We start from the raw sequence: 56,433 nt of genomic DNA, 5'->3' as shown, positions 1-56,433 counted from the left end.
GGGATGAGCCCGCCGCCACCACAGCGGCCCGGCGTGCGCGATCTGGGCCGCGAGGATCGTCGCCGCCGTCGCCGGCCCGAGACCGTCGTCGACCGCGGCAACGCCGGTCTGCAGCATCGGAAACACCAGCGCGAACAGCACCGGGCCGAGCCTCAGGAGTGCCGGGGTGGCGCGCCTTCGCACCGGCTGGCTCGGCTCACCGGCCGGCGAGGGGAAAACGGCGTGCACCCGCCAGCCGCCCTCGGGCCTGGGCCCGGCCACCAACCGCCCGCCGAGTGCGTGGGCGCGTTCGCGCATCCCGGTCAATCCGCGGCCGCCGCCCAGGCCGCGCGCCGCCGCCCGCGCATCGCCGCCGTCGTCCTCGACGGTCAGCCGGGCCTCGTCGCCGGCATACTCCAGGGCCAGCCGTACCCGGCCGCCCGGTGCGTACCGCAGCGTGTTGGTCAGGGCTTCCCGGGCGATGCCGTACGCCGCCGAGGCGACCGCGGGCGGCAGCTCGCCGGCCGGCACGTCGGTGTGCACCTGCTGGCCCAACTGGCGGAACTCCTCGGCAAGGACGTCCAGATCCGGCGCCGCCTCCAGCGGCAGGACGTCGACCAGCCGGTGCAGCGAGTCGAGTGTTTCGCGTCCGGTGCGCACCGCGAAGTCGAGCGCCTCGGCGCGCAACTCGGGCCGCTCGCCGGCGAGCATCCCGGCGGCCGACGCGTTGAGGACGATCGACGTGAGGTGGTGCGCGGTGAGATCGTGGAGCTCGCGGGCCAGCCGTCGCCGCTCCACCCCGGCCGCCTCGCGACCGGCTTGCCGAGCCTCGGCCAGACGCTCCGCGGCCGCCGTCCGCTCCCGGACCCACCGCCCGCGGCGGCGCCCGGCGACAGCGATCAGCCCGTAGCAGCCGGCCAGCATGACGAGTACCGCCGCCCATGCCGGGTCGACGCCGTCCTGCATCGCCATGACCACGGCGATCACCGTCAGGACTCCGCCGAGCACCAGCGCGGTCGTGCGCCAGGCACAGCGGGCCGCCACGCTGAACACCGCGACGAAATGCGGGACCACGCCGGACAGCATCGCGTCACCGGGCGCGAAGGTTCCCAGTTCGTCCCACGCGTCCGGAAACGGCAGCGCGGCCAGCACGGTCAACGCCACCAGGACGAGTACCGGCCGGTGCCGCCGCCAGCACAACGCCGCTGCCCCCGCGACGACCGTGACGCCCCACACCGCGGCGGCAGCCGGTGGTATCTCGGTGCCGCGCAGCAGCCCCGCGCCCGGCCACCACGCCAGCTGTGCCACCGCGATCAACGCCGGTACCAACCATCGGCCCATGGCTGGAGCCTTCCACCAAAACCCCAGCCAGGAGGCCGTTTACCGGCCCGAGCCGACGGTCACCACGCGGGCCCACGACGGCCGTTCCACCCACTCGCCGCGGCGCGGGAACAAACCCACCACGGTCCGGCACGGCGGCCGGCTCGGCCACGGCGTCTGGCCGTCGGTCAGCACCACCACGACATCCGGTCGCGGGCTCTCGGACAGCACCCGGGCGAAGCCCGCCCGCATGTCCGTTCCGCCGCCGCCGACCAGCGGGATGCCCCAGGTCCGGCAGATCGGCCCGGCGACGTCCGCGGCCGCGTCGCAGGAGAGCACGCTGACCTGACCGCTGCCGCCGCCGGCCGCGCGGCCGATCGCGGTGACCTCGAGCAGCGCGGTGCCCAGTTCGGCGTCGCTCACCGAGCCGGAGGTGTCGATGATGACCGCGACCCGGGGCGGGCGGCGGCGCAGCGCGGGCAGCACGACCCCGGGCAGCGCGGCCGAGCGGCGGGCCGGCCGGCCGTACGTGTAGTCGTCGCCGGAACCGGAGCCCGCGGCCGCCGCCCGTACCGCGGCACCGAGCAGTTCGCGCCACGGCTGGGGCGGGTGGAAGGCCTCCTCGGCCCAGCGCCGCCAGCCGTCCGGGACGTCGCCCGGCTGGCCGTTGATGCCCTGCGCCACCCGGAACCGGACCGCGTCCCGTTCCCGCGCGGTGAGCCCGTGCGCGCCGTCCGGGCCCAGGTCCCACTCCCGGCCGGCGCCGTCCGCGCCGCTGCCGCAGTCCAGCCAGGCCAGGCCGTGCAACGGACACAGGCTGAACTGGTCCAGGTACTCCTCCATGAGCCGGCCGGCGGGCATGTTCAGCAGACCCGGGTGGGCGGCGTCGGGCGGCCGGCGCAGGCTCTCGTCGTACACGTCGTCGTTGATTTCGAAGTCGGCGGCGATGTTCATCCGCAGGCTTTCGCCGGGCCCGGTGCGCCCGTGTTGTGCTGCGTAGCGTGCGCTGCGGCCGTGGTGGTCGCGCAGCAGGTGGGACACCTCGTGCACGAGGACTGCGGCCAGCACCGGAATGCTCCGGGCGGCGACGAACGCGGGCGAGACGTAACAGCGCCAGTGCTTGTCCACGGCCATCGTCGGCACCCGCGAGGACTCCACCGGCTGCAGCGCGAACAGCGCCGTGGCCAGATACGGGCGGACCCGGGTGGCGTGCAGCCGGGCCGCGTACAACTTCTCGAAATCCATCGTCATCAGGCGGCCGCCCGGCGGGACAGGGTGACGGCGCCGGCCAGCCGCTCGATCTCGGCCGGGATGGCCCAGTCGTCCTGCCGCAGCTTCGCCAGCGTGGTGGCCGGCACCACCACGAGATCCGGGGCGCCGGTCGTCATCGCGTGCACCAGCAACGTCCAGGCCGCCTCCCAGCGCTGCCGCCCCGGACGCTGCCGGACCGCCGCCACCACCCCGTCGAGCACGGCCTGGCGCAGGTCACCGCGTTCCGGCAGCACCGCGCCGGCCGGGTCGGCGAGCAGGTCCTCCGGGTCCGGCAGGTCCATCCGGTCCAGTCCGGCCAGCAGTTCCAGCCCCGGACCGTCGCCCACCACGCCGCGCACCAGCATGGACAGAACCTCCCGCGAGGTGCCGGCCGCGGTGGCGAACGCGACCAGCCGCACGGCCATCTCCCAGGTCCGCGGCGACGGCCAGGCCCCGCCGCGGCGCGCCTCGTTCGGCGGCATCTGGTGCACCAGCGCCGGCCGGGTCCGCAGCAAACGGCAAACCCCGGTGCGGGCGTACGCGACCGCGTCCGGCAACCGCCCCGCGTCCAACTCGGGCAGCGTCGCGCGCGGCCACGTCCCGCCGAGCCCGCGAACCACCACCTCGTGGTCGTACGTCCACTGCAGATGCACGAACCGGTTGGCCAGCGGCGCACTGAGCTCCCACCCGTCCGCCGCCGACGCCCGCGGGTTGGCCGCCGCCACGATCCGCACCCCCGGCGGCAGCCGAAGCTCACCGACCCGCCGTTCCAGCACGAGCCGCAGCAGCGCGGCCTGCACCGCCGGCGGAGCGGTGGACAGTTCATCCAGGAACAGCAGCCCGTGCCCGGCCCGGCACAGCCGCACGGCCCAGTCGGGCGGCGCCATCGGCACCCCCTGAACCGCCGGATCGGCCCCCAGCACCGGCAGACCGGAGAAGTCGGTCGGCTCATGCACGCTGGCGATCACCGTGGTCAGCGGCAGCCCGAGCGTCCCCGCGAGGTGGGTGAGCGCCGCGGTCTTCCCGATGCCCGGCTCACCCCAGAGCAGCACGGGCAGGTCCGCCGCAACCGCCAGCGTCAACGCCTCGAGTTGCTCGTCCACCCGCGGCTCGGTGGTGGTTTCGGAAAGCAGACGCAGCAGGTCGCCCGCAACAGCAAGATTATTAGTCATAAAGGCATCACCAAAAAGATCAGCGGGTACGGCTACGCCCGGCCCGACGGCGAGGTGGCTTGTCCTTCAACGGCCCCCGCCCGGCAAGCCCCGCGCGGTAGAGCCCATAGGTGACCCGGCGAGCAGCCGCAGTCTCCAGTTCGTCCCGAAGCGCCCCACCGCGCAACGCGGCCGCGGCGCCGAGCAGTTCCTCAACAACGGCGAGCGCCCCCACGGTGTCCCCGTGGTCCAGCCGAGCCCGAATATCGTCGAGACTCGCCGGCTCCCGGTTGGCCAGATCAATGGCCCGCAAACAGGCCAGAGGCAACCCACCCAACGCCGCAAACAGCTCCTCCCGCCAAACCTCAGCAGGATCGTGGTCGAGCGCCGTGAGCACCCCCGCCACCACCGCGATCCGATGCCACTCACCCCGGCACTCGACAAGCCGCGGCGCAGCCGGTGCGGGCGGTGGGACCGGTGCGGGCGGTGGGGCCGGGTTGCGGGCCGGCGGCCATGCCGGGGCGAGAGCCGCCGCGACGAGCGGATGCAGCTGGTCCAGCGTGATCAGGCCGGCCCGCAGGAGTTCCAGGTCGGGGAGCAGCCAGGTGGCCGCGTGCGGCAACACCGGATATCCCCGCGCCGCCCGTCCGAGCAGGCGCGGTCCATCCGCCCCCGGATCCAGCGCGAGGCGAAACCGCGCACCCACCCGCACCACCACCGGATCGTGGGGCCGGCCGTCCGCCTCCCGCAGGATCGCCGCCTCGGCCACCCACCGATGCACGGCACCGCCATCCGGCAGGCGAACCGCGCCGAACCGCTTCGCGACCGCCGAGCCCGCGGGCGGGCGGCCCACGGCTGGCGTTGAGTCCGCGCCGGCTGAATCCGCGCCGGCTGAATCCGCGCCGGCTCCGGTCGGCAACGCTGCCTCGGCTCCCGTTCGGTGGCGCAGGTCGGGGGCTCTGCGGGCGTCCCACAGGTGGCGGTGCAGGTCGAGGCGGAAGCGGCGGTCGGGGTGGGGATGCGGGTGTGGGGTGGTGGACGGGTGGGTGGCGGGCCAGAGGGTGAGGCTGATGCGCTGGCCGGCGTCGGCCCACGCCGGTGGGGTGCGGGCCACCAGGTGGAGCGCGCCGGCGGCATGGGGGTAGGTGGCCAGCGCGACCGTCACGCCTGGGCGCAGCAGGCCGTCCGGTAGTGCGGCGCGCGGCCAGTGCCAGCGCAGCAGGTCGGGGGCCAGGTGGCGCAGGTCGGTGCGGAGTCGGGTGGCCAGGTCGCGGCCGTGTGACTGGGCCACCGCGCGCACGTCGACGTCGGCGTCGAGGTGGGCGGCTGCGCACGCGCCGGACCAGTCGCCGGCGGCGCGGCGGGTGGTGGCGGTTTCGATCATGGAGGGCGGCACGGCGAACTCGCGCACGCGCAGCCAGGACAGAAGACGGGGATCGCCGTCCACGCCGGGGGAGCGCATCAGCACTCACCTTCGGTGGACGGGGCCTCCCCTCGGTGCGAGAAGGTCTTCATCGCGGCGCATCCTACCCCATCAAACCTTCGGTGCGAAGACCATGACGCCCAGGCACATCTCGTCGCTCGTTCCCTCGCCCCACACCACGTAGCGCGACGGCAGCGTCTTGAGCTGGGGCAACTTCTTACGCAGCGTGGCGTCGTGGGTGCAGGTCACCCGGATCGTGTCGCCGCGGTCGACGGCGACCGGCTTGGCCAGCGGGGTCAGGGCCTGGTTGTCGAAGTTGTACTCCGGTACGTCGACCACCGTCTGCGCCTGGGGCGTGCCCGGGTTGACCTCGACCTTGATCGAGCGGCCGAGCAGATGCATGTGGCCGCCCGCCAGGTGGATCGTGCCGGGCCTGCCGACCGGGCGGTCGCAGTGCTGGGTCGGGCCGGGGACCGGGTTGCACCGCTGCTGGAGCTGCTCGACGAAACCGCGCGACTGCGGTCCGAACCGCTTTTCGACGTCGGCCACGGCGGCCGCGCGGTCGCAGAGCGGACCGGTGCCGCCGGGCTCGCACGGCAGCTCGATCGGTGCGACCGCCAGCTCGGTCTCGAGCGGCCGGAGCGGCGCCGTGCCGTCGGCCAGCCGCATCTGCATGCCGGACCGGTCGGCCGTTTCGGCCTGGGCGTCGAGCCCGAGCAGGTTGTAGTGCACCTGCATGACGAGTTTGCTGCCGGGCGCCATCTCGAAGCCGAACCCGGCCGGCATCAGCGTCTCGGCGGCGCCGGGTGCCCAGTGCGCCACCCAGGCCGTCTGCCCGGACAGGCCGGTGTCGCCGAAGCAGGTCCAGCCGTCGCCGGGAGTCTGCGCGTCCAGGGTTTCGGCGTCGCCGGCCTGGTCGGGGTTGAGCCGGTAGAAGATCGCGTGGTGCACGATGGCGGCGTTCTGCGGGCGGAACAGGCTGCCGGTCAGGAAAGCCGGTGTGGTCAGCCCGGGATCGACCAGGAAGCAGCGGTATTCGTCGGTGCCGCCGTGCGGCGCGGCCGGTTTGTAGGACCGCGGCATCGTGATGTCGACGAAGCGCTCGTGCTCGCGCAACGGCGAGGCGACCGGCGGCGGTCCGCTGTGCGAGCCGTGCAGGCTGGGTGCCGCGGGCTGGGGTGCCCCGGGCTGGGCTGCCACGGGCTCCGGCGCCGGCGCGGGAGTGCCGCCACAGGCCGCCACGAGCAGGACGGCGGTGATGCCGAGGGCGGTGCTGCCAAGGACGGATCGCATGGCTCTCATGGCAGCCATCCTGCCGGGGGAGGGCAAGCGGGGAATCGGGGATCACCCCCTAATCGCCCCTGAAGTGACGCAGACAATATTTACGAACGGTCGGTCGTTTTGTAGGTTCACGACCATGACCGCCGATGGAAGACTGCTCCGCGGCGACCGCACGCGCACCGCCGTGCTCGACCGGGCGCTGCTCCTCGCCACCACCGACGGGCTGGAGGGCCTGTCCCTGGGCCAGCTCGCCGAGGCGCTGGGCATCAGCAAGTCCGGCCTGTTCGCGCACTGGCGTTCCAAGGAGTCGCTGCAGCTCGCGGTCATCGACCACGCCCGCCGGCAGTGGATCGAGGAGGTGATCCAGCCGGCCCTCGCCGCGCCGCGCGGGGTCCGCCGGCTCTGGCGGGTGCACCGTCTGCGGCTCGCCTTCTACGAGGCTGGGCGGCTGCCGGGCGGTTGCTTTTTCGCCAATGCCAACTTCGAGTTCAACGTACGCCCGGGGGCCGTGCGCGACCGGCTCGGCGCCCAACTCGCCGACTGGATGGCCTTCCTCACCGGCCTGGCCGCCGAGGCGGTCGCCGCCGGTGATCTCCGGCCCGAGGCGGACCCGACCGCGACCGCGTACCTCATCGAGTCTTTGGGGGTCTGCGCCGTGATGCAGGCGCCCGTCCTCGGCCCCGACGTCTACCAGCACGCCCGCGATGCCCTGCTGGCGCACCTGCGCTCGCTGGCCACCGACCCGACAACCCTGACGGAGCTGACATGACCACCGTGACCCGCGCCGAGGCACCCGCGTACGGCGACGTCATCTGGCAGCCGGTGCACTTCGACGACCTGGACGCCCTCGGCGTGCTGCACAACGCCCGCTACGCCGTGCTCGTCGAGCGGGCCATGACCGCCTGGTGGGCGGCCCGCGGGGTGTCGTTCGCCAACGGCCGGCCGACCACGCCGGACGCGTTCAACGTGGTCCGCGAGTACGCCATCACCTTCCACCTGCCGGTCCGCGGCACCGGCGAGATCGGCGTGCACTTCTGGGTGGAGCGGCTGGGCAACTCCAGCGCCGACTACCGCTTCCGGATCATCTCGGCCGACGGCCGGACGGTGTACGCCGAGGGCAAGCGCGTGGTGGTCAACGTCGACCCGGTGTCGATGCGTCCCGCCTCCTGGACCGACGAGGGCCGGGCCACCGGGGCCACGCTGGTGCGCGATTGAAATAGCCGACTGTTGCTTGACAGGTGTCAATGAATTCCGCGACCGTTTGCCTCGGACTTTCGTTCCGCGCAACGGGGAGGTTGCGGATCGTGCCGGTCAATCCCGACGAGGCTGCGCGCACCATCGAGGTGCTGCCGGAGCGACCAGCCGTCCCCCGGCCCGCTCCCACCCCCGAAATGCGCCGGCGGGCCTGGTTCAACGCCACCCTCGCGGCGGCCCTGCTGGTCGGGGTGTCGTTCCTGCTGGTGGGCACGGCGCTGACCGTCGGCCGGTTCGCCGGCAAGAACTACCAGGACGCCCGCCGCACCGGGACGGCCGCCATCGAGCGCTGTTCGCTGCGCGGCCCGGTCACCCTGAACGGCTTCGGCTACCACGACCGGTGCACGGTCACGGCCACCTGGGAGACCGGCGAGACGGTCCGGGTCACCATCGACAAGCCGGGCTTCTTCGACGACGGCGACCGGGTCGGCGACCGTTTCGAGATCGGCGAGAACCCGGGCGGCTATTCCCGCCCGGGCACGGCGGAGCGGTCCTGGGTGCGGGCGGCCGCCTGGGCCGTGGGGCTGCTGGGCCTGCTGCCGCTGCTGGCCGCCGGGCTCTACCTGCGGCCGATCCTGCACGTCACCCGGCTGGGGTGAACGGCGTCGGGATGTGCCGCATCGGCAGCTCCGGGTCGTGGTAGCCGTTCGACTTCTGCCGCTTGGGCAGCTTGACGTCGCGGTGCTTCATCGGCTGGTACGGCACGCTCGCCAGCAGGTGCGAGATGATGTTGAGCCGGCCGCTCTTCTTGTCGTCGGTGTTCGCCACGTACCAGGGCGCCCACGCGGTGTCGGTGGACCGGAACATCTCGTCGCGCGCCCGCGAGTAGTCGTACCAGCGGGAGTACGACTGGAGGTCGAGCGAGGAGAGCTTCCACACCTTGCGCGGGTCGTTGATCCGGTTTTCCAGCCGCCGGGTCTGCTCCGCCTCGCCGACCTCGAGCCAGTACTTGAGCAGGATCACCCCGGAGTCGACGATGGCCCGCTCGACCCCGGGCACGCTGCTCAGGAACTGCTTGACCTGGTCGTCGGAGCAGAAGCCGAGCACCCGCTCCACCCCGGCGCGGTTGTACCAGCTGCGGTCGAAGATGACCACGTCGCCGGCGCCGGGCAGGTGCGGCACGTACCGTTGCAGGTACATCTGCGACTTCTCCCGCTCGGTGGGCGCCGGCAGCGCCACCACCCGGAACGTGCGCGGGCTCACCCGTTCGGTGATCGCCTTGATGGTGCCGCCCTTGCCGGCGGTGTCCCGGCCCTCGAAGACCACGCAGATCTTCGCCCCGGTGTCCTTGACCCATTCCTGCATCGCCACCAGTTCGCCGTGCAGGCGGCGCAGCTCGCGCTGGTACTCCTTCTCCTTCATCCGGCGAGCCTCCCGCCGAAGGGAACGGGCGGACCTCACCCCTGGCGGACGGTTCCACCGCACCACAGGTGCCACTCAGCGGATCCACAGCAAGGTGACGCACAGTTGAGTGGCTGTCCCATCCGGTAACTGGAGGAGCCCATGGGTCCTGTACTCGCCCTCGTGAGTTTCGTGCTGCTGCTGTTCCAGCTGCTGCTGGTGGCCCGCGCGGTGCTCGACTGGAGCGTGGCCCTGGCCGGCCCGTCGATGGCCGGCTCCTTCCGGTACCGGGCGACGGTGGCGGTCACCAAGATCACCGAACCGGTGCTGGCCCCGGTGCGCCGGTTGGTGCCGCCGCTGCGGGTCGGCGGCATGGCCATCGACCTCGCCTTCATCATCGTGTTCCTGGCGATCGTGGTGCTGCGCGCCATCCTCTGATCTCATCCGGCCTCTGATCTCATCCGGCCTCTGATCTCATCCGGCCTCTGATCTCATCCGGCCTCTGATCTCATCGGCATCCGGCCCTCATCCCGGGCGGGGGATGCGGGCCGCGGCGTCCGGCGGCGATCCTGTACCCATGACCGTGCAGTTCACCGCCGGCGACTACGCCGCGCGCATGCAGCGGGCGACCGACGCGGCCACCGCGGCCGGGCTGGCCGGCGTCCTGGTCGGCCCGGGTCCCGACCTCACCTGGCTGACCGCGTACCGGCCCACCGCGATAACCGAGCGGCTGACCCTGCTGGTGCTCGCCGCCGGCCGCCGGCCGACCCTGGTGGTGCCCGCGCTGGAACGTCCGGACGCGGTCGCCGCCACCGGCGCGCCCGCCATCGACCTGGTCGACTGGGCCGATGGCGACGACCCCTATGCGGTGGTCCGTCCGCTGCTGCGCCCGGACGGCCGGTACGGCATCTCCGACTCCACCTGGGCCATGCACCTGCTCGGCCTGCAGCAGGCGTTGCCCGCCACCTCGTACGCGGCGCTCACCGCGTGCCAGCCGATGCTGCGGGCGGTCAAGGACGAGCACGAACTGGCCCGGCTTGAGGCCGCCGGTGCCGCGGCCGACGCGGCGTACGGGGAAATCCTGGGGGTCAGGTTTGCCGGGCGGCGCGAGACCGAGGTGGCCGCCGATCTCGCCGCGCTGCTCCGCAAGTTCGGCCATGAGCAGGTCGACTTCACCGTGGTCGGCTCCGGCCCGAACGGCGCCAACCCGCACCACGAGGCCGGCGGCCGCATGATCGAGCCGGGCGACACCGTGGTGCTCGACTTCGGCGGCCTGCTCTCCGGCTACGGCTCGGACACGACTCGCACGGTCAGCGTGGGCGAGCCCAGCGCCGAGGTGCGCGCGGTGCACGAGATCGTCCGGCGGGCCCAGCAGGCGGCGTTCGAGGCGGTCCGGCCGGGCGTGCCGTGCGAGGAGATCGACCGGGTGGCCCGTCAGGTGATCACCGAGGCCGGCTACGGCGACTACTTCATCCACCGCACCGGCCACGGCATCGGCGTCACCACGCACGAGCCGCCCTACATGGTGGCCGGCGAGCGGCAGCCGCTGGTGCCGGGCATGTGCTTCTCGATCGAGCCGGGCATCTATCTGCCCGGCCGGTTCGGGGTGCGCATCGAGGACATCGTCACGGTCACCACGCACGGCGGCCGCCGCCTCAACAACACCGACCACGGCCTCGCGGTCGTCGCCTGACATCCCGCCATTTAGCGGGAGCGCGGTTAACGGGTCGCCCCGCCTGCCGCCTCGTGGCTCGATCAGCGCACCACCGAGCGGGTCAGCAGCCGCGGGTGGTCCGGGTCGAGGCCGCGGTGGGTGGCCAGGGCCAGCGCGAAGCGCTGCGCGAGCACCAGGTGGGCGAGCGGGTCCCCGTCGTTGCGGTACGCGACCGCGCCCGCCGACCGGGCCGCCTCGTCGACGTCGCGCGGCACGTCGCCGAGTGACCACACCAGCGTCCGCGGCCCGGCCATCGCGATCGGACCGTGCCGGAAGTCGCGGGCCGGGTACGACTCCGCGCTCACCTGGGCCATCTCGCGCACGGTGAGCGCCGCCAGGTGGGCCAGCCCGACCGTCCAGCCGGTGCCGAGGAACACCACGTGGTCGACGTCGACCGGGTCGGCCGGCAGGGTGGCGGCCATCGCGGTGCGCGCGTCGGTCACGACCGGTTCGAGATTTTCGCCGTACGTGTGCCGCGCCAGCGCCAGCACCGTGGTGGCGAACCGGGTCTGCACCACCGCGCGTTCGTCGGCGAAGTCGAGCAGCAGCTGGGTGTCGGTCAGCTCGTCGAGGTGGGTGGTGCGGGCCGCGGTGATCGCCGCCGCGTAGGTCGACGGCGGTACCTCGCGCAGTGCGTCGAGCACGTCGGTGGTGGTGCCGGACCGGGTCACCGCCACCACCCGGTCGTATTTCCGGCGCGGCAGATATTCCGACGCGCAAATGGCGTCCGTCTCGCCGAATCCGCCCTTTTCCCGCAATTCTGCGAGGCATTGCGCGACGTATCCGGACACTCCGCAGCCGATCATCAGAAGCCGATCACCGGGCGCCATCAGGACCCGCTCGGCCTGTCCGGTGTGTTCCCTGCTCCGCACCCACAGGCCGGGCTGGCTGGCGATCTCGGCGGCGGTGTGACTCATGGTCGAGGATTATGCTCGTTCTTGATCGCTTCACAAGACGCGTGCATCACACGAACAGTCCAGAGTGCGGGCCATCGACCCCGCAAATTGGGGGATTCACGCCATGGCTCCGGTGGGTTTGTTAGTGGTCGGCGCGGGCCTACGCGGCACGCATTACGCGCGCCGCGCAGTCGCCACCGGCGCCGGCCGGGTGGTGGCGGTCGCCGAGCCTGATCCGGTACGCCGGGACCGGTTCGCCACCGAGTTCGGCGTTCCGCCCGAGGGGGTCCTCGGCGACTGGGCCGGGATCGACCGGCGGCTGGCCGACGCCGCGATCGTCGCCACCCAGGACGTCGACCACGAGGGTCCCGCGGTCCGGCTCGCCGGGCTCGGTCACCACCTGTTGCTGGAGAAGCCGATCGCCCCAGTCCAGGAGGCCGCCGAACGGATCGCGGCCGCCGCCGACGCCGCGGGCGTGCTGCTCGCCGTCTGCCACGTGCTGCGCTACACCGCGTTCACCGACCGGGTGCGCGCGGTGCTGGCCGGCGGGCGGATCGGTCAGATCGTCAGCGTCCAGCACCTGGAGCCGGTCGGCTGGTGGCACCACGCCCACGCGTTCGTCCGCGGCGCCTGGCGGGACACCGCGTCGTCGTCGCCCATGCTGCTGGCCAAGTCCTGCCACGACATCGACTGGCTGCTGTACCTGACCGGCGAGAAGGTGCGCCGGGTCAGCTCGTTCGGCGGCCTCGCGCACTTCCGCCCGTCGTCGAAACCGGCCGGCGCCGCGGACCGCTGCCTGGACTGCGCGGTCGAGCCCACCTGCCCGTACTCGGCTCCTCGCCTCTATCTGAGTTGCGGCCCGGGCTGGCCGCTGAGCGCGGTGACGCCGTCCACCGACCCGGACGACATCCGGGCGGCGCTGCGCGACGGGCGGTACGGCGAATGCGTCTACAACGGGCACAACGACACGGTCGACCACCAAGTGGTCACCATGGAACTGAGCGGCGGCGGCACGATCGCGTTCACGATGACCGCCTTCACCCCGATGGAGCAGCGCAAGACCCGGATCTTCGGCACCCACGGTTACCTCGACACCGACGGCGCGACGTTGCGGATCGTCGACTTCCGCACCGGCGCCGACACCACCGACGTCCTGGCCGCCGCCCCGACGGCCGACCACCGGGACGGCGACCACGCGATGGTCGACGCCTTCCTGGCCGCGGTGGCCACCGGCGACCGCACGGCGATCCGGTCGGACGCCGCCACCAGCCTGGCCAGCCACCGGGTGGTCTGGGCCGCCGAGCGGGCCCGGCACACCGGCACCGTGGTCACCCTCGACTGAGCTGGCCGATTCCCGCCCCCGGCCCGGTGCCGACCTGTTGGGATGTGGGGGTGGAGACGACCAGGAGGCGCACGACCGGGGAGTTCGAGGTCACGTTCGAGCCGCTGGACGCGGACGACGAGGTGATCGGCCGGATGAAGGTGCTCAAGACGTTCACCGGCGGCCTCACCGGCACCGGCGTCGGGCACATGCTGTCGATCGGCACCTCGATCGACAACTCGGCCGGCTACGTGGCGATCGAGCGGATCACCGGCGACCTCGAGGGCCGGCGCGGCGGGTTCGCCCTCCAGCACTGCGGCCACCTGCAGCGCGGCGCCAGCAGCCTGACCGTCACCGTGGTGCCCGACTCCGGCACCGACGAGCTGCTCGGCCTGCGCGGCGAGTTCACCATCGAGAACCTCGGCGCGGTCCACCACTACGCGTTCGACTACGGCATCGAGCCCGGCTGAGCCAGCCGGCCGCCCAGTTCGGCGCTGCGGGCCGCGAACTCGGCCCAGGCCGCCGGGGTCCGGTCCAGGTACGGCTGGGCGTCCGCCCGAGCGCAGCGGCGCTGTTCCCAGCCGCAGACCCGGCCGCCGCGTACCCGGAACGAGACCAGCAGGCCGTCCGCCCAGCCGTGGATCTCGGCATCGTCGCCGGCCGGCGCGGTCATCCGCTGCTCGGCCACCACCCAGTCGATCGCCTCGATCTCCTGCTGGATCCGGGCCGCGAGCTCGAAGGCCAGCCGGCCGGCGGCCCGGTCACGCAGGTCGGCGAGCTGGTCGCGTACGGCATCGATCTGTGGATTTTGGCGGTGCAGGACGGCCAGGATCGTCGTCAGGAGCACCTCGCGATCGGCCAGATCGATGCCGCGCACCCGGGCCAGGTCGCGCTGGCAGCCGGCGAGCCGGTCGTCGGTGTAGCGCAGCGGCAGCACCCGATCGAGCGCCGAGACCGCCAGCCGGGTCTTGGCACCGCCCAGGTAGGGCCCGAACGTCACCTCGGCGGCCGGGCCCGCGACCGGCCAGTGCACGACCGTGAGCCGTGGCACGCCGTTGACCCGGGTCAGCGCGATGCAGACCGGCACCTCGGCGCCGCCGACCGCCCGGTTCCACCGCGGCCGGGAACGCTCCAGCAGGTTGCGCTCCAGCCAGGTGGACTCGTGCACCGACGCGCAGACGACCGCCTCGATCCCGGTGATCTGCGGGACCATCCGCCGCAGGTGCCGCCGGTCGCGCAGGTCCGACCAGTACGACCCGACCCGGCTGCGCAGATCGGTGGCCCGCCCGATGTAGAGCGCGCGGCCCCGGGCGTCGCGGAACCGATAGACGCCGGGCGCGCGCGGCAGCTGCGCGAGGACCGCTCGCGGCGCCGTCGACATGCGCAGGAGTTTACGTCGCGCCGACCTCGACGCGGGGTTTCGGCGGCACCGGCGAGCCGGCCAGCCGACGGCCCAGCCGCTGACCCGGCAGCTCCACGTACCGGTAGCTGAGCCAGGACAACCCGAACAGCACGGCCAAGAAAGTCAGCACCGCGACCGGTTCGAGCGGCCCGCGGGCGCCGGACAGGATCGGCCCGGTCAGCCGGATCAGCGGTACGTGCACCAGATAGACCGAGTAGCTGACCAGCCCGATCCAGGCCAGCGCGCGCGGCACCCGGCGGTGTCGCAGGACCATGCCGACCGCGAACGAGCCGCCGATCACCAGCAGCGTGAGCACCGACCGGGTCACGTACCGCGCGGTCAGGCCGTCCAGGGCGACCAACTCGGCGAGCCAGTTGACCAGCAGGGCCGCGGCCACCACGGCGGCCGCCAGCACCGCCCGCCGGCGCGGGATCTGACCGCGTTCGGCCCGGTAGATCGTGGTGCCGACGAACATGACGGCCGGGATCAGCAGCCCGTCCCAGACGTGCGCCCGGTCCTGCCCGGCCAGCAGCAGCACGGCGGCCGCGGCGAGCAGCGTCACCGCGCCGGCCGCCACCAGCGGGCGGCGGCCGCAGGTGAGCGCGGCCAGGCCGCAGGCCAGCAGCACGGCGGCGAGCACCGGCGGGACCGGTACGCCGGGGGACAGCGGCGCGGTGAGCACCGCGACGGCCGCCAGCGCGATCGCGATGCCGCCGCTCGCCCGGTGCCAGCCGAGCGCGAACAGGGCGCTGACCACCAGGTAGAACGCCATCTCGAAGGTCAGCGTCCAGAACACCGGGGTGACCAGCGGAACGCCGAGCAGGTGGGTGAGCATGGTGGCGTGCGCGACCACCGCGGTGCCCGGGTGCGCGGACAGATAGGGGTCGAGCGGCAGCACCGCCACGCACAGCGCCGCGACCACCAGATAGAGCGGGAACAGCCGGGCGGCCCGGTTGATCCAGAACCGGCGCAGGTCGCCGTGCCGCTCCAGCGACGCCGGGATGATGTACCCGCTGACCAGGAAGAAGAGCATGACCCCGGCGGTGCCCGCGTGCAGCCACTCGGCCGACACGTCGCGGGCGCCGCGCAGCAGGTAGTGGCTCAGGTGGGCGTACACCACGAGCAGCGCGGCCACCGCGCGCAGCGCGTCCAGCCACGCCATCCGGTGCTGCGGTGCCGCGGGCATTCGCGCAAGACTACCCGGGGCCTACCGGCCAGTCCTGGACGTCGATCTGGCCGCCGCCGTGCCGGGGCGCGAAGACGCTCAGCACGCCCTGCGCCCGCAGCCGGGCCCGGTCGATCAGCGGGTCGGAGTAGTAGATCGGGTCGGAGACGTGCCGGGTCTCCCAGCCGGTCCAGCCGGACGCCTTCGACGCGGTCCCGACGTGCAGCCGCCGGGTCGACGAGTCGGTGCAGACGACGTGGAGATTGCCGGCGGAGTCGGCCGCGACGTCACCGCGGGACAGCCCGCCGCGGAACGACGTGTGGTTCCGCCGCCACACCTTCGACTCCGGGTTCCGCCAGTAGTGCACCAGCACGGCGTTCTCCCGGGCCGCGGCGAAGTCAGTCTGGTCCGGCGCATCGTCCGGCAGGTGCGAGGCCAGGACGTGTACGACGCCGGCCGCGTCGACGGCCTGCGCCTCCTGATTGATCAGGCCGCGGTTGCGGGCGATGTCCCAGACCCGCAGGGCGTCGTCGTCCGGGAGCAGCGGCGTCGCCAGCACCGCGCCGGCGTTGTTGTGCCAGGTGCGCCCCCGGTCCGGGCTGTACGCGTAGTAGAGATCGTGGTTGGTGCTGGGATCGGGGGTTTCCCGGACGGTCCAGGTGGCGTGCAGCAGCCCGGCGCGGTCGTACTCGATGCCGAACAGGTACGGGTTGTTGCCGGCCGAGGTGCCGTCGAGGAACTTTCCGAGGTACGTCCACGCGTCGTTCGCGTACTCAAAAAGCACCTCGTCGCCCGAACCGCTCAGCCCGGTCCGGATGGCCAGCTGCAACGTGCCGTCCGGAACCGGGATGAACTGCGGGTAGGTGACCTGGTCCAGCGTGGTGCCGGCCAGGCTGGTGGCGACCGGCGACCAGGTCACGGCGTCCGCCGACCGGCGGTAGCGCAGCTCGCTGGAGTGCATGTCGAAGGCCAGGTGGATGCTGCCGTCCCGGGCCGCGACGCCGATGCTGATCGTGTTGTGCGAGTCGGTCGAGGTGGTGCGGTAGTCGGTGAGCCGCACGTTCTGCCAGGCGCCGTCCGGGGTCCGGCGCCGCGAGACGTTGACGTAACCGTCCTCGTCCCAGAACGCGGCGTACTGCTGGTCGCCGGCGGTCACGATGCCGTCCTGCTGGAACGACTCGCCGTTCATGTAGCCGGTGTACGACAGGGCGGTGCGGCCGTTCGTGGTCAGGACCGACGTCACTTGAGGCCGCTCGTGGCGATGCCGCGGACGAAGTAGCGCTGCCCGAGCAGGAACATCAGCAGCACCGGCAGGACCGAGATCACCGAACCCGTCATGATCAGCGCGTACTGGGTGTCGTAGACCCCGACGAACGAGCGCAGGCCGATCTGCACGGTCCACAGCTCGTTGCTGGTCAGATAGATGAACGGGCCCATGTAGTCGTTCCAGGTGTTGACGAAGGTGAGCAGCGCGAGGCTGGCCAGCGCCGGCTTCGACAGCGGCAGCATGATCCGGGCCCAGATCCCGAACTCGGTCAGCCCGTCCAGCCGGGCCGCCTCGATCAACTCGTCCGGGATCGTGAGGTAGTACTGCCGCATCAGGAACACCCCGAAGGCACCGAACGCCTGGAGCAGGATCAGCGACCAGTGGGTGTCCACCAGTCCGGCCTTCTGCATCAGGATGTACTGCGGAACCATGTACGCCTGCCAGGGCACCGCGATGGTGGCCAGGTACGCGAGGAACAGCGCGTCCCGGCCGGGGAAGCGGGTCTTGGCGAAGCCGTACGCCGCGAAGCTGCCGGTCAGCACCTGGAGGAAGGTGATGGCCACCGCCAGGAACAGCGAGTTGCCCAGGTACATCGCCAGCGGGATGTCTTCCCAGATCTGCGCGTAGTTGCCCCACTCGAACGTCCGCGGTATCCACTCGATCGGGACCGTGAAGACGTGCTCGTTCTGCTTGAGTGAGGACGACACCATCCAGACGAACGGCATCAGCACGCCGACGCTGAGCCCGATCAACAGCACGTACCGCACGGCCCGGCGGATGCCGTCACCGCGGCGCGGGCGGCCCGGTTCCCCGCCCGGTACGGGCGGGGTGTCCACCCGCCGGTTCAGGGTGAGGCTCACTGTTCCCACCTCTTCTGCAGCCGGAACTGGATCAGCGTGACGGTCAGGACCACCACGAACAGCACCATCGAGATCGCCGACGAGTAGCCGAACCGGCCCTCGGTGATGCCCTCCCGGAAGATCAGCTGGGAGAGCACCAGGGTGGACCGGCCCGGCCCGCCCTCGGTCATCACCTGCACCAGGTCGAACACCTTGAAGCTGGAGATGGTCAGCATGATCAGCACGAAGAACGTGGTGGGCCGCAGCCCCGGCCAGGTCACGTGCCGGAACCGCTGCCAGGCGTTGGCACCGTCCATCTCGGCCGCCTCGTTCAGGTAGGCCGGGATGGTCTGCAGGCCGGCCAGGTAGATCACCATGTAGTAGCCCAGGTCGCGCCAGACGCTGGTGATGATGACCGCGGGCATGGCCCAGGTGGTGGAGGTGGTCCAGCCCGGCGGGTCGGCGATGCCGAGCGCGTGCAGCGCCTGGTTCACCGGCCCGAACTCCGGGCTGAACAGCATGTTCCAGACCACCGCGGCGGCTACCAGCGAGGTCACGTACGGAAAGAACAGCGCGGTGCGGAAGAAGTTCACCCCGCGCAGCCTGCGGTTGAGCAGGATGGCGAAACCGAGCGCCGCCACCAGGGTGAGCGGGATGTGCCCGGCCGCGTAGTAGGCCGTGTTGAACAGTGCCGTCCAGAACGTGTCGCTGGCCACCATCCGCCGGAAGTTGTCCAGTCCGGCCCAGGTCGGGCTGTCGTACGAGTTCCATTTCAGGAACGACAGGGCCAGCGCGATCACCACGGGCACGAGCGTGAGAGCCGCGAACCCGAGGAAGTTCGGAAGGATGAAAACCCAGCCGATGTACGCCCGATTTCGCCGTGTACTCACTGGACCTCGGACCTGACCCGCTTGCTCATCTCGGCGAGGCCCGCGTCGACGGTCTTGTCCCCGGTCATGATCAGCTCGTGCTCCTCGTTCAGGATCACGTCGACGTCCGAGGACTTCTCGTTGACCGGCATCTCCAGCGCGACCTTCTCGGGCTGGAACGCCTTCTTGGCGATGTCGTCGGTCGGCATGCCGGCGGTCGCGAAGTAGGTGTCCAGGATGCTCTGGTCACGGAACGAGGGCGATACGCCGATCTTGGCGAGAATGGACGCACCCTCCGGACCCGAGGCCCAGGCGACGAACTTCTTGGCCGCGTCCGCGTTCTTGGCCTTCTTGTTCACCGCGAACGCGGTCGGCGAGCCGAACGTGGTGACCGGGCCGGACGCCGCGGCCTGCGGCAGCGGCGCGATGCCCCACTCCACCGGCGGCTTCGACTGGAGCAGCAGCGAGATGTACCAGGTGCCCATCGGCAGCAGCGCGGCCTTGTTGGTGGAGAAGACGCCGTTGTAGGTGACCTTCTGGGTCTTGGCCGTGGCCCACGGCATGGTGGCGCCGGACTTCTCCAGGTCAAGCGCCAGCGCGTACTGCTGCGCCATGAAGCCGTAGTCGCCGCTCAGCTGGTCGCCGCCGGTCTGCGCGGCCGCGATGGCCTGCACGATCGAGCGCCAGGTGTGCTGGTAGGCGCCGTGCACCTGCTCGGCGCCCGAGCCGGTGGTGGACGCCTTGGCCAGCTGCGCGTACTGCTGCCAGGTCAGGCGCGACAGGTCGGCACCGTCGGCCTTCAGCAGCTTCTTGTTGTAGTAGAGGATCCAGAAGTCCGACCGGTACGGCAGCGCGTAGTACTGCCCGTTCATGTCGAACGCGTCCAGCCCGAGGTACTTGCTCTTGTCGAGCTTGGCCGCCTCGTCGGTGAGCGGGGCCAGCTGGCCCCGGGTGCCGTAGCGGGCGTAGTCGATGACGTTCTTCATGGTGATCACGTCCGAGCTGTCGCCGCCGGCGAGCATCGTGGTGACCTTTTTGGAGTAGTCGTCGGCCAGGATGTCGACCGGCTTGATGTCGATGTCCTGGTTGGCCGCCTCGTAGGCGTCGAACAGGGCCTTGAATTCCGGGGTGTTGGCGTAGTTCCACAGGGTGATGGTGAGGACGGTCTTGCCGCCGGCGGACTCGTCGTCGCCGGAGCCGCAGCCGGCCAGGACGAGGGAGAGGCCCAGGGCGGCGGCGACCGCGGCTTTGCGAATGGAGCGGTTCACAGCGGTCTCCTTCATGGGAGCTCAGGCGTTCAGGGCGAACGCCTGCGGGGTGATTTCGGTGCGTAGCGGCTCGCCGGCGGTCCACCGGGCGAGCTCGTCGAGGGTGTGATCGGTGAGGCGCAGCACCTCGCTGCCGAGGGAGCCGGCGAGGTGCGGGGTCAACAGCACATTGGGTACGGAGCGCAGCGGATCGCCGGGCGGCAGCGGCTCCGGGTCGGTGACGTCGAGGATGGCGAACAGGCGACCGGACCCGCACTCGGCGGCCAGCGCCGCGGAGTCGACCAGGCTGCCCCGGGCGGTGTTCACCACCGTGGCGTGGTCGGGCAGCAGGGCCAGTTCGGCGGCCCCGATCATGTGCCGGGTGCTGGGGAGCTCCGGCGCGTGCAGCGAGAGGATCTCGCTGCGGCACAGCAGATCGGTGAGGGAGACCAGGGTGCCGCCGGTCGCGGTCACCGCTTCCGGGTCGGCGTACGGGTCGGCCACCAGGCACTCGGCATCCAGGTTGCGCAACAGCCGGAGCACCCGCCGGCCGACCCGGGAGAAGCCGACGATGCCGACCGTCCGGCGGTAGTTGGACAGGTCGCCGTAACCGTTGACGCCGCCCCAGGCGCGCTGGGCGGCCACCGGGTCGGCGGCGATGAACGGGACCTTCTTGCCGGCGAACACGATCGCGGCGAGGGTGAACTCGGCGGTCGGGATCGCATTGGCGTCGGCGGCGCTGGTCACGGTGATGCCGCGCCGCCAGACCTCGTCGGTGACCAGCGTCCGGACACTGCCGGCACCGTGGAAGACGGCCCGCAGCGCCGGTGCGTGGCGCAGCCGTTCCGCGGTCAGCGCCGGGGCGCCCCAGGAGGTCACCAGCACCTCGGCGGTGGCGAGCCGGGCCCGGGCGGCGGTCGAGTCGAGCTCGTCGACCACCGCCGGATCGCCGAGCGCGACCAGGGCGCCGAGCCGGTCGAGCCGGTCGTCGTCGAAGTGCGCACGGTACGAGTCCGCATTCATCACCACCAATGTGTGGGGCTTAGCCAACGTGACTCCTGGTGCCGGGATCGGTCGTCATGTATGAACATGAATAGCCGGGGGTGAACATCGGCAGAAGTGATCGTTCCGGCTCGCTCGGAAGCGTTCAGAATCGAACAACAGGAGGCGGCCATCAGCGACCGGCTGTTCGGCCTTCAGCGCCAGGAGCGGCTCATGGCGGAGCTGCGCCGGCACGGTGCCGTGCGGGTGAAGGACCTGGCGCCGGTGCTCGGTGTCAGCGAGCTCACCGTGCGCCGCGACATCGCCATGCTGGCCGAACGCAACCTGCTCACCCGGGTGCACGGCGGGGCCACCCTGCCCACCCAGCTGGCGCCGCCACCGCCACGCCCGCGCCCCGCCGCGACCCGGTTCACCATCGGCATGGTGGTGCCGTCGCTCGACTACTACTGGCCGCCGATCGTGACCGGCGCGCGGGCCGCCGCGGCCGCGCTAGGCGTGCACATCCAACTGCGCGGCTCCAGCTACGACCCGGAGGAGGACCGCCGCCAGATCGGCCGCCTGATCAAGGCGAAGCAGGTCGAGGGCCTGCTGCTGGCGCCCAGCCTGGACGGTGAAAGCTCGGCCGAAATGATCGACTGGATCGACAGCCTGCCGGTGCCGACCATCCTGGTGGAACGGCACATGCCCCGCTGGACCCCGACCAGGCGCCCGCTCGAGTGGGTGCGCAGCGACCATTCGCTGGGCGTCGAGATGGCCGTGCACCACCTGTTCGAACACGGACATCGGCGCATCGGCCTGATCCTGTCCCGCGGCTCCCCGCACTCCGACCAGCTGGCGGTCGGCTGGACCCGGGCCTGCGACGGCCTGGGCATCTCCGACGAGCTGACGTTCCGCGCCTCGGTGGGCCTCGACGTGCCCGGCCACCGCGAGATCATCGCCGGCGTGATGCGCCGCTGCCGCCAGGCCCGAGCCACCGCTCTGATAGTGCACGGCGACCCCGACGCGATCTCGGTGGGCCAGTTCTGCATAGAGCAAGGCATGATCATCCCCGACGACCTGGCCCTGGTCTCCTACGACGACGAGGTGGCTCACATGATCGAGCCCGCGATGACCGCGGTGCGCCCGCCGAAGGGCCAGGTGGGCCGGGTGGCGGTCGAGCTGATGGTGGCCAGGCTGCTGGAGGGCAACCGCCGCCCGGCCCAGCGCGTGGCCATCTCCCCAGAACTGATCATCCGAGGCTCCTCGGTCCCCCGAGCCGGCCGCACCTGACCCCGTCCACCCGGGCGGCTCACCGGCTGCGCCGGCCCGCTCCTAGCCACCTGCCCCAAGCTCAAGCCGACACGACCGTTCCGCGCCCGTCGTCGATTGCTGCCATCAGCATCAGCGATTCAACAGCTCCGTCCCGCGGGGCCGCGGCTCGAATCGTGGGCGGTTTCGGCGGCCCCGAGCGGGGCGGCTAGGTCGACCCGGCTGCGTTCGCCGTCTGGCCACTCGACGATCACCGTCTCCGGCAGGCGGTGCGCGGTCGCCGGCCCGGGGGCGGGCCGGCTGTCCGGATCGGGGTGCACCGCATTTTCCGGTGGTGCGGGCTGGTCGCGTACCTCTGGGAAAGCCGGAAGCGAACCGCCGGCAAGGACCACCGCGGCGGCGTAGATCCGCCGCGCCTGCGGCGGGCCGGCCGTGCGCAACAACGGCACCCGGACGTCGTCGGCGAGCGGCGAAGAAGTGTGCTCCTCGGACGTGATCGGGTGGTCGAAACCGGTCAGAGGCACCACGAGCGAGGTAAGCCCCGTGGTGGGCCAGCCGGCGAACTCCAGCACCGTGTCGGCGGCCGGCTCCTCGACCACGGCGATCCGCACCTCGACGGCGCCGCGCACCACCGACGCCACGGTGAGCATCGGGCCTTCGACCACGGTGCCACTGCGCCCGGAGCCATGGTCAGCCTCCGCCGGACCCGGCGTCACCCACCGCACCCGGCCCCGGCTGAGCCCCACGGCCCCACCGATCCCGGCCCCGCTCCGGGCCTCGCTGATCCCGCCACGAGCCGCGCTGATCCCGCCACGGGCATCGCTGAATTCGGCCTCGCTGTATTCGGGCTCGGCGGGCCTCACCCCGCCGGTGAAGCCGGCCCGCTCGCTGCGCACCCCATCCCGAATCAGCGACACCGAATTATCGTGACTTGTCGGAAATGTTGCCGTCGAGTAACCGAGGCGGGCGTACAGCGGCGAGTCCGTCCGCTGATCGCCCTCCACCGCGTGGTCGGTACCGTGGTTGATCACTCGGACCACGCCGTCCGCTCGCACGCCGCTCAGCTGCCAACCGGGCGCGATGATGGACCGCACGAAGTCGCCCCGCTCGACCGGCAGCGGCTCCTCGGTGGCGGTCCACACCGGATGTCCCTCCGGCAACAGCAGGCCCAGCATGCCCTTGCTGGCCCAGTACGGCGAACCCGGCCCGGAGTAGGACTGCTTCATCGCCGGCCACTCCCGGTGCCAGCCCAAGTTGAGCAGCCCGCGCTCGTCCGGCGCGCCGTGCTCCCGGAAGTACCGGAGCATGCCGCTGCACGCCCGGCGGGTGAGGCCGGGGGACAGGTTGGTGGCGCCGGTGATCGCGCCCACCCAGAACGGCGCGGCCGCCGCGAACCGGTAGATCAGGCTGCGGCCCTGCAGCAGCGGGGCGCCGTCCGCGCCGACCAGGTGCACGGCGTCGTCCAGGAAGCGGGCGAGCCTTTCGCGCCACACCGGGACCAGGCCGGCGGGGCACATGTCGCCGGCCATCCCGGCCCAGAGCAGCGGGTACATCTGGAGCGCCCAGCCGTTGTAGTGGTCGTACGCGCGCTCCGGACCGTCGGAATACCAGCCGCCGGTCCGGTACAGCGACTCGTGCACGGCCAGGCCGCTCGCCACGTCGTCGGCCGACCACGGGCCGCCCACCTCGCGCAGGAACGCCTCCACGACCAGTTGGAACCAGACCCAGTTGATCGGCGGGAACGGCTTGCCGACCACCGCACCGAGCCAGTCGGCCAGGCGCTCCCGGTCCCGGTCGTCGAAGCGGTCCCACAGCCAGGGGCGGCTCAGGTGCAGGCCCAGCGCGATCCCGGCGGCCTCGACCTTGGCCTGGTCGAGCCGGTCCGGACGGGGCCAGGCGTCCGGGCCGGCGCGCAGGCCGTCGGCATACCACTCGGCGACCCCGTCCGGGTCGGCGCCGCCGGAGCCGCGCAGGCGGATCGCGGCCAGCAGGAAAGTGCGGGCGAAACCCTCCAGGCCGTCGCTGTCCCGGCCGTACGCGCCGGCGGCGCCGGGCAGGTCGATGAGGGCGTGGTCGGCTCGGGCGTACGGGCGAACCGCGCGCAACATCTCGTCGGCGGTGCGTTCCCAGTCAGCGCGGCGGTATCCGGTGTACGGCGACTCGTCAGTCACCGCGCGATGGTAGCCGTCTATCCCTGTGCGGCGACCGGTGTGCGCGGACCCTGTTCCATGCCGGGGTGGTAGCGCCGGCAGGTGCCCTTGCCCGCCGACTTGGCCACGTACATCGCCACGTCGGCCCGCCGCAGCACGGTGCCCACCTCGTCGCCGGGTTCGGTGTCGGCCACGCCGATGCTCGCGTTGGCGTGCACCGGAACCCCGGAGATCTGCACCGGCACCGCGAACGCCTCGAAGATCCGTTCGGCGGTCCGCTCGCCCTCGTCGCCGGTGCTCCCGCGCAGCAGCACCGCGAACTCGTCGCCGCCGAGCCGGGCCGCCAGGTCGCCGGTGCGGAGCGCGCCGCGCAGCTTGTCGGCGACCGCGACCAGCAGCGCGTCGCCGGCCGCGTGGCCCATGGTGTCGTTGACCGCCTTGAAGCCGTCCAGGTCGATGAGCAGCACCGAGGACCGGTCCGGCCGGTCCAGCGCGACCGCGACCTCGTCGTGGAAGTGGGTGCGGTTCGCCAGTTCGGTCAGCCCGTCGAACAGGGCCTGGTGGCGCAGCCGGACCTCGTGCTCGCGCAACTGCTTGATCAGCGAGTTGTTGTCGTGGAAGGCGGCCAGCTGACGGCCGGCCACCAGCGCGCAGATCAGCCCGAGGCCGACCACCACGCCCCAGGTCCGGATGTCGATGCCGTGCGGCATCACCGCGACGAGCGCCACGAACGCGACCACGATCGACCCGTACGGCAGCAGGCTGTAGGGCTTGCGGTGGCGCTCGCCGAAGGCCCGCGGGTCGAAGCCGGCGATCACCTGCTGGATCCGGGGTCCGGCCGCGATCAAGAGCGAAGGAACAAACCTGACAAGATAGACGTACGCCGGGAGCTCGCCGAGCGTGGGCGGAGCCAGGAACATCCCCACACTGGTGAATCCCGCCGAGGCGATCATCGGGAACGCCGCTGCCTTGTGCATCGGGGCATTCCCACTCAAGATCATCTTAACCGCGGCGAAGCCGGAGGTGATGGCGACCGCCGCGCCGGCCAGCGTGGCGAGCACGTCGGCCTGCGTCGACTGGTCCGGGGTGACCGCGAAGCACCAGGCCACCACCGCCCCACCGACCAGCACGGTGGCGGAGTCCAGCCAGAACGCCAGCCGCTCCCGCCCGGACCGGCTGGGATGCGGGTGCACCAGCATGGCCACCACGATCGAGCCGAGCCCGATGGTGAAGCAGGTCGACTGGATGACGCCGCCGTTCGTGGAGTACTCGCCGGCGTGGGTGAAGGTCAGGAACGTCTGGATCGTGTCGCCGCACAGGAACAGCACGCCGACCGCGGTCAGCACCCCCCAGAACCGGCGGACCGGACCCGTTGCGATCCTGAAGACCTGGTACGAGGACCAGGCCAGCAGCGCGTCGAGCGGCAGTTGCCCCAGCCAGAACGCCCGGACCTGCCAGTCGGTGTAGCCGGACAGGGCGAAGAAGACCACGGCGATCAGCGCGGTCCACAGCGCGCCGAGGCGCAGCAGGGGATCGCGAACCACTCGCCTACCCGTTCCCAGCACGTCCTGCTGTATCGACCGCTCCGGGGCGGCCCTGAGGGGCGGCGGCAAGAAATCGGCTCGGCCGCGCACCGGCAGACCCGTCAGTCACGGCAGCCCCACCGGCCTCTTTGATCGATCTTTGCAAGTCCTTTCAGGCTGATTCGGACGCTATGACCAGGCGTCCTCCACAGCGGAACGGCGAGGGCTGCAAGACTTTTCAGCAAGTCATTGACGTATTTGAAACCTTCGAGCATTCTCGTCGTAACGTCCTCCTCCCCGGCCCCGACCCCCCGAGGAACCCCATGAAGCGAACTCTTCGCGCCGCCGGCGCGGCCGTGATCCTTGCGGCCGGCGGTGTGATCGCGTACGCCGGACAGACGTCCACCGCCAATGCCGCCGTCGCCCTCAACAACAGCGACGTGGCGGCCAACCTGTGGAACTGGAACTGGAACTCGGTCGCGAAGGCCTGCACCGAACAGCTCGGCCCGGCCGGCTACGGCGCGGTCCAGGTGGCCCCGCCGGCCGAGTCGGTCAGCCTCGCCACCAGCGACAGCGGCGCGCACCCCTGGTGGGAGGTCTACCAGCCGGTCTCGTACGGGCTGACCAGCCGGCTCGGCAACCGGGCCCAGTTCGGCGCCATGGTCACCGCCTGCCACAACGCCGGCGTCCGGGTCTACGTGGACGCGGTGATCAACCACATGGCCGGCGCGAACAACACGCTGACCACCACCTACGGCGGTTCCACCTTCAACCCGCGCGGCTACACCTATCCCGCGGTGCCGTACGGCTACGACGACTTCCACCACCCGAACGACGGCTATTGCGCCGACGACGACGGGGTGATCGACGACTGGAACAACGTCGCCGAGGTGCAGAACTGTGAGCTGCTCTCGCTGTCCGACCTGAAGACGCAGAGCGGCACGGTGCGCTCCAAGATCGCCGCCTACCTCAACGACCTGATCGGCCTGGGCGTCGACGGCTTCCGGGTGGACGCCGCCAAGCACGTGGCCAAGGCGGACTTCGCGGCCATCCTGAGCCAGCTCAACCCGACCACGGCCGAGGGCAGGGCGCCGTACATCGCCCAGGAGATCTTCACCGGCGCGTCGAACAGCGAGTTGCAGCCGGCCGCGTTCACCGCCAACGGCGACGTGCTCGGTTTCTCGTACGCGATGGGCTTGAAGAACCAGTTCAACAACGGGACCCTGAGCCAGCTCGCCAACGTCGGGTCGTGGGGCCTCGACGCGACCAGCGCGCAGACCGCCGCCATGGTCACCAACCACGACCTGGAGCGGGACGGCACCACCCTGCGCTACCAGGACGGCACCCGGTACACGCTGGCCAACTACTTCCTGCTGGCCCACCCGTACGGCCAGCCGTTCGTCTATGACGGCTTCACCTTCAACACGTCGAGCACCGGCCAGTCCCCGCCGGCCACTTCCAGCGGCTTCGTCAGCGACACGAACTGCACCAACGGCGCCTGGCAGTGCATCACCCAGTCGACCGGGGTCAAGGGCATGGTCGGCTGGCGCAACGCCACCGCCTCGGCCACCACGGTCTCCGACTTCACCGCGACCGCGCAGAACGTGATCGGCTTCCGTCGCGGCTCGCTGGGCTGGATCGGGATCAACGGCTCGGGCAGCGCGTCCACCGCGACCTACCCGACCGGCCTCGCGAACGGCACCTACTGCGACGTGATCACCGGCGGCGCCACCAGCACCGGCTGCGCCGGCACCTCGATCACCGTGACCGGCGGCTCGGCCTCGGTGACCATCCCGGCGAACAGCGCGGTCGCGATCCACGTCAACGCGAAGTCCGGCGGCGGCACCACGACCCCGCCGACCACCCCGCCGACCACCGGCCCGACCACCCCGCCCACCACTCCGCCGACGTCGAATCCCGCGGGTGTCGCGGTCACCTTCAACGTGAACGCGACCACCACCCTCGGCACCGACGTCTTCGTGGTCGGCAACGCCGCGGCCCTCGGCAACTGGAACCCGGCCGCCGCCGTCCCGCTGTCGGCGAGCGGCTACCCGGTCTGGTCCGGCACGGTGAACCTGCCGGCCGGCACCGCGCTCGAGTACAAGTACATAAAGAAGGACGCGGCCGGCAACGTCACCTGGGAGACCAACGCCAACCGGACGGCCACCGTCGGCACCAGCCCGCTGACCTTCAACAACACCTGGAACGTCGCCAGTGCGGGCGCCACCTCGGTCACCTTCAACGTCACCGCGACAACCACCGCCGGCACCAACGTGTACGTGGTCGGCTCGATCCCGGAGCTGGGCAACTGGGCCCCGGCGTCGGCCGTCTCGCTCTCGTCCGCCGGCTACCCCACCTGGAGCCGCGCGGTCACCGTGCCGCAGAACACCTCATTCCAGTACAAGTACATCAAGAAGGATGCCGCCGGGAACGTCACCTGGGAGTCCGGCAGCAACCGCTCCTACAGCACCGGAACGGCAACGACATACTCCGCTAACGACACCTGGCGCTAGGCGATACCATGCCGGTCGTGGCGGGAGTCGCCACGACCGGCGTGGCCTGCGGCGCAGCGAAGCGCATCGGCATTAATGAAGGGTTACAGTGACCGCATGCGTGCACGTCTCTCGGACATTGCCCGGCAGGCGGGCGTCAGCGAGGCAACTGTGTCGCGCGTCCTCAACGACCGTCCCGGCGTCTCTGCGGAAACCCGCCAGGCGGTCCTGACCGCGCTGGACGTCCTCGGCTACGAGCGTCCCGAGCGGCTGCACAAGCGCAGCGCGGGCCTGGTCGGGCTGATCGTCCCCGAGCTGGAAAACCCGATCTTCCCGGCGTTCGCCCAGATCATCGAGTCGGCCCTGGCCCAGACCGGGTTCACCCCGGTGCTGTGCACCCAGACCCCGGGCGGCGTGACCGAGGACGAATACCTCGAGATGCTCCTCGACCGTCAGGTCAGCGGCATCGTCTTCGTGGCCGGTCTGCACGCCGACACCACCGCCGACCACGAGCGCTACCACCGGCTGGTCAACCGCCCGCTGCCGATAGTGCTGATCAACGGGTACGCCGAGGGCATCGTGGCCCCGTTCATCTCGTGCGACGACAAGCAGGCCGCCGAGTCGGCGGTGGCCCACCTGGCCGCTCTCGGCCATGAGCGGATCGGCTTCATCTCCGGCCCGGAGCGTTTCCGGGCCGTGCAGCGCAAGCTCGAGGGTTTTCACGGTGCGATGCGCCGGCACGTGCCCAGCTACGACTACCGCAACCCGAACTCCCTGGTGGCGCTCACGCTGTTCGGGGTCGAGGGCGGCGAGGTCGCGGCCGGCCAGCTGCTCGACCGCGACGCCACCGCCCTGGTGTGCGGCTCCGACCTGATGGCCCTCGGTGCGATAAGGGCCGCCCACCGCCGCGGGCTGACGGTCCCGCGCGACCTGTCCGTGGTCGGCTTCGACGACTCCCCGCTGATCGCCTTCACCGACCCGCCGCTGACCACGCTTCGCCAGCCGGTGGCCGCCATGGGCAACGCGGCGGTCCGCGCCCTGGTCGACGAGATCAACGGTCACGCCGCCCCCCGCTCCGAGTATGTCTTTCCGGCCGAGCTGGTGGTCCGCGGCTCCACGGCGGCCGCGCCCACCCATCGCCTCACGAAACCCACCCCGGTGCCGGCGGCCTAGACGAACCGGGCCGCAATCCAGTCGGCCACCAGAACGGTCGTGTCCGTCACCGCGGAATCGTGGGTGCCGCCGGGCACCGTCACGTACTCGACCGGCGGCGCGTAGGGCTCCAGTTGCTCCGCCACCAGATAGTCGGTCACGAACGCGGGGACCGCGGCGTCGTCGGTGCCCTGCACGACCAGCATCGGGGCGCTCGGCGAGGTCTGCGCCGGATTGTCGTTTCGCGCGAGCTTCGCGACCACGGGCGCCGGCAGCGCGCCGCCGATCAGCAGCTGCTCGGCGGTGAGGTTCTGGTATGCGGCCAGGATCTCGTTGAGGCAGCCGGTGGTGAGCACCGCGCTCTTGGCCCGGGCCGGCGGCGCCAGCACGGTGTTCGGGTTGAAGGTCGGCTCCACGGCGGCCAGCCCGTACAGGCCCATCACCAGGTAACCCTGCCCGGGGGTGCCCGGAATGATCGGCGCCAGCATGTCGACGTTCGAGACCGGCGCGATCGACGCGGTGCCGCGCAGCACCAGGTTGCCGTCGTACGACGGGGCCAGCTGGCTGGCGAACAGCGCGCCCTGACCGCCCTGCGAGTGGCCGTCGATGGCGTACTGGGTGGACAGCGCCGGGTCGAGGTTGCGCGCGGCCCGGACGCTGTCGATGATCGACCGCCCCTCGCTGTTGCCCACCAGGTACGGGTGCGCCTGCGGGGTGCCCAACCCGGGATAGTCGGGCGCCGCCACGGTCCAGCCGCGTTTCAGCAGCTCCTCGACGGCGTCCTGGGCCTCGGGCCAGAAGACGTTCTGGTTGGTCGACGGTGCGCAGCGGTCGGCGAGGCCGGTCGTGCCGTGCGCCCAGACGACAACCCGGTTCTGCTTGCCGGTCTTCGGGGTGAGGACCAGGCCCGTGGCGGTGATGGTGATGCCGTCGGCGTTGGTGGAGACGTACTGGACCCGTCTGCCGGTGGCCCTGGCACCCAGCTGTGGTGGCAGCGCCGCGCTGCTGGAGGAGAGGACCGATCCCGGCGCCACGGCGGCAGACGCGGGGGTACCGGGTGCCAGGGCGATCCCGCTGGAGATCAGGACGACGGCCGACAGGAGTCTCAGGACAGCTTTCATGATTGCCTCGAATTCGGTGGTGAGAAGATCGGAACCGGCTTGGCGTATGGAGCATTCCGGCCGTCGCACCCCGGTCTCAAGTACACAGATGCGTAGTCCTTCGAGTACTAGCTTCTAAGGCATGGTCACCATGCGGTCCGAAAATGGGATATCAAAGCCATGATCGGCTATGCCTTGTCGGTCCCTTTCCCGGCGCATTAGTCGCGCTTTTCCGGCCCGGTTCCGGCACCCTTTCCGAGCCCGTCCCGATGGCGTTCCGTTGCGCCGTGTCGATGTCCGTTCTGCACGCCGACGCCGTGACCACTTGTTTTACCTACAGTGACCGGTTCAGCTGCCCCGCTGCGTGACGGGTCCGAACGTGCGCGATTTACATCAGGATCGATCACCAATGCGCGGCGGCGACCTGCCCCGGCCACGCGTCGCTGTCCGATTTAGACAAGTGCCTCGGCGACCCGTGCCGTCCATCATCGACTGGCATGTGACCTCGGCGGAGCTGGCTCCGGGGCGCCGTCCGGCGAGCCGGTCTGCCCGATTGGGGTACCACGCGGGTGGCCGCAGAGGAGCAGGGCGCGCGTCGGCGTAGTGCACCGAACTGACCGTGGCGTCGGGCGGCGCGGCCGTCACCAGCGGGTGGCGACTGTCCACGGTGGTCGGGACGCTGTAGAGCACGACCGGCCGGAGCACCAAAAGTCCTGGTCAGGGGTCTGTGTGGCGCGCACGCCATCGAGGAATGGTAGTGTGCGGGCGGCGGAAAAGAGGCCGCCGGCCGCTTGTGGCGGCCGGCGTGAGGTGCTCAGGGTCTTGCTGCGGAAGGTCTGCCCGCCGTTGATCAACAGCTGGCGGTTTGCGCGCCTGGAATTAACCGGCGCTTTGCAACTTGCACAGTTCGCGGGCACGGTTCAACGGCCCGCCGACGATTTGGCACATTCAATCGGCGGACACGCATTGTGTTCGTGGCGTCACTGTTCGTACTCTGTCAGTCAATAGATCATTGATCAGTGTGAGTGCGAGCAAGCGGGCCTGCCTACCAGCGTCCGCGGGGGAGCAAAGCATGCTTATCAAAGTCGTCGACCAGATCATCGATGAAGATCTGCACGGTGCTGCCTGGAAGCTCTACCAGGACGCGTTCGAAGAGCTCAACACGCTCGCGGTTCAACGGCACATGATGTACACGTCGGAGTTCGACGAGGTCATGCGGGACTCCCGCGTGAGTAAGTACCTCGCCCTCGCCGACGACGGCACCCTCTGCGGGGTTGCCACGTACACCAATGATCTCGATGCGGTTCCGTTGATCGCGCCGAAGTACTTCGAACGCCACTGGCCAGAGCACTACGCAGCCCGCAAGATCTGGTACATCGGCTTCGTTGCCGTCAGCCCGGAACACCAGGGACGCGAAGCTTTCGCGCAACTGGTCGAGCAGATGTACCTGGTGGCCTCGACGCAGAACGGCCTCGTCGGCCTGGACATCTGCACCTACAACGACGATGTCCGCCACATGTCCCGGATCTTCCGGCTCATGGTGAGCCGGCTACACGGGAACATGCAGTTCAGCCGGATCGACCAGCAGTCGTACTGGCTTTACGAGTTTCCGTCCGCGGCGTAGCGGTCTGGTCGGCATCAGGTCATAGGCGACCTCCACATCGACCACAACGGCGGTCCGTCGGGTAGCTCGATCACGGACCGGACCCGGTATCCGTGTCGCAGGTAGAGGTCGCGGTTGCGCGGATCATTCGCCTCGAGGTAGGCGGGTAGGCCGGCCGCGTCGAGACGCGCGTGGTGCCGGTCGAGAAGGGCGCTGCCCAGGCCCCGGCCTTGCAGATCGGGTCGGACGGCCAGGAACGCGAGATAGTGGTGCGGCTCGAGGGGATGCTCGGCCTCGAGAGCCGCGTCCAGCTGGCACGCGCGGTCGAACGCGTCGCCGGCGATCTCCTTGAGGCGGCGCTCGTAATCGACCGGCGGCGGGATGACCGCGGTGAACGGGAACCACAGGGCGACACCGGTCAACCGGCCGGTGTCGCCCTCTGCCGTGGCGTACACCTCGCCGTGGCGCACCGCGTGCTCGGTGAAGATGGCGAAGTAGTCGGTGCTCTGCCGGTGCCGGATCGCCGGGTCGGGTTGCAACCAGCGAGCCACCGGGCCGTCCGACATGGCGGCGGCGACAAGGTCGGTGATCTCGCCGGTGTCGACCGGCGCCACATTGCGGATCACCAACTCCTGGATCGCGTACGTCATCGCCGTCCTCTCTGTTCGCGCTCGCGGTAGGCAGACCGGTGGTGCGGGTCAGTACGGATAACTTCGGGCGCCGACAGGATCGGCGTGGAGCGGCTTAGGGAAAGCCGAGTCCGACAGGATGCTCACCCGCCCATCGGCACCGCGGCCGATCGCGTGGTACACCTCGGGCCGGGCGGCCCGCATGATCAGTGCCCACAGGAATCCGAGCCCGGCCACCGCGAGGTACAGCACCGGGATGAGCCACTGGAACGGTGAGTTCCCGTCGACCTGCAGCAGCTCACCGAAGCCGATCACGGTGGCGGTCAGCACGACCGAGAGCAGCAGGAAGGACATGAAGGGGGCCAGGTACGCGCGCCAGATGTTCTCCCGGCGGCGGCCGCGGGCGAAGAAGCCGATCACGGCGGCCGACGTGGCCCACATGAGGATCAGCACGCCGAGGCCGCCGATCGTGGTCAGCCACGCGAAGACGAACACCAGCGGGTCGGCGCCGGACACCGCGTACGCGCTCAGCACGCCGATGGCCAGCACGCTCTGGGTGATCGAGCCGAGCAGCGGTGCACCGGTGCGTGGATGGGTGCGGCCCCAGGCGGCCGGCAACACGCCCTCGCGGCCGAGCGCGAACTGGTAGCGGGCCACGGCGGCGTGGAAGGCCAGCAGCGCGGCGAACACGCTGGTCAGGAACAGCAGGTAGCCGGCGTTCACGAGGAACTGCGGCAGGTGCGGGCCGACCAGGAAGAACACCAGGTCGGTCTGGTGCTCGGCGGCCATCGCCGCGATCCGGTCGGGTCCGGTGCTGACCGCCATCGCCCAGGCGGACAGGCCGCAGAGCAGGCCGGCCAGGATGACCGCCCAGTGGGTGGCCCGCGCGATGGTCCGCTTCGGGTCCTTCGCCTCCTCGGACAGCACCACGGTGGCCTCGAAGCCGACGAAGCCCGCGATGGCCAGCACCAGCAGCGTGCCGGCGATGGGCGTGAGCAGTGGCGCGGGGGAGAACGGTGTGAAGGTGAGGTTGCCGTCGGCCGGGTTGGTGACCATGACGAGGTCGTAGATCAGCACGATCAGGATCTCGGCTACCAGCAGCACGGCCAGGACCTTGCCGCTGAGGTCGACCCAGAGCAGGCCGAGGATGGTGACCACGACCCAGGCGCCGATCGCGCACACGTACCACGGGGTGATCACGCCGAACTCGGCGAGGATGCCGGACGCTGCCGAACCGAACAGTCCGAACAGGCCGATCTGCATGAGGGAGTACGCGGGCAGGGCCACGAAGGCGGCGCCCACGCCGATCACCCGGCCGAGACCGTGGCTGATGTACGAATAGAAGGCGCCCGAGTTCACGATGTGCCGGCTCATCGCCACGAAGCCCACCGTGAAGAGGGAGAGGATGCCGGCCACCGCAAGGTACGCGATCGGGACCGCGGTGCTCCCGATGATCGCGTAGATGGTGGTGATCGCTCCGATGATCACCGTGAGCGGGGCGGCGCCCGCCACTCCGAAGAACACCACGGACGGAACGCCCAGCCGGTTCTTGGCCAGTGCCCGTTCCACGATGTCCGGTTCGGCGGGCCCCTTCTGCGTCATCAACATCCTCCCGACTACCCACTGGTTTTCGCTGTTGCGTCGGAGATGGTGACGCCCGACGGCGCTCACCGTCGCCCGACGGTAAGAACCGAGCCGACCGAGGCCTCGGTGTATTCGATGAGGTCGCGCAGGTCACCGGGCAGCGCCCCGACCGCGCTCGGCAGCGACTGGAACGCCTGCCGGTGCATCTCGAAGTCGTAGAGCACGTGCCGGGTGAGGCCGGTGGCGGCAACCAGTCCGACCAGCACACGGTCACTGAGGCTGAGGTCGACGCCGCGGACCAGCAGGTTGGCCAGCCGGGCCGGGGCCCAGGCGGCGGCGTTGCGCTGTTCGGCGCTGTTGGGCATGTAGAGCGTCTCGGTAGAGAGCATGCGGCGCCGGGTGATCAGGTCGACCGCGCCCAGGCGTACCAGTCTCTCGCCCACCCGGACCTCGGCGTCCTGCGAGAGGAAGGCCAGCCAGGTGCGCACCTCGCGGTGCCGCGTCTGCGCGATCAGCAGGTCGAGGATGTCGTGTGCCAGGGCATCCGCCGGTGGATGCCGATCGAGGATGAGCAGATCGCCGTCGGCGATGCCGATGCGTCCTTCCAGGATCAGCTCGCCCAGCAGCGCTGCCGCCAGCCCGAGCCCGGTCGCCCGCGGATGTAGGCGGGATCGCCCGGTGCGGTCCTGGTGTGCGATCAGGAAGTACTGGTCAGCCAACACGCTGCCACGCCCCTTACAACCCAAGTGGACCCAAGTCTGATGATCACTGTCGGTACATGAAGTCATAACTCGATGTCCGGCGCATCATGTACCCAACATCAAGGTCAATGCAAGAAGTACTAGACTTCTTGTTCAGGGCTTGAGTCCAAGTTGGATCATGACCGGGTGGGTCGTAGTATCGGTGACCTCAGGACCAAGGGGAGTCCAGGTGTCGGTAGATGAGGGCCCCACGCTGCGCCGGCGCCGCCTGGGTGCGGAACTGAAGCGTTGCCGTGAGGGCGCGGGATTGACGCAGGAGAATGTCTCCCGCCATTTCGAGTGGCATGCTGCCAAGGTCACGAGGATCGAGACGGCGCGGGTTGCGGTGACCGCGCGCGACGTCCGCGACCTGCTCGATCTGTACCGGGTGGAGGATCAGGCCTATCGCGAGGCGCTGATCGAGCTGGCCCGCCTGTCCCGGGAACGCACCTGGTGGAGCGACTACCGGGACGTGATCCGGCCGGGCAACTTCGTCGGCCTGGAGGCCGGCGCGTCCGCCATGCACGCCTGGGAGCCCGTCATCGTGCCCGGTCTGCTGCAGACCGAGGCTTACATCCGGGCCCTCATGCGCACCGGCCGCGCCAACGATCCGCCGCACGAGATCGACCGCCGCGTGTCGCTGCGTCTCACCCGTCAGGGCCGGCTCACGGAACGGCGCCCGCTCGAACTCGCAGCAATCGTCGACGAATCGGTGATGCGACGCGTGATCGGTGGCGAGGAAGTGATGGCGGAACAGCTTCGCCATCTAATCGAAATGGCTCAACTACCGAATGTGACGTTGCAGATTCTGCCAGCCACTGCGGGCGAACACGCGTTCCTTGGTGGGCCGGTCGCTCTATTGGAGTTTCAGGGCGTAGACGCGCAGATGAACCGGGGGATATCCCGTCCCGAAACCACCCATCTGGATGTTGTATATCTTGAAGGTCTTGCGGGAGACTCTTACGAGGAGCAACCGGCCGAGGTTGCCCGATACCGGAGTGAGTTCGAGCGATTGAGCGCAAAGGCGCTCGACCATCGCATGACAATCAAGATGATCGAGAGCCTGCTGGTCGCGTAGGGCTCCGAGACAATCGCATATTGAAGGGGGGTGCCAGAGTTGCTCTCGCACCATCTCAACGACGCTGCCTGGCGGAAGGCCAGTCGCAGCAACGGCAACGGCGGGAACAACTGTGTCGAGGTTGCGTTCCTCGACACAGGTGTTGCTGTCCGCGACAGCAAGAACCGGTCTGGCCCGGCTCTCATGTTCACGCAGGCGGAGTGGACCGCCTTCGTGGACTCTGCCAAGGATGGCGAGTTCGACATCGTTTCCTGACACGAGAGCCTACCGATAGGCACGCACCGATGGGAAGTGCTTACGCAAAGTCAACTTCTCGGGTGAACGCCTAGCGGAAGCTGCAACGCCCCGCACGGGGCGTTGCAGCGCGGGCACGCATAGCTTTCACATCTCCGCCCGTGAATGGGTGGCCTCAGATGGCCGAAATTAACATGAAAAAGCTTTCGGAGCGGCTCGGGCGACTCTAGGTTCCAGATGTGGAGCTGGAGTTGCGCCATCTTCGTATGGTCCTCGCCATTGCCGAGGCCGGCAGCGTTACGAAAGCTGCGGCCGCGCTCGGCCTTGCCCAGCCGGCATTGACCACCCAACTCCAGCGCATCGAACGGATTCTCGGCGGTGCGCTGTTCACCCGCGATCGGCGGGGCGTCGTCCCGACGCCACTCGGCGATCTCGTGCTGGCCCGGGCCCGGGTGTTGATCCCGGCGGTGAGCGGGCTGCACGACGACGCCAGCGAGCTGATCACCGCGGGCGCCGACGTCCGCTACCGGGTCGGCGCCACCAACGGGCCGATCGTGGCCGGACTGGTCCGGCGGCTCGCCGACGCCCATCCCGGCGGCCCGGTGAGCATCCAGTCCACCTGGTCGGAGAACGAGGTCGCCCAGTTGGTGCAGGACGGCCGCCTCGACTACGCGGTGGTCGGCGCCTGCTCGACCTCGACCCCGGGCCAGGCCACCGGGCTGGCCTGGCAACCCATCTCGGTGGACGCCGTCTGGGTGCTGCTGAACGAGCGACATCCGCTGGCCGGCCGGGACGAGGTCGGCCTGGCCGAACTGGCCGAGGAGCAGTGGATCACCGCACCCGGCGACGGCTGCTTCCACGAATGCTTCGCGGCCGCCTGCGCGCGGGCCGGCTTCGCGCCGCGCACCCCTACCGAGATCGACGCGAGCAGCGCCTTCGACATGGTGGCCGGCGGCACCGCGGTGGCGCTGTGCCAGGGGATGGTGCGGTCGGTGCCGGGTGCCGTGGCGGTACCGCTACTCGGCGTGCCGCTGCGCTGGCGGCACCTGCTGGGCTGGGATCCCGACGGTCCGGCGGCCCGGCAGGCCGCCGAGTTGTACGGGTACGCCGTGGAGGCGTACCTGGAAGTGCTCGGACAGCGGCCGCGCTATGCCCGCTGGCTCAGCGGGCGCCCGGACCTCGGCGTGCAGAAGGTGGTGTCGCTCTTTCCACCTCCCGGGATGCCAGGCCGCCCCGGCCGGACCGGCCGGGGCGACCCGATGATCGCTTAGCCCGATGATCGCTCAGCAGGTGCCGAGCATCGTGCTGAGCGCGGACTTCTCGACGCTCGTCACGGTGAGGGACCAGACGTACTTCACCCGCACCCACATCCGGGCGTAGGTGCAGTGGTAGCTGCTCACCGACGGCTTCCAGGAGTCCGGGGACTTGTCGCCCTTGGACTGGTTGACGTTGTCGGTGACCGCGATGAGCTGCGGGTTGGTCAGGTCGTTCGCGAAGGACTGCCGCTTCGAGGTGGTCCAGGCCCAGGCTCCGGAGATCCACGCGTTCTTCAGCGGCACCATGTGGTCGATGTCCACGTCGGAGGCGGCCGTCCAGGTGGCTCCGTCGTACGGGCTGTACCAGCGGCCCGAGGTGGAGGCGCAGGCCGAGTCGGTCACCACGCTGGTGCCGTCCCGCTTGAGCACCGTCTCGCGGGTGTTGCACGAACCGGACACAGTGGACCAGTGCGGGAACAGCTCGCGGTCGTAGGTGGTGGTGTGGGTCGACGCGGCGACGGTGAGCGCGGCGAGCTGGGTGCGGGCGGCGGAGGCGGTGGGGATGCCGGGCGGGGCGGCGTACGCCGGTGCGCCGAAGCCGAGCTGGAGCAGGCCGGTCAACAGGGCGACGACGAGCGCTGCGGACAGCAGGCGTGGACGTGACTTCACGGGGAACCTCCGAGTCGGGAGTCCGGCTGTAGCCAGAGTCTCGGGGTCCCGGATGATCCTTGCCCAATGCCAAAACACCTATAGATCGACGGCTATGGAACGAGAAGGTGGCGTCCGGTCCGGCGACCGGATTAGTAGGGTGACGAGTACTCGACCGGACTGACTGGGGCGGCCGACGATGCCGAATTTCCTTGCGCACCGCTTGTTCCGGGAACTGCGGTCGCTGCGCCTGCCGGTCGAGGACTACGTGATCGCGGGGAGCGGGCCGCTGTTCGCCCGGGCCTGGATCGACGATCCGACCGATCTGGACATCGTGGCCCGCGGCGCGGCCTGGCGGATCGCGGCGGAACTCGGGCCGATCGCGCCGGCCCGGTACACGTCCTCGCAGTGCGTCCAGCTGTTCGACGGCGATCTGGACATCTTCGACGACTGGTTTCCCGGCATGGGCACGGTGGACGAGCTCATCAAGGACGCGGACGTGATCGCCGGCCTGCGGTTCCTCGCGCTGGACGTGGTGGCCGCGACGAAAAAGATGATGGGGCGGCCACGGGACGTCGCGCATCTGGCTGCGATGCGCGCGCACGGCTATGCCGCCCCATGACCGCCCCGGTGGATCAGACGCGTCCGAAGTTCTGGGTCCAGTAGGGCGAGCCGCCGGCGTTGTACGCCACGCCCACGCCGACCGCGATGCTCGAGCAGTTCAGGATGTTGGCGCGGTGGCCCGAGCTGTTCATCCAGCCGTTCACCACGTCCTTCGCGGTGCGGTAACCCCAGGCGATGTTCTCGCCCGCGGCGCCGCGCTGCGGGTAGCCGGCGGCCACCGAGCGGGCCACGAAGTTGCTGCCGTTCGAGCCGGTGTGGCTGAAGAAGTTCCGGACCACCATGTCGGTGCTGTGCGCCCGGGCGGCCGCGGTGAGGCGGCTGTCGACCCGCAGGGCCTTGCAGCCCCGGGCGACCCGGTGCTCGTTGGTGAGCTTGACGACCTCTGCCTCGTACTGCGCCATGACCTCGGCAGTCGGCTTCTGCGGGGTGCGCGAGCCGGTCTGCGCCGCGAAGGCGGGCGAGGCGGCGAGCGCGGGCAGAACGGCGAGAGCGGCGGTGACGACGGCGCGGCGAACGAAGCGGTTCTTCAAGTGGTTCCCCCTGTTGGTCGGTGTCACCGATACCGATCGGGGCGGGCCGCCGGCTCGTGAGCGGGTGAACCGCTATGCACCGGACGGCGAACCGGACAGCTACGAACGGGCCGGCGCGTGGCAGCGCCGGCCCGTCGTCGAGGGTGAAACGGTGTTCAGACGGTTAGCGTCCAGGTGTTGATGTAGCCGACGTCGTTCGCCACCGCGTCCTGCACCCGCAGCTGCCAGGTGCCGTTCGCGGTCTCGCTCGCCAGATTCTTGGTGTACGTGGTGTTCACGTTGTCCGCGCTGTCGGTCGTCGACGTGGCCTTCAGGTTGTAGACCGTGCCGTCCGGTGCCACCAGGTCGACCCGCAGGTCACCGCGGAACGTGTGCACGATGTTCACGGCGATCGTCGAGGTGGCGGAGGCCGCCCGGCCGCAGCCGCTGATCGTGATGCTGCTGTTGACCGCCGAACCGCGGTCCGGAATCGAGACGTCCGTCCCGTTCGTGCCGGTGCAGCCGGTGGGCTGGTTGGTCGGCGAGGTGGTGGGCGTCGTGGTGGGCGGGGTCGTGCCGCCGGCGGTGCAGGTCGGGTCGGCCGACTGTGCCGGGACGCTCACCGCGTCCCAGGCCGCCTTGACCGTGTTGAACTCGGCGCACGTCGAGTACAGGTTCTTGGCCGCGGTCAAAGTCCAAGTCCGATATTTCACGTACGAGGAGCTCGACGTCTTCATCAGCATCGCGTTGTACATGATCGTGATGGCCTTCTGAATGCCCAGGCCGGTCACGGCGCTGCCGTTGCAGGTGGTGCTGGTGGGCTGCCCGCTGCCGCCACCGCTGCTGCCCTGGGCGAGCAGGTAGAACCAGTGGTTGCCGGGGCCGGCCGCGGCGTGCACCTCGTCGCTCGGGGTGCTGCTGGAGTAGCAGTTGTCGTCGCCGGCCAGCGACGGGTTGTACATGTACCGGATCGGGCCGCTGCCGACCAGGTTGACCTCCTCGCCGACCTGGTAGTCGGGGGCGTCGTTCGGGTTGTTGATGAACCACTCGGTGGCCGCGCCGATGGTGTCCGCGACGAACTCCTGGGTGCCGCCGCGCGAGATGCCGCCCGGGGTGGTGTCGTCGATGCCGTGGGCCAGCTCGTGGCCGACCACGTCCGCCGACGCGATCCACTGCCCCGACCGGTTCTTGCCGATCTGGATCTGGCTGCCGTCGTAGTAGGCGTTCTGCTGGTTCAGGCCGACCCGGATCGGCCAGGCGCCGCCGCTGCCGTTCTGCCCGTTGCGGCCCAGCCAGGAGCCGAGCATCGCGTACTGCTTCTGTGCCACGTAGAACGCGTCGACGCAGCCGGTCTCCTTGCTGGTGCCGGTGCCGTTGCCCCAGACGTTGTCGGTGCCGCTGAAGGTGGTGTTGTTCGCGGCGTCCTGGCAGCGGACCGTGGTGTGCGACGGGTCCTGGAGCAGGTAGTTCGACCCGGACTGGGTGGTGTCGATCGAGACCGACCCGTTGATCCACCCGGTGCCGGTGCCGGCCGCGTCGATGACCCGTTCGGTGCTCCGGAGTACGGCGCCGGTGAGCGCGTCGACGGCCACGGTGAGCCGGCTGATGCCCTCGTCGCCGGTGCCGCGAACGGTCGACTCCCACGCCAGCCGGGCCGCCCGGCCCTCCTCGGCGACGACTACGAGCTGCGTACCCTCAATGCTTTGAAAGGTCTTGAGCTCTGCTTTTGCAATCTCGGCCGCGGCGGTGGAGGTCAGCTTCGGGGTGACGGCCAGTTCGCCGATCGGGCTGGACTGGGCCACCGAGGTGTATTTCGTCTGCCCGCTGGCGTCCGTCATCACCACGAAGTCGCCGCCGGACACCGGCAGCCCCTTGTAGGTACGGGTGTAGGGGACGTAGTTGAGGCCGTTCGAGCTGAGCACGGGACGCTGCTGGAACGCGTCGTGTTGGCTGGCCTGCAGCACCTGGGGCCGGCCGGCCACCAGGGTGTCGGCTTTACCGGCGGCCGCCCGGGCCGAGGCGGCGGGGTCGACGGGCTGTGCGGTGGCCGGTGTGGTCACCGCGACCACGGCGGTGGCCGCCGCGGTACCGGCCACCAGCGCAATGATCATCGGGGTTCGGCGTTTCACGCGGGCGCTCCTTCCCTGCCCCGGGGTTTGGGCAGGCTCTTCGATGGCTTGCGTTGGACGCTAGGCATCGACGCCCGTCTTCGAATCAGGGAAAACCCTTGCACCGGGCTGCGCTCCCGGACGTACGTGCCGGGCCGCGCGGGTATGACCGAACGCGAGTTCCGATTCGGTGTCGTGGCCGCCCAGGCGCCCACCGGCGAGGCCTGGACGGCCACCGCCCTGGTGGCGTGGGAGTCCGAGACCCTGCAGAAGCTGAGCGGCGGCCGCTTCGAACTGGGCGTCGGCGGCGGCCGGCCCGGCGCGGAACGGGACGCGGCGGCGCTGGGCGGCGACTTCGGCACCCCGGCCGAGCGGCTGGCCCGGGCGGTGGCCGCGGTGCGCGCGGCGGCGGGCGGCGGGGAGTAGCGGCGGGTGGTGCTGGTGCGGGTGCGGGGTTGGCGGTGTGGCGAAGGCTAGGGGTGGGTGCCTCGTACTGCCCAGGCGGTGGCGGTCAAGGGGATGGTGCCGTCAGGGGCATGTGGGAGGCGGGCTTTCACCAAGGCTCGGATGGCCTCTCGCCGGGTGGGGGGCAGGCGGGCCAAGTAGGTGGGAGCTGGACCCTGGCCGCCCAGGAAGGGTTGCCAGAAGTCGTTGAAATCGGTGAAGCGGGTGGGGACCTCGATCGGGCGTACCGCGATTTCGGTCAGGGCGGCGGTGGACCATGCGTGGTGCAGGGCGTCGGGGTGGCAGATCGGGAAGCGGAGGGCCTCGTCCTGGTCGGCGGCGGACGGGTCGACGTCGCGGGCGGCGTTCCAGACGTACCTCATCATCTGCATGCCGGTGGTGTAGTCCCAGACGTAGGCCGCCACCACGGCGCCGGGGGCGGCCACCCGGGTGAACTCGGCCACGGCCGACTGCGGGGTGGGGACGAAGTTCAGGGCCAGGCCGCTCACCACCGCGTCGAACGTGGCGGGGCGGAACGGGAGCGCGGCGGCGTCGGCGGCCAGGAAACGGGCCCGGGTCAGGTGGCGGGCCGAGGACAGGAAGCCCTGGGACATGTCGATGCCCACCACCGCGGCGGGGCCGGCCTCGGCGAGCACCGTGCCGGTCAGGGCTCCGGTGCCGCAGCCGGCGTCCAGCCAGCGGGCGCCGGGGCGCACGGCCAGCCAGCTCAGGAACTCCTTGGCCACCGGGCGGCTCCAGCGGCCCACGTAGCGTTCGTACGGTTCCGCGACGGACCAGGCGTCACCGGTCATGAGGGCCAGGATATGAGGGCCAGGATATGTGGGCCATACACACTGCGGGGGACGGCTGCCGGTGGGACGCTTCGGCCTATGGAAGAGGTCAGCGTCGCGGTCCGCGGCATCTCGCTCAACGTTCTGGTCGACGGGCCGGCCGACGGCACCCCGGTGCTGCTCGTGCACGGCAACTGTTCGTCCGCCGACTTCTGGCGGCCGCTGCTCCGGCAGCTGCCGCCCAACCTCCGGATCGTGGCGCCTGACCTGCGGGGATACGGGCGATCCGACGCCGCGCCGGTGGATGCCACCCGGGGGCTGCGGGACTTCGCCGACGACGTGGCGGCGCTGCTCGACGAGCGGGCGCTGTTCCCGGCCGGCGGGGCGGTCACCGTGGCGGCGCACTCGATGGGGTGTGGCGTGGTCATGCACCTGCTCGCCGCGCACCCGGAGCGGGTCCGGGCGCTGCTGTTCGAGGCGCCGCTGAGCCCGTACGGCTTCGGCGGCACCCGGGATCTGGACGGCACCCCGACCACGCCGGACTTCGCCGGGTCCGGCGGCGGCACCGGGAACCCGGACTTCGTGCGGCGGATCGCGGACCGGGACCGGGGCGTGGACTCGCCGACCAGTCCGCTGAACGTGCTGCGTACGGCATATGTGGCTGACCCCGCCTCGCTCGGCGCGGACGAGCAACTGCTGCTGGACACCGTGCTGTCCACCGCGATCGGGGACGACAACTACCCGGGCGACAGCAGGCCCAGCGCGAACTGGCCGGGAATGGCGCCGGGGGACCGCGGGGTGCTCAACACCATGGCGCCGAACCACTTCAATGTCGCCGCGGACCTGGTTGCGGTGCCGGTCAAGCCGCCGATCACCTGGGTCCGCGGCGACCGGGACGCGATCGTCTCCGACACCTCATTCTTCGACCTGGCCTTCCTCGGCTCGCTCGGCATGGTGCCGGGCTGGCCGGGCGCCGAGGCGTGCCCGCCGCAGCCGATGGTCGGGCAGACCCGGGCGGTGCTCGATCGCTATGAGGCGGCCGGCGGCCGGTACACCGAGGTGGTGCTGCCGGGCTGCGGGCACTCGCCGCACGTGGAGCGGCCCGCCGAGGTGGCCGCCGAACTGCTGAAACTGATTTAGACCCGGCGGTCCCGGCCGGCCTGCCAGCCGGCGATGATCTGCGGGATCATCAGGGCGATCATCAGGGCCAGGGGTACCCGCCAGCCGCCCGTGCGGTCGTGCAGCACGCCGATCAGGATGGGGCCGGGGATGGCCAGCAGGTATCCCACGCCCTGGGCGAACGCGGACAGCCGCACCACCGTGGCGGGCGTGCTGCCGCGCAGCGCGATCATGGTGAGGACCAGCGGGAACGCGGTGTTGACGACGCCCAGCAGGACGGCCCACAGCCAGGGCAGGGTGGCCGGCGACCACCACAGTCCGGCGTACCCGGCGATCCCGAACAGGCCCAGGGTCAGCGCGATCCAGCTCTGGCTGCGCACCCGGCCGGCCAGCGAACTCAGCGCCAGGCCGAGCGGCACGCCGAGCAGGGAGGTGCCGGCGAACAGCAGGCCGGCGGTCTCGGCGGAGAGACCGGCGTCCCGGTAGATCTGCGGGAGCCAACCGATGATCACGTACGCCGAGGTGCTCTGCAGGCCGAAGTACAACGCCAGCGCCCACGCCACCGGGTGCCTGGTCACGCGTACCGGAGCCGGATTTTGATCGTCGGTGTCGGCGGTCGCACGCTCGCGGGCCAGTGGCAGCCAGGCCGGCAGCGCGACCACCGCCAGCACCGCCCAGCAGGCCAGGCCCAGCCGCCAGTCGCCACCGAACGCGCCGGTCAGCGGAACCGTGGCGGCCGCGGCGCCGGTCGCGCCGACGTTGAGCGCCACCGAGTAGAGGCCGGTCATGGTGCCGACCCGGCCCGGGAAGTGCTGCTTGACGATCACCGGCAGGAGCACGTTGACCACCGCGATGCCGGCCAGCGACACCACGCTGGCCAGCAGGAACGGGACGGTGCCGGCGGTGTACGGGCGGATCGCGAGACCCACCGCGAGCACGGCGAGGCCGGTCACGATCACCCGGGCGGTGCCGAACCGGTGGGCCAGCCGGGGCGCGGCGAGACCGACCGTGGCGAAACAGACCACCGGCACCGACATGAGCAGTCCGGCCATCGTCGAGCTCATCCCGAGGCCGGCCCGGATCTCGCTCAGGACCGGGCCCACGCTGGTTACCGCGAGCCGCAGGTTGACCGCCGCCAGCAGCAGCGCGGCCAGCGCGATCAGGCGGCCGCGGACCGGACTGGTCAGCTGTGTATCGGCGAGCACCACTTACACATCATGGGCGCCCGGCGGCTCGGACGGCCAACGAGGTGCTCGCTCTCACACCGTCTCCTGTTCCCTTTCGACCTGCGAGTTCCAGTCGCGCTTGGTGGACTGCCAACCCTCCTCGTTGAGGCCGCGGCGCCAGTAGCCGGAGATCGACAACTGCTCGAGCGGGATGGCGCAGTCGCGGCGCAGGTAGCCGCGCAGGTCCTTGACGAAGGTGGCCTCGCCGTGCACGAACGCGTGCACCGGGCCGTCCGGGAAGGTGCAGCCGCGGACCGCGTCGACCAGCAGTTCGCCGATCTGCCGCTCGCCGCGGTGCAGCCAGGTGATCTCGGCCTCCGCGGTGGTCTCCAGCTTCTGCTCCTCGTCGGGGCCGGAGACCTCGATGAACGCCTTGACCAGCGCGCCGTCGGGCATCCCCTCGAGCGCGGCGGCGATGGCCGGCAGCGCGCTCTCGTCGCCGGCCAGCAGGTGCCAGGCCGCGGTGGGACTGGGCGCGTAGGCGCCGCCCGGGCCCATGAACCGGAACGGGTCGCCGGGCTGGGCGGCCGCCGCCCACGGGCCGGCGATGCCGCTGTCGCCGTGCACCACGAAGTCGATCCACATCTCCGGGATCTCGGGCAGCCAGCGGCGGACCGTGTAGGTGCGGACGGTCGGCCGCTCGGTGTCGTCGACGCCCGGCTGCGGGAACAGCACCTTGATGTAGTGGTCGGTGCACGAGCCCGCCTCGATCGAGCGGAGCGCCTCGCCGCCCACGACGACCCGCACCATGTGCGGCGTGAGCTGCTCGACCCGGGTGACGACCGCCTCGGTGGCGGGTCGTGCCGGCCTGTTGGGCATGCTTGGTCCTCTTCCGCTCGAACGATCGTCCGTGGAAGTAAGGCTACCCTAACAGCGCACGAAAGGGCGGCCCGCTCGGGAGCGGGCCGCCCTTGGATCGTATGCGGTTTTACTGCCAGGTGCTGCCCGGCCGGCGCCGGCGGGTCAGCGCCATGATCGTCAGACCGGCCAGCATCAGGACCACCGCGACGCCGATGACCGCCATGCTGTTCCCGCCGGTCAGCGCGAGCAGGCCGCCCTGCTTCTCGGTGGACTGGGCCGCCACCTCCTCGACGCTCGGCGCCTTGGTGCCCGAGTTGGGCTGGCCGTCGTCGTTCGAGTAGGTGATGTCGGCGGCCTCGTCGACCTCTTCGGGGTCCTCTTCGAGGGCCTTGACGGTCGCCTTCGGCTTCGCCGCCCGGGTCTGCGCGGGCGTGGCGTCCTCGGGCGCGACCAGCTCGTCGTCGCTTTCGCTTTCGGCGGTACGCGTGGTCGCCGGCTTGGCGGACTTCGTGGTGGCCGGCTTGGACGTGGTGGCCGGCTTGGCCGTCGCGGTCGGCTTCACGGTGTCGCGGGTGGTGGGCTGGGTGGCGTTGCCGCCGCCCTGGGGCGGGGTGGTCGGCGCCACGGTGGTGTTCGGGTTGTTCCCACCGTTGTTGCCGCCGTTGTTCCCGCCGCCGCCGTTGTTGCCGCCGTTGTTCTGGCCGCCGCCGTTGTTGCCGCCGCCGTTGTTGTTGCCGCCCCCGCCGTTGTTGTTGCCGGCACGGACGTTGATCCGGACGGCGTCGAGGGCCGGGGTCTGGTTGGCGCGCTCCATCATCGGGATGCGGTGTGAGCCGTCACCGGCCCACGACGCGCACTGGGCGGTGCCCTCGGCCGGCAGGCCCGGCACCTGGATGGTCACGGTGTCCGGCTGGGCCTCGCCGCGGTTGTCCTCGGTGGCCACGAAGAACGCGGGCACCGGCGCCGGGTCGGGCGCCACCCGGGTGCTGGCCAGCATCCGGCACGCGGTGTGGAAGTGCCCCCGCACCAGCCCGTTGCGCAGCACCGAGCTCTCCACGTAGTAGCCGCCCTGGCCGGCCGCGAGGAAGCGGTCGCGGATCAGGTTGCGGGTGCTGACCCGCAGGGTGAACGGCGTGTTCGGCGCGACCTGGCGCGGCGCCTCGGTGATCAGCAGCGAGGCGTTGTTGCCGGCGCTCGCCACCTCACCGAACTCGGTGGAGACGCAGCGGTTGCCCAGCTGGAAGCCGTTGTGCGCCTCGAGATTGCTGTCCACGCACGTGTCGGTGAGGATCGTCTGCCCGTTGACCACCTTGCCGACGCCGCTGCCCGACGGCCGATCGCCCTCGGCGGCGCTGGAGATGGTGGTGAAGGCGACGGCCGCCCCCACTGCGGCGATCACCGCACCAACGGCGAGTAGCCGCCTGCTGCCGCCGGTTGGCTCGGCAGCACGGCGGTAAGCCGACCTACGCATGCGCGATACCTCTTCTTCGAGAAAGCATCCGGCCCCTGACACCGGCGTTCCCAGAAAATAAGACGCGCGCCGCGAGATATCAATTCAAGCAGCGAATTTGATGAATTCTTAGCGCTAACTTAAAGAAAAGATATGGTCTCCTCCTCGAACCCTGGACATCCTCCGAACGGATGATGTCTCCGGTTCAACAAGATCACGAAAAACTTCGCTGAGCTGGCAGGTTGCGCAATGCGCAAGATCACACCCCCGCGCGACCGTGCGAGCGCCCGCCGCTACCGGGAAATGTAGTGCATGATCGCTTCGATCCACCTTGGAACTGCCTGAGAGTATGAATTCGAAGCCATTTCCGTGACATTCTCAAGCCCAAATACCGCGGCTCAGATACACGTCGCGGAGCACATCGGTACGGTCCGTCATGATGCCGTCCACGCCGAGGTCGAGCAGGCGGTGCATCTCGGCCGGGTCGTCGATGGTCCAGACGTGCACCTGGAGGCCGAGGCGGTGGGCCCGGGCCAGGAACGCGCGGTCCACCACCCGGAACCGGCCGTGCCGCGGCGGGACCTGGGCGGCGACCGCGGACGGCGGCAGCCGCAGCGGGGTCCGGGCCAGCGACGACAGGCGCAGCGCGGTCACCGCGCGCATGCCCATCGAGGTCGCGACGTCCGGCCCGGCGAGGCGGCGCAGCCGGGCCAGCCGGGCGTCGCTGAACGAGGCCAGCAGCACCCGGCCGGACGCGCCGGCCCGGCGGATCGCGTCCACGGTGGGTGCCGCGCCCGGATCGGCCTTCACGTCGATGTTGAACCGGATGTCCGGCCAGGCGTCCAGCACCTCGTCGAGGCGCGGGATGGCCGCCGCGCCGCCGACCCGCACGGTGGCCAGGTCGGTCCAGCGCAGCGCGCCGATCCGGCCGGCCTGACCGGTGAGCCGGGCGAGCGAGTCGTCGTGGAAGACGACCGGCACGTCGTCGGCGGTGGCGTGCACGTCGGTCTCCACGTACCGGAAACCGAGCTTGACCGCGCGCCCGAAGGCCTCGGCGGTGTTCTCGTCGCCCTCGGCGGCGCCGCCGCGGTGGGCGAAGGCGAGCGGAGTCGGAGCGTCCAGGTAGGCGAAGCGGGACACGACCGCATCCTACGGTGGTTCTCATGTTCGACGTGGTTGTCGCCGGTCTCGGCGGGATGGGCAGCGCCGCGGCGCTGCACCTGGCGTCGCGCGGGGTGCGCGTGCTCGGGCTGGAGAGGTACGGGGCGGCGCATGCGCGCGGGTCGAGTCACGGCGGGTCGCGGATCACCCGGCAGTCGTACTTCGAGGGCGCCGCGTACGTGCCGCTGCTGCTGCGTGCCTACGAGCTGTTCGACCGGCTGGCCGCCGACTCCGGCCGGGACGTGATCACGCTGACCGGTGGCCTGATGATCGGGCGGCCGGAGTCGCGGACGGTGTCCGGCAGCCGGGCCAGCGCCGAGCGGTGGGGCCTTGCCCACGAGATGCTGGACGCCGCCCAGCTGCGCCGCCGGTTCCCGATGTTCGCGCCGCGGCCGGACGAGGTCGCGCTGTTCGAGGCCAGGGCCGGTTTCGTGCGGCCCGAGGCGACCGTTGCGGCAAACCTCGAGCTGGCCGCCCGGGCCGGCGCCGACCTGCGCTTCCACGAACCGATGACCCGCTGGGAGCGGTCCGGCGACGGGGTGCGGGTGGTGACCGCGAAGGGCAGCTACCCGGCCGGGCACCTGGTGCTCACGCCGGGACCGTGGGCGCCGGACCTGCTCGCCGACCTGAACCTGCCGCTCACCGTGGAGCGGCAGGTGCAGTTCTGGTTCCAGCCGCGGGGCGGGACCGCGCCGTTCCACCCGGACCGGCATCCGATCTATGTCTGGGAGGACCCGGCCGGCCGGCAGATCTACGGCTTCCCGGCGATCGACGGGCCGGACGGCGGGGCGAAGGTCGCATTCTTCCGCCGGGGCGGACCGGCCACGCCGGACACCCTGGACACCGCGGTGCACGAGGACGAGGTGGCCGAGATGGCGGCGTACTGCGGCGCCCGGCTGCCGGATCTGCCCGGTGCGTTCCGGCGCGGCGAGCCGTGCATGTACACCACGACGCCGGACGAGCACTTCGTCATCGGGCCGCACCCGGAGCACCCGGCGGTGAGCGTGGCCTGCGGGTTCTCCGGGCACGGATTCAAGTTCGTGCCGGTGGTGGGTGAGATTCTCGCGGATCTGGCGATCGAGGGCGCAAGCGTGCACCCGATCGGCCTTTTCGATCCGCGCCGGTTCGCCGGGTGGAGGCGTCCAATTTGAGGTAAATAGTCGCGACTCGCTTACGCGGCTCTGCGCGCTGTCCTACCTTAGGCCACGTCCGAGTGGGGCAAATCATCCGAATTGGAGCGCAGAACTGTGTTCTTTTCACGTTCCTCGAGAGTTGCTCGCGGCAGCCTGGTGGCTGCCGTCGCCCTCTCGATAGCCGCGGGCACCGCGCCCGCCTTCGCCGCCGATGACGACCTGCTGGTCGACTATCCGACGTTCTCCGGCGCGTCCCAGAACCTGGACCGCAACGGCACGGCGGACATCCTGACCTCGTCCGGCACGACCAAGCAGCGGATCCTGCGCCTCACTGCCGGCGGGTTCAAGCAGACCGGCTCGGCCTGGGCCAAGCCGAAGCTCGACCTCACCCGGTCGTTCGAGTCCTCGTTCAAGGTCTACCTGCACCACGGCGCGCCCGGCGCCGACGGCATCGCGTTCCTGGTGCAGGCGCACGGACCGCGGGCGCTCGGCGGCTGGGGCGGCGGCCTCGGATACCGCGGCATCAAAAACAGCGTCGCGATCGAGTTCGACACGTTCCAGAACACCCCGGACCCGAGCAGCAACCACCTGGCCGTGGTGCTCGGTGGCGACCCGGACCACCACTCGGCGGTCGGTGAGCCGCAGATCCCGCTGTACGGCAAGCCGTTCATGGCCCGGGTCGCCTACAACGCCGAGACGTTCGCGCTCCAGATCTTCGTGCAGTCGCTGCACGCCGGTTCCACCGAGGAACTGGCGCTGGCCACCACCGTCGACCTGGCCGACGAGGTCGGCACGGACGCGGCGTGGGTCGGCTTCACGGCCGCCACCGGCACCGCGCTTTCGAAGCAGGACATCTACTCCTGGACGGTCGAGGGCTCCGGCGCCTGACCACACGATGCCGCCGGTGCCGCGGACCTGACCGGCACCGGCGGCGCCGCCTGCCCCACCGCACTGCACGACCGAGCCTTGGAGAACAGTCATGTCCACGGTCCCCTACGTTCCACCGACCGCCGGGACGGGAACCGAGCTGCCGCTGCCCGCGGTGGCCCATGCGAGTGAGCCACTGGTCAGTGTGATCATTCCCGCCCTGAACGAGGCGCGAAACCTGCCGCACGTGATGGCGCGGCTGCCCGAGGTCGACGAGGTCATCCTGGTCGACGGCGGGTCCACCGACGACACGGTCGACGTCGCCCGCCGGCTGATGCCCGGCATCCGCGTGGTCCAGCAGAACCGCCGTGGCAAGGGCAACGCGCTGGCCTGCGGTTTTGCGGCCGCTACCGGCGACATCCTGGTGATGATCGACGCGGACGGCTCGACCGATCCCAAGGAGATCCCGAGCTTCATCGCGGCGCTGCGCAGCGGCGCGGACTTCGCCAAGGGGTCGCGATTCCTGCAGAGCGGCGGCAGCGCCGACATCACCCGGCTGCGCTCGCTCGGCAACAAGTGCCTCAGCCTGCTGGTCAACGTCCTGTTCCGGACCCGCTACAGCGATCTCTGCTACGGCTACAACGCGTTCTGGGCCCGGCATCTCGACGTCTTCGCGCTGGACAGCACCTCGCCGGCGCCGACCGGCCGGGACGGACGCCTGTGGGGGGACGGCTTCGAGATCGAGACGCTGCTCAACCTGCGGGCCGCCCGGGCCCGGCTGCACATCGTCGAGGTGGCCAGCTTCGAGCAGGCCCGGATCCACGGCGAGAGCAACCTGAACGCGGTGACCGACGGCCTGCGGGTGCTGCGGACCATCGCCCGGGAGTGGCCGCAGCGCCGCCGCACCTCCGCCCACCGCGCGGCGGATCATCGTGCGGCTGGGCGGACCCGGTGAGGATCGGCGTCGTCACGAACGCCTACCACCCCGACGTCGGCGGGGTGGAGACGCACGCGCGCCGGTTGTGCGCCGCGCTGGTCGCGGCGGGCGACGAGGTCGAGGTGCTCACCCAGCACCCGACCGGCTCCCGGGAACAGATCGACGGCGTGCTGGTCCGGCGTTTCCCGCTCACCGTCGCGGCGCCCAACTACCGGTTCTCCATCGCCCTGTGGCGCTGGCTGCACACTCACGCGGCCCGCTACGACGTGCTGCACGCGCACAGCTACCACGCCCTGGCCGCGCTGCCCGCGGCCCTGACCAACCGGACCCCGCTGGTCTTCACCCCGCACTACCACGGCACCGGGCACAGCCGGCTGCGCGCCGCGCTGCACCCGATCTACCGGCCGGTGGGGCGCCGGATCGTGGCCCGCTCCAGCCGCATCGTCTGCGTCACCCGAGCCGAGCGGGAACTGCTGATCCGCGACTTCCCGGAGGCCACCGACCGGATGGTGGTGATCCCGAACGGCACCGACCCGGCCCGGGTCGCGGTGGCGCCGCTCGAACCGGGACGCAGCATCCTGTGCGTCGGCCGGCTGGAGCGCTACAAGCGGGTGGACCGGGTGATCCGGGCGATGCTGCACCTGCCGGCCGACCACCGGCTGGACGTGGTGGGTTCCGGTCCGGCCCGGGAGGAACTGGAGCACCTGGCCCGCCGCCTGGACCTGACCGAGGACCGGGTGATGTTCCACGGCCGGCTGCCGGACGACGCGTTCGGCACCCGGATGGCGCTGGCCGCCGCGGCGGTGTCGGCGTCCGGGCACGAGGCGTTCGGCATGGCGGTCGCGGACGCGCTCGCCGCCGGCATCCCGACCGTGGCGTCGTTCATACCGGCGCACCGGGAACTGGCCGTGATGGCCGGCGACGGGGTGCCGTTATGGCTGGTCAACCCGGACGACGAGGCCGCGCTGGCGGACGCGCTCCGGGTGGCGGCCGGCACCCCGCGGGCCGCGACCGGCCGCCAGCCACTGCCCACCTGGAGCGATGTGGTGCTGGCCACCCGGGAGGTGTACGCAACCGTCGCTTCCCGGGTGCGCGTGATCCAGCAGAGCGGAGCGGGAGCCGGCGACCGATGACCCTGACCGCTGCCGTCGAGACCACGCCGGAGACGACCGCCGGGACCGTGCCGGACCGGAGTCCCGTGTGGTGCGCCGTCACCCTGACCGTCGCGGGGGCGGCCGGGGCGGCGGCGCTGGTGGCGGCCGACCGGATCGCCGAGTGGGACCGCGGTTCGCCGTTCGAGCTGTTCTGGCTCGGCATGCTGGTCTTCACCCTGCCCGCGGTGTACTGGGCGACCCGGCGGCGGACGTCGGCGCGACTCCGGCTGGCCGTGCTGATCGGCTACGCCGGTTTCACGTACCTGCCCAAGCTTCTGCGGAATCCCACCGGCCCGCTCTATCACGACGAGTTCGCCCATTGGCGGCAGGCCCGCGAGATCCTGCTGGACGGCCGGCTGTTCGAGGCCAACCCGATCGTCCGGGTGGTGGGCGACTTCCCGGGGCTGCACTCGGCGGTGGCGTCGGTCGCGGCGCTCACCGGGATCACCGTCTGGCAGGCCGCGCTGGCCGTGCTGATCGTCGCGCACGTGCTGGTGGTGCTCGGCGTCGCGGTGCTCGCCGAGGAGATCTGGCGGGACGGTCGCATCGCTGCGGTCGCCGCGATCATCTACAGCCTGAACAGCTCGTTCCTGTTCTTCGACACCCAGTTCGGCTACGAGTCGATGGCCATTCCGCTGCTGGTCTGGACGCTGGTGGCGGTGCTGCGGGCGATGCGCGGGCCGGGGCGGCGCAGCCGTGCCGGGTGGACCGCCACCGCGGTTCTACTGTCCGGCGCCACCGTGGCCACCCATCACCTGACCGCGCTCGGCATGGTGCTGATCCTGACGATCGTCGCCGCCACGGTGAGCGTGCGGGCGATCCGCCGGCGCGACGGCGCGGTGGTCGCGGCCGGTATCGCCTGGGCGCTGACCCTGGCGGCCACGGCCATGGTCGTCCTCTGGCTGTACGGGGTGGCGCCGAAGACGGCCGGCTACCTCGACCCCTACCTGGGCAAGGCGCTCGACCAGTTCGCCGGGATGACCGGTGGCGACGGGCCGGGCGGCCGCCGCACCCTGTTCAAGCAGTCGGTGGCGCCGTCCTGGGAGCAGGTGGCCGCGTTCGCGGCACCGGTGCTGGCGCTGGTCGCCATGACGGCCGCGGCCCTGCGGCTGCGGCTGCGCCGGGACCGGGACCCGGTGTCCCGCAGCGGCGCGCTGGCCATGCTGGTGCTGGGCGCCTGCTACTTCCCGGCGGTGGTCCTCATCCTCACCCCGTCCGGTGCCGAGGGGGCGCGCCGGTCGTGGGCGTTCAGCTATCTCGGCATCGCGCTGGTGGTGGCGCCGGTGGTGGTGGCGCTGCTGGGCCGGGCGACCCGGCGGTGGCAGCGACTGGCGACCGGCGGCGCGCTGCTCGCGGTGTGCGCGGTCCTGCTGGTCGGCAACACCGCGGCCGGGATGAACCCGTCCTACCGCTTCCCGGGACCACCGCTGTACGGCTCGGACACCCGCTCGGAGACTCCCGAGGTGACGGCGGCCTCCGAGTGGCTGCGCCGGACCCAGGGACGGGAACTGCGGATCGTGGCGGACCGGTACTCGGGGCTGATCTTCGGCTCGTTCGGCGAGCAGAACCCGGTCACCGGTTCGGTCACCTTCCCCACCTACGACCTGTACATCAGCCAGCCGGGCCGGCCGGTGTCGCCGGCGCTGATCACCCAGCTGAGCTCGTGGCGGTTCGGCTACCTGATCGTCGACCGGCGGATGGCCCTGGAGGTGCCGGAGATCCGGATCTACTTCGAGACAAACGAGCCGATTCCACACGACGGCCGGCCCGCGTTCAGCCTGCGGCAGCTCACCAAGTTCGACACCACGCCGTGGACCATCAAGATCTACGACAGCGGGCACATCGCGATCTACCGCTTCGACTTCGCGTCGCTCGGCCTGCCGGCCCGCGGGGGTGCGCGATGAGCACGCCGAATCTCGTCCTGCTGGCGGCCCCGGCGCTCACCCTGCTGGTGACCGGCAACGACCGGGTGCACTGGCTGCTGCCGGTGGCGCTGCTGGCCGCGCTGCTGGTGATCGGCGAACTCTGGTTGCGCGCGCTGACCGCCGAGGCGGTGGCGGCGGCCTGCCGGATCGGGCTCGGTGTGGCGGCCGGGCTGATCACGTTGCCGCTGGTGGCGCTCGTGCTGCAGGTGTTCGGGGTGCCGATCCGGTCCCGGTCGCTGGCGATCGGGCTGGCCGCGGTGGCGGTGCTGCTCGGTGCGGTGGTGCTGGTGCGGGAGCGGTCCGGCCGGGTGCCGGCCGACCCGCGCTTCGCGCGGACCGTCGCCGCGGTCGGCATCCCCCTGGTGCTTGCGGTGGTCGTCGGGGGTTTCGCCACTTTCGCGTACGTGCGCCTGCCGCACCCGCCGGAGCCGGGCTTCACCAGCGTGGCGCTGGGCGGCTGGGCGGCCCGGATCGACCGGCCGGTGGAGATCCCGCCCGAGGGCCTCGCCGTGCCGATCCGGGTGACCAGCGCGAACACCCCGGCCACGGTGGCGCCGCTGTGGATCCAGGTCGGCGACCGGGTGGGCCGGCAGCGGCCGGTCGCGCTGCCGGTGGACGGCACCCGCTCGGTCGACGTGCACGTGCCCGCGCCGCCGGACGACTGCCTGCACCGCATCGAGATCAACCTGGGCGGGGCCAGCACGGTGTTCTACGGCCGCGGTCCGTACCACCCCGGCCGCCGGGTCGAGTGCTAGGCCGGGTGGCGCGGGACTCGTTGGCCCGCAACAGCGTCCTGATCATGGCGAGCACGGTGGGCACCGGCGGGCTCGGCTACCTGTACTGGATGGTGGCGGCCCGCGAGGTGCCCGGCATCGAGATCGGCACGGCCACCGCGCTGATCTCCGCGGCCACCGTGATCAGCATGGTGGCCAACCTGGGCATCGGGCACATGTTCATCCAGCGGCTGCCGGCCAGCGAGGCGCCGCAGTGGTCCCGGATCGTCAGCGCCGGCCTGCTGGTCGGCTGCCTGGTCACCGCCGGTGCCGCGGGCGCCGCAGTGGTGGCGCTGCCCGGGCTGGCCGGCAATTTCGCGTTCCTGACCGGCCCGGCGGCCGCGGCCGGACTGGTCGCCACGGCCGTCGCGCTGACCGCGTCCACCCTGCTCGACTACGTCTATGTGGCGCACCGGGCCAGCCACGGCATGCTGTGGCGCAACCTGAGCCTGGCCGGCGGCAAGGTGCTGGCGCTGGCCGCGCTCACCGCCGCGGGCATGACCACCGCGGTCGCCGTGGTGCTCGCCTGGACCGTGCCGTCGCTGCTGGTCACCGCGTACACGCTGCGCCGCGGCCTGCCCCGGCTGCGGCCCGGGTGCCGGCTGCGCGGCACCGGGGTGGGCGCCGAACTGCCCTTCGTGCGCCGCTCGCTCACCGGGCACCACCTGGTCAACCTGTGCCAGGCCGGACCGAGCGCGGTGCTGCCGGTGCTGGTCACCGCCCGCCTCGGCACGGCCGAGAACGCGCACTTCTACGTCGCCTGGATGACCGCGTCGGTGCTGTTCATGGTGTCGCCCGCGGTGGCCTCGGCGCTGTACGCGGAACGCACCAACGCGGCCGAGGCACGCTCCGCCTCGCTGCCCCGGGCCGCCCTCGTGGTGCTCGTCGTGATCGGCCTGCCGGCGCTGGTGCTGTTCCTGTTCGGCGGCCGGATCCTGGCGCTGTTCAGCCCGGCGTACGAGGCCGGCGGCGGGCTCCTGCTCAAGCTGCTGGTGCTGGCCGCGATCCCGGACGCGATCACGAACCTCGCGGTGGCGCACTGGCGCTCGCAGGGCGCGCTGGCCCGCTGCGTACGGCTCAATCTGGTGATGGCCGCGGTCTGCCTGACCCTGACCTGGGTGTGGCTGCCGTCGGCCGGCATCGAGGCGGCCGGCCTGGCCTGGCTGGCCGGGCAGACCGCGGGCGCGCTCGGGGTGGCCGGCTACGCGCTGCGCCGCCGCCGGCAACGCCGCCTGTCCGCGCTGCGCCGCCT

51 protein-coding genes and 2 pseudogenes (2 of these 53 running past the window's edge) are annotated in these 56,433 nt (G+C 71.1%); 25 read left to right on the top strand and 28 right to left on the bottom strand.

Annotation, left to right across the window (positions count from 1 at the left end; genetic code table 11):
- The 5 genes from Ari01nite_RS03700 to Ari01nite_RS03680 all read right to left on the bottom strand — a co-directional run.
- Positions 1 to 1,320, bottom strand: the 5' portion of a protein-coding gene (locus tag Ari01nite_RS03700) for a sensor histidine kinase (protein ID WP_203779308.1). Its footprint begins 669 nt before the window's first position; the window shows 1,320 of its 1,989 coding nt (coding positions 1–1,320); the start codon lies at positions 1,318 to 1,320; its stop codon lies off the left edge, out of view.
- Positions 1,321 to 1,359: 39 nt separating this feature from the next.
- Entirely contained in the window at positions 1,360 to 2,550 is a 1,191-nt protein-coding gene (locus Ari01nite_RS03695; protein WP_239162453.1) for a vWA domain-containing protein, read from the bottom strand.
- Positions 2,550 to 3,722: an AAA family ATPase gene (locus Ari01nite_RS03690; RefSeq protein WP_203779306.1), complete on the bottom strand. Its 1,173-nt coding sequence runs from the start codon at positions 3,720 to 3,722 to the stop codon at positions 2,550 to 2,552. Before Ari01nite_RS03690 ends, Ari01nite_RS03695 begins: the two co-directional genes overlap by 1 nt.
- A 19-nt stretch (positions 3,723 to 3,741) precedes the next feature.
- Positions 3,742 to 5,163 carry a hypothetical protein gene (locus Ari01nite_RS03685; protein ID WP_203779298.1) on the bottom strand — a complete coding sequence of 474 codons (1,422 nt, stop codon included), beginning with the start codon at positions 5,161 to 5,163 and terminating at the stop codon, positions 3,742 to 3,744.
- A 72-nt stretch (positions 5,164 to 5,235) separates the two neighbouring features.
- A complete protein-coding gene (locus Ari01nite_RS03680) occupies positions 5,236 to 6,417 on the bottom strand; it encodes a monooxygenase (protein WP_203779296.1) in 1,182 nt (393 codons plus the stop codon).
- 124 nt (positions 6,418 to 6,541) lie between these two features.
- Between Ari01nite_RS03680 and Ari01nite_RS03675 the strand changes: the two genes are divergently transcribed.
- From Ari01nite_RS03675 to Ari01nite_RS03665, 3 genes are all read left to right on the top strand, one after another.
- Entirely contained in the window at positions 6,542 to 7,174 is a 633-nt protein-coding gene (locus tag Ari01nite_RS03675; RefSeq protein ID WP_203779294.1) for a TetR/AcrR family transcriptional regulator, read from the top strand.
- Entirely contained in the window at positions 7,171 to 7,620 is a 450-nt protein-coding gene (locus Ari01nite_RS03670; protein WP_203779293.1) for an acyl-CoA thioesterase, read from the top strand. Before Ari01nite_RS03675 ends, Ari01nite_RS03670 begins: the two co-directional genes overlap by 4 nt.
- Before the next feature lie 89 nt (positions 7,621 to 7,709).
- Positions 7,710 to 8,258: a DUF6346 domain-containing protein gene (locus tag Ari01nite_RS03665; RefSeq protein WP_203779291.1), complete on the top strand. Its 549-nt coding sequence runs from the start codon at positions 7,710 to 7,712 to the stop codon at positions 8,256 to 8,258.
- Here the strand turns inward: Ari01nite_RS03665 and ppk2 are convergent.
- On the bottom strand, positions 8,242 to 9,021 hold the full coding sequence (gene ppk2 / locus Ari01nite_RS03660) for a polyphosphate kinase 2 (RefSeq protein ID WP_203779283.1): 780 nt from the start codon (positions 9,019 to 9,021) through the stop codon (positions 8,242 to 8,244). The two genes, Ari01nite_RS03665 and ppk2, sit on opposite strands and share 17 nt — an antisense overlap.
- Positions 9,022 to 9,162: 141 nt before the next feature.
- On the opposite strand from ppk2, the gene Ari01nite_RS03655 reads away from it, so the two are divergent.
- Positions 9,163 to 9,438, top strand: a complete 276-nt coding sequence (locus tag Ari01nite_RS03655) for a YggT family protein (RefSeq protein WP_203779281.1) — start codon at positions 9,163 to 9,165, stop codon at positions 9,436 to 9,438.
- Between the two features lie 139 nt (positions 9,439 to 9,577).
- Positions 9,578 to 10,693, top strand: a complete 1,116-nt coding sequence (locus Ari01nite_RS03650) for an aminopeptidase P family protein (protein WP_203779274.1) — start codon at positions 9,578 to 9,580, stop codon at positions 10,691 to 10,693.
- A 62-nt stretch (positions 10,694 to 10,755) separates the two neighbouring features.
- Here Ari01nite_RS03650 and Ari01nite_RS03645 read toward each other — a convergent pair whose 3' ends face one another.
- Positions 10,756 to 11,631 carry an SIS domain-containing protein gene (locus tag Ari01nite_RS03645; protein WP_203779272.1) on the bottom strand — a complete coding sequence of 292 codons (876 nt, stop codon included), beginning with the start codon at positions 11,629 to 11,631 and terminating at the stop codon, positions 10,756 to 10,758.
- A gap of 103 nt (positions 11,632 to 11,734) precedes the next feature.
- On the opposite strand from Ari01nite_RS03645, the gene Ari01nite_RS03640 reads away from it, so the two are divergent.
- On the top strand, positions 11,735 to 12,952 hold the full coding sequence (locus tag Ari01nite_RS03640; RefSeq protein WP_203779270.1) for a Gfo/Idh/MocA family protein: 1,218 nt from the start codon (positions 11,735 to 11,737) through the stop codon (positions 12,950 to 12,952).
- 50 nt (positions 12,953 to 13,002) lie between these two features.
- Positions 13,003 to 13,401: a DUF3224 domain-containing protein gene (locus Ari01nite_RS03635; RefSeq protein WP_203779268.1), complete on the top strand. Its 399-nt coding sequence runs from the start codon at positions 13,003 to 13,005 to the stop codon at positions 13,399 to 13,401.
- Here the strand turns inward: Ari01nite_RS03635 and Ari01nite_RS03630 are convergent.
- The 7 genes from Ari01nite_RS03630 to Ari01nite_RS03600 are packed head-to-tail and all read right to left on the bottom strand — an operon-like array spanning position 13,380 to position 20,743.
- Entirely contained in the window at positions 13,380 to 14,312 is a 933-nt protein-coding gene (locus tag Ari01nite_RS03630) for a GIY-YIG nuclease family protein (protein ID WP_203779266.1), read from the bottom strand. The genes Ari01nite_RS03635 and Ari01nite_RS03630 overlap by 22 nt on opposite strands.
- A gap of 10 nt (positions 14,313 to 14,322) precedes the next feature.
- Positions 14,323 to 15,519, bottom strand: coding sequence for an acyltransferase family protein (locus tag Ari01nite_RS03625; protein ID WP_203779264.1), 1,197 nt, complete (start codon positions 15,517 to 15,519; stop codon positions 14,323 to 14,325).
- Between the two features lie 10 nt (positions 15,520 to 15,529).
- Entirely contained in the window at positions 15,530 to 16,741 is a 1,212-nt protein-coding gene (locus Ari01nite_RS03620) for a BNR repeat-containing protein (RefSeq protein ID WP_203779262.1), read from the bottom strand.
- Complete coding sequence (locus tag Ari01nite_RS03615) at positions 16,738 to 17,625, bottom strand: carbohydrate ABC transporter permease (protein WP_239162452.1); 888 nt, start codon at positions 17,623 to 17,625, stop codon at positions 16,738 to 16,740. Before Ari01nite_RS03615 ends, Ari01nite_RS03620 begins: the two co-directional genes overlap by 4 nt.
- On the bottom strand, positions 17,622 to 18,494 hold the full coding sequence (locus Ari01nite_RS03610; RefSeq protein WP_203779260.1) for a carbohydrate ABC transporter permease: 873 nt from the start codon (positions 18,492 to 18,494) through the stop codon (positions 17,622 to 17,624). Before Ari01nite_RS03610 ends, Ari01nite_RS03615 begins: the two co-directional genes overlap by 4 nt.
- Positions 18,491 to 19,741, bottom strand: coding sequence for an ABC transporter substrate-binding protein (locus Ari01nite_RS03605; protein ID WP_239162451.1), 1,251 nt, complete (start codon positions 19,739 to 19,741; stop codon positions 18,491 to 18,493). The genes Ari01nite_RS03610 and Ari01nite_RS03605 overlap by 4 nt, the downstream gene beginning before the upstream one ends.
- A gap of 21 nt (positions 19,742 to 19,762) precedes the next feature.
- Complete coding sequence (locus Ari01nite_RS03600; protein WP_203779243.1) at positions 19,763 to 20,743, bottom strand: hydroxyacid dehydrogenase; 981 nt, start codon at positions 20,741 to 20,743, stop codon at positions 19,763 to 19,765.
- Positions 20,744 to 20,839: 96 nt separating this feature from the next.
- On the opposite strand from Ari01nite_RS03600, the gene Ari01nite_RS03595 reads away from it, so the two are divergent.
- The gene (locus tag Ari01nite_RS03595; protein WP_239162450.1) at positions 20,840 to 21,991 is read left to right on the top strand and encodes a substrate-binding domain-containing protein; all 1,152 of its coding nucleotides are present in this window, start codon (positions 20,840 to 20,842) and stop codon (positions 21,989 to 21,991) included.
- Positions 21,992 to 22,110: 119 nt separating this feature from the next.
- Here the strand turns inward: Ari01nite_RS03595 and Ari01nite_RS03590 are convergent, their stop codons facing one another.
- Positions 22,111 to 24,141, bottom strand: coding sequence for a DUF2264 domain-containing protein (locus Ari01nite_RS03590; protein ID WP_239162449.1), 2,031 nt, complete (start codon positions 24,139 to 24,141; stop codon positions 22,111 to 22,113).
- Between the two features lie 17 nt (positions 24,142 to 24,158).
- Entirely contained in the window at positions 24,159 to 25,664 is a 1,506-nt protein-coding gene (locus tag Ari01nite_RS03585) for a GGDEF domain-containing protein (protein ID WP_203779241.1), read from the bottom strand.
- 302 nt (positions 25,665 to 25,966) lie between these two features.
- On the opposite strand from Ari01nite_RS03585, the gene Ari01nite_RS03580 reads away from it, so the two are divergent.
- Entirely contained in the window at positions 25,967 to 28,156 is a 2,190-nt protein-coding gene (locus Ari01nite_RS03580; protein ID WP_203779239.1) for a carbohydrate-binding module family 20 domain-containing protein, read from the top strand.
- Between the two features lie 96 nt (positions 28,157 to 28,252).
- On the top strand, positions 28,253 to 29,308 hold the full coding sequence (locus Ari01nite_RS03575) for a LacI family DNA-binding transcriptional regulator (protein WP_203779232.1): 1,056 nt from the start codon (positions 28,253 to 28,255) through the stop codon (positions 29,306 to 29,308).
- Here Ari01nite_RS03575 and Ari01nite_RS03570 read toward each other — a convergent pair.
- A complete protein-coding gene (locus Ari01nite_RS03570) occupies positions 29,305 to 30,408 on the bottom strand; it encodes an alpha/beta fold hydrolase (RefSeq protein ID WP_203779230.1) in 1,104 nt (367 codons plus the stop codon). The two genes, Ari01nite_RS03575 and Ari01nite_RS03570, sit on opposite strands and share 4 nt — an antisense overlap.
- 1,051 nt (positions 30,409 to 31,459) lie before the next feature.
- On the opposite strand from Ari01nite_RS03570, the gene Ari01nite_RS03565 reads away from it, so the two are divergent.
- Positions 31,460 to 32,011 (top strand): GNAT family N-acetyltransferase, encoded by a 552-nt coding sequence (locus Ari01nite_RS03565; protein WP_203779228.1) that lies wholly within the window; start codon positions 31,460 to 31,462, stop codon positions 32,009 to 32,011.
- Positions 32,012 to 32,025: 14 nt separating this feature from the next.
- Here the strand turns inward: Ari01nite_RS03565 and Ari01nite_RS03560 are convergent, their stop codons facing one another.
- The 3 genes from Ari01nite_RS03560 to Ari01nite_RS03550 all read right to left on the bottom strand — a co-directional run bounded on the left by Ari01nite_RS03560 (position 32,026) and on the right by Ari01nite_RS03550 (position 34,925).
- Positions 32,026 to 32,640: a GNAT family N-acetyltransferase gene (locus Ari01nite_RS03560; RefSeq protein WP_203779221.1), complete on the bottom strand. Its 615-nt coding sequence runs from the start codon at positions 32,638 to 32,640 to the stop codon at positions 32,026 to 32,028.
- 48 nt (positions 32,641 to 32,688) lie between these two features.
- Positions 32,689 to 34,221, bottom strand: a complete 1,533-nt coding sequence (locus Ari01nite_RS03555) for an APC family permease (RefSeq protein ID WP_307837743.1) — start codon at positions 34,219 to 34,221, stop codon at positions 32,689 to 32,691.
- Between the two features lie 65 nt (positions 34,222 to 34,286).
- Positions 34,287 to 34,925: a GOLPH3/VPS74 family protein gene (locus tag Ari01nite_RS03550; protein WP_203779218.1), complete on the bottom strand. Its 639-nt coding sequence runs from the start codon at positions 34,923 to 34,925 to the stop codon at positions 34,287 to 34,289.
- A gap of 157 nt (positions 34,926 to 35,082) precedes the next feature.
- Between Ari01nite_RS03550 and Ari01nite_RS51650 the strand changes: the two are divergent.
- The 4 genes and pseudogenes from Ari01nite_RS51650 to Ari01nite_RS03535 all read left to right on the top strand — a co-directional run.
- Positions 35,083 to 35,349: pseudogene (locus tag Ari01nite_RS51650) on the top strand (helix-turn-helix domain-containing protein); the annotation flags it as partial.
- On the top strand, positions 35,332 to 36,021 hold the full coding sequence (locus Ari01nite_RS03545) for a DUF5753 domain-containing protein (protein ID WP_438872122.1): 690 nt from the start codon (positions 35,332 to 35,334) through the stop codon (positions 36,019 to 36,021). The pseudogene Ari01nite_RS51650 and the gene Ari01nite_RS03545, both read left to right, overlap by 18 nt.
- A 39-nt stretch (positions 36,022 to 36,060) precedes the next feature.
- Positions 36,061 to 36,276, top strand: coding sequence for a DUF397 domain-containing protein (locus Ari01nite_RS03540; RefSeq protein WP_203779385.1), 216 nt, complete (start codon positions 36,061 to 36,063; stop codon positions 36,274 to 36,276).
- A gap of 218 nt (positions 36,277 to 36,494) precedes the next feature.
- Positions 36,495 to 37,526, top strand: coding sequence for a LysR family transcriptional regulator (locus Ari01nite_RS03535; protein WP_203779216.1), 1,032 nt, complete (start codon positions 36,495 to 36,497; stop codon positions 37,524 to 37,526).
- 12 nt (positions 37,527 to 37,538) lie between these two features.
- Here the strand turns inward: Ari01nite_RS03535 and Ari01nite_RS03530 are convergent, their stop codons facing one another.
- The gene (locus Ari01nite_RS03530; protein ID WP_203779215.1) at positions 37,539 to 38,180 is read right to left on the bottom strand and encodes an HNH endonuclease family protein; all 642 of its coding nucleotides are present in this window, start codon (positions 38,178 to 38,180) and stop codon (positions 37,539 to 37,541) included.
- A 178-nt stretch (positions 38,181 to 38,358) separates the two neighbouring features.
- On the opposite strand from Ari01nite_RS03530, the gene Ari01nite_RS03525 reads away from it, so the two are divergent.
- The gene (locus Ari01nite_RS03525) at positions 38,359 to 38,781 is read left to right on the top strand and encodes a hypothetical protein (RefSeq protein WP_203779214.1); all 423 of its coding nucleotides are present in this window, start codon (positions 38,359 to 38,361) and stop codon (positions 38,779 to 38,781) included.
- 13 nt (positions 38,782 to 38,794) lie between these two features.
- Here the strand turns inward: Ari01nite_RS03525 and Ari01nite_RS03520 are convergent, their stop codons facing one another.
- Positions 38,795 to 39,313 (bottom strand): CAP domain-containing protein, encoded by a 519-nt coding sequence (locus Ari01nite_RS03520; protein WP_239162448.1) that lies wholly within the window; start codon positions 39,311 to 39,313, stop codon positions 38,795 to 38,797.
- 155 nt (positions 39,314 to 39,468) lie between these two features.
- Positions 39,469 to 41,403: a M4 family metallopeptidase gene (locus tag Ari01nite_RS03515; protein ID WP_438872121.1), complete on the bottom strand. Its 1,935-nt coding sequence runs from the start codon at positions 41,401 to 41,403 to the stop codon at positions 39,469 to 39,471.
- Between the two features lie 162 nt (positions 41,404 to 41,565).
- Here Ari01nite_RS03515 and Ari01nite_RS03510 point away from each other — a divergent pair, with 162 nt between their 5' ends.
- Positions 41,566 to 41,826, top strand: coding sequence for an LLM class flavin-dependent oxidoreductase (locus tag Ari01nite_RS03510; protein WP_203779203.1), 261 nt, complete (start codon positions 41,566 to 41,568; stop codon positions 41,824 to 41,826).
- Positions 41,827 to 41,873: 47 nt separating this feature from the next.
- On the opposite strand, the gene Ari01nite_RS03505 is transcribed toward Ari01nite_RS03510, so the two are convergent.
- Positions 41,874 to 42,656: a class I SAM-dependent methyltransferase gene (locus Ari01nite_RS03505; protein WP_203779201.1), complete on the bottom strand. Its 783-nt coding sequence runs from the start codon at positions 42,654 to 42,656 to the stop codon at positions 41,874 to 41,876.
- Between the two features lie 78 nt (positions 42,657 to 42,734).
- On the opposite strand from Ari01nite_RS03505, the gene Ari01nite_RS03500 reads away from it, so the two are divergent.
- Complete coding sequence (locus Ari01nite_RS03500) at positions 42,735 to 43,775, top strand: alpha/beta hydrolase (RefSeq protein ID WP_203779194.1); 1,041 nt, start codon at positions 42,735 to 42,737, stop codon at positions 43,773 to 43,775.
- On the opposite strand, the gene Ari01nite_RS03495 is transcribed toward Ari01nite_RS03500, so the two are convergent.
- From Ari01nite_RS03495 to Ari01nite_RS03480, 4 genes and pseudogenes are all read right to left on the bottom strand, one after another.
- Entirely contained in the window at positions 43,772 to 44,962 is a 1,191-nt protein-coding gene (locus Ari01nite_RS03495; protein ID WP_203779192.1) for a CynX/NimT family MFS transporter, read from the bottom strand. The genes Ari01nite_RS03500 and Ari01nite_RS03495 overlap by 4 nt on opposite strands.
- 51 nt (positions 44,963 to 45,013) lie before the next feature.
- Complete coding sequence (locus Ari01nite_RS03490; RefSeq protein WP_203779191.1) at positions 45,014 to 45,799, bottom strand: siderophore-interacting protein; 786 nt, start codon at positions 45,797 to 45,799, stop codon at positions 45,014 to 45,016.
- A 742-nt stretch (positions 45,800 to 46,541) separates the two neighbouring features.
- Positions 46,542 to 47,114 (bottom strand): annotated as a pseudogene (locus Ari01nite_RS49580) (hypothetical protein); the annotation flags it as partial.
- A 495-nt stretch (positions 47,115 to 47,609) separates the two neighbouring features.
- Positions 47,610 to 48,371 (bottom strand): glycerophosphodiester phosphodiesterase family protein, encoded by a 762-nt coding sequence (locus Ari01nite_RS03480; RefSeq protein WP_203779186.1) that lies wholly within the window; start codon positions 48,369 to 48,371, stop codon positions 47,610 to 47,612.
- A gap of 23 nt (positions 48,372 to 48,394) precedes the next feature.
- Between Ari01nite_RS03480 and solA the strand changes: the two genes are divergently transcribed.
- The 7 genes from solA to Ari01nite_RS03445 form a co-directional block, all read left to right on the top strand.
- The gene (gene solA / locus Ari01nite_RS03475) at positions 48,395 to 49,543 is read left to right on the top strand and encodes an N-methyl-L-tryptophan oxidase (protein WP_203779179.1); all 1,149 of its coding nucleotides are present in this window, start codon (positions 48,395 to 48,397) and stop codon (positions 49,541 to 49,543) included.
- 138 nt (positions 49,544 to 49,681) lie between these two features.
- Complete coding sequence (locus Ari01nite_RS03470; RefSeq protein WP_203779178.1) at positions 49,682 to 50,413, top strand: L-type lectin-domain containing protein; 732 nt, start codon at positions 49,682 to 49,684, stop codon at positions 50,411 to 50,413.
- Positions 50,414 to 50,504: 91 nt separating this feature from the next.
- The gene (locus Ari01nite_RS03465; RefSeq protein WP_203779177.1) at positions 50,505 to 51,347 is read left to right on the top strand and encodes a glycosyltransferase family 2 protein; all 843 of its coding nucleotides are present in this window, start codon (positions 50,505 to 50,507) and stop codon (positions 51,345 to 51,347) included.
- Complete coding sequence (locus Ari01nite_RS03460) at positions 51,344 to 52,462, top strand: glycosyltransferase family 4 protein (protein ID WP_239162447.1); 1,119 nt, start codon at positions 51,344 to 51,346, stop codon at positions 52,460 to 52,462. The genes Ari01nite_RS03465 and Ari01nite_RS03460 overlap by 4 nt, the downstream gene beginning before the upstream one ends.
- Positions 52,459 to 54,387 (top strand): putative glycosyltransferase family protein, encoded by a 1,929-nt coding sequence (locus Ari01nite_RS03455; RefSeq protein ID WP_203779173.1) that lies wholly within the window; start codon positions 52,459 to 52,461, stop codon positions 54,385 to 54,387. The genes Ari01nite_RS03460 and Ari01nite_RS03455 overlap by 4 nt, the downstream gene beginning before the upstream one ends.
- On the top strand, positions 54,384 to 55,163 hold the full coding sequence (locus Ari01nite_RS03450; RefSeq protein ID WP_203779169.1) for a hypothetical protein: 780 nt from the start codon (positions 54,384 to 54,386) through the stop codon (positions 55,161 to 55,163). The genes Ari01nite_RS03455 and Ari01nite_RS03450 overlap by 4 nt, the downstream gene beginning before the upstream one ends.
- 44 nt (positions 55,164 to 55,207) lie before the next feature.
- Positions 55,208 to 56,433 carry the 5' portion of a lipopolysaccharide biosynthesis protein gene (locus Ari01nite_RS03445; RefSeq protein ID WP_239162446.1) on the top strand. It continues 154 nt past the right edge of the window, so 1,226 of the gene's 1,380 nt are visible here — the first part of the coding sequence; it begins with the start codon at positions 55,208 to 55,210; its stop codon lies beyond the right edge, outside the window.

It is taken from the genome of Paractinoplanes rishiriensis (genome assembly GCF_016862375.1).
GTDB classification, from domain to species: Bacteria; Actinomycetota; Actinomycetes; order Mycobacteriales; family Micromonosporaceae; genus Actinoplanes; species Actinoplanes rishiriensis.
This window is presented reverse-complemented; position numbering and strand designations above follow the sequence as displayed.

Coding starts and splice junctions, on each gene's coding strand:
- Ari01nite_RS03655 (WP_203779281.1), top strand. CDS start 9,163: ATGGGTCCTGTACTCGCCCTCGTGAGTTTCGTGCTGCTGCTGTTCCAG.
- Ari01nite_RS03525 (WP_203779214.1), top strand. CDS start 38,359: ATGCCGAATTTCCTTGCGCACCGCTTGTTCCGGGAACTGCGGTCGCTG.
- Ari01nite_RS03600 (WP_203779243.1), bottom strand. CDS start 20,743: ATGAATGCGGACTCGTACCGTGCGCACTTCGACGACGACCGGCTCGAC.
- Ari01nite_RS03455 (WP_203779173.1), top strand. CDS start 52,459: ATGACCCTGACCGCTGCCGTCGAGACCACGCCGGAGACGACCGCCGGG.
- Ari01nite_RS03555 (WP_307837743.1), bottom strand. CDS start 34,221: ATGACGCAGAAGGGGCCCGCCGAACCGGACATCGTGGAACGGGCACTG.
- Ari01nite_RS03560 (WP_203779221.1), bottom strand. CDS start 32,640: ATGACGTACGCGATCCAGGAGTTGGTGATCCGCAATGTGGCGCCGGTC.
- Ari01nite_RS03565 (WP_203779228.1), top strand. CDS start 31,460: ATGCTTATCAAAGTCGTCGACCAGATCATCGATGAAGATCTGCACGGT.
- Ari01nite_RS03575 (WP_203779232.1), top strand. CDS start 28,253: ATGCGTGCACGTCTCTCGGACATTGCCCGGCAGGCGGGCGTCAGCGAG.
- ppk2 (WP_203779283.1), bottom strand. CDS start 9,021: ATGAAGGAGAAGGAGTACCAGCGCGAGCTGCGCCGCCTGCACGGCGAA.
- Ari01nite_RS03680 (WP_203779296.1), bottom strand. CDS start 6,417: ATGCGATCCGTCCTTGGCAGCACCGCCCTCGGCATCACCGCCGTCCTG.
- Ari01nite_RS03580 (WP_203779239.1), top strand. CDS start 25,967: ATGAAGCGAACTCTTCGCGCCGCCGGCGCGGCCGTGATCCTTGCGGCC.
- Ari01nite_RS03695 (WP_239162453.1), bottom strand. CDS start 2,550: ATGACGATGGATTTCGAGAAGTTGTACGCGGCCCGGCTGCACGCCACC.
- Ari01nite_RS03465 (WP_203779177.1), top strand. CDS start 50,505: ATGTCCACGGTCCCCTACGTTCCACCGACCGCCGGGACGGGAACCGAG.
- Ari01nite_RS03670 (WP_203779293.1), top strand. CDS start 7,171: ATGACCACCGTGACCCGCGCCGAGGCACCCGCGTACGGCGACGTCATC.
- Ari01nite_RS03690 (WP_203779306.1), bottom strand. CDS start 3,722: ATGACTAATAATCTTGCTGTTGCGGGCGACCTGCTGCGTCTGCTTTCC.
- solA (WP_203779179.1), top strand. CDS start 48,395: ATGTTCGACGTGGTTGTCGCCGGTCTCGGCGGGATGGGCAGCGCCGCG.
- Ari01nite_RS03685 (WP_203779298.1), bottom strand. CDS start 5,163: ATGCGCTCCCCCGGCGTGGACGGCGATCCCCGTCTTCTGTCCTGGCTG.
- Ari01nite_RS03505 (WP_203779201.1), bottom strand. CDS start 42,656: ATGACCGGTGACGCCTGGTCCGTCGCGGAACCGTACGAACGCTACGTG.
- Ari01nite_RS03500 (WP_203779194.1), top strand. CDS start 42,735: ATGGAAGAGGTCAGCGTCGCGGTCCGCGGCATCTCGCTCAACGTTCTG.
- Ari01nite_RS03510 (WP_203779203.1), top strand. CDS start 41,566: ATGACCGAACGCGAGTTCCGATTCGGTGTCGTGGCCGCCCAGGCGCCC.
- Ari01nite_RS03675 (WP_203779294.1), top strand. CDS start 6,542: ATGACCGCCGATGGAAGACTGCTCCGCGGCGACCGCACGCGCACCGCC.
- Ari01nite_RS03570 (WP_203779230.1), bottom strand. CDS start 30,408: ATGAAAGCTGTCCTGAGACTCCTGTCGGCCGTCGTCCTGATCTCCAGC.
- Ari01nite_RS03650 (WP_203779274.1), top strand. CDS start 9,578: ATGACCGTGCAGTTCACCGCCGGCGACTACGCCGCGCGCATGCAGCGG.
- Ari01nite_RS03450 (WP_203779169.1), top strand. CDS start 54,384: ATGAGCACGCCGAATCTCGTCCTGCTGGCGGCCCCGGCGCTCACCCTG.
- Ari01nite_RS03490 (WP_203779191.1), bottom strand. CDS start 45,799: ATGCCCAACAGGCCGGCACGACCCGCCACCGAGGCGGTCGTCACCCGG.
- Ari01nite_RS03645 (WP_203779272.1), bottom strand. CDS start 11,631: ATGAGTCACACCGCCGCCGAGATCGCCAGCCAGCCCGGCCTGTGGGTG.
- Ari01nite_RS03630 (WP_203779266.1), bottom strand. CDS start 14,312: ATGTCGACGGCGCCGCGAGCGGTCCTCGCGCAGCTGCCGCGCGCGCCC.
- Ari01nite_RS03625 (WP_203779264.1), bottom strand. CDS start 15,519: ATGCCCGCGGCACCGCAGCACCGGATGGCGTGGCTGGACGCGCTGCGC.
- Ari01nite_RS03640 (WP_203779270.1), top strand. CDS start 11,735: ATGGCTCCGGTGGGTTTGTTAGTGGTCGGCGCGGGCCTACGCGGCACG.
- Ari01nite_RS03515 (WP_438872121.1), bottom strand. CDS start 41,403: ATGATCATTGCGCTGGTGGCCGGTACCGCGGCGGCCACCGCCGTGGTC.